The organism is Methylobacterium sp. P5_C11 (assembly GCF_054049775.1).
Map to the genome: position 1 here is coordinate 1 of NZ_JBFULS010000043.1, position 48,221 is coordinate 48,221.

At 70.9% G+C, this 48,221-nt stretch carries 49 protein-coding genes, 1 tRNA gene and 1 pseudogene; 20 read left to right on the top strand and 31 right to left on the bottom strand.

What is annotated here, in order from left to right; genetic code table 11:
• Positions 1–801: GNAT family N-acetyltransferase (locus ACXJKQ_RS19820; RefSeq protein WP_457107436.1), on the top strand; the 801-nt coding region annotated here is incomplete at its 5' end.
• On the opposite strand, the gene ACXJKQ_RS19825 is transcribed toward ACXJKQ_RS19820, so the two are convergent.
• From ACXJKQ_RS19825 to ACXJKQ_RS19855, 7 genes and pseudogenes are all read right to left on the bottom strand, one after another.
• Positions 737–1,093, bottom strand: coding sequence for a hypothetical protein (locus ACXJKQ_RS19825; protein ID WP_457107437.1), 357 nt, complete (start codon positions 1,091–1,093; stop codon positions 737–739). The genes ACXJKQ_RS19820 and ACXJKQ_RS19825 overlap by 65 nt on opposite strands.
• Positions 1,094–1,111: 18 nt before the next feature.
• Positions 1,112–1,339, bottom strand: a complete 228-nt coding sequence (locus ACXJKQ_RS19830; protein ID WP_020091174.1) for a hypothetical protein — start codon at positions 1,337–1,339, stop codon at positions 1,112–1,114.
• A gap of 166 nt (positions 1,340–1,505) precedes the next feature.
• Positions 1,506–1,721: a helix-turn-helix domain-containing protein gene (locus ACXJKQ_RS19835; RefSeq protein ID WP_457107438.1), complete on the bottom strand. Its 216-nt coding sequence runs from the start codon at positions 1,719–1,721 to the stop codon at positions 1,506–1,508.
• Between the two features lie 12 nt (positions 1,722–1,733).
• Entirely contained in the window at positions 1,734–2,507 is a 774-nt protein-coding gene (locus ACXJKQ_RS19840; RefSeq protein ID WP_457107439.1) for an AraC-like ligand-binding domain-containing protein, read from the bottom strand.
• A gap of 650 nt (positions 2,508–3,157) precedes the next feature.
• Positions 3,158–4,149 (bottom strand): annotated as a pseudogene (locus tag ACXJKQ_RS19845) (protein adenylyltransferase SelO family protein).
• 315 nt (positions 4,150–4,464) lie between these two features.
• Complete coding sequence (locus tag ACXJKQ_RS19850) at positions 4,465–4,845, bottom strand: nuclear transport factor 2 family protein (RefSeq protein ID WP_457107440.1); 381 nt, start codon at positions 4,843–4,845, stop codon at positions 4,465–4,467.
• 188 nt (positions 4,846–5,033) lie between these two features.
• Positions 5,034–5,504, bottom strand: coding sequence for a tRNA (cytidine(34)-2'-O)-methyltransferase (locus tag ACXJKQ_RS19855; RefSeq protein ID WP_457107441.1), 471 nt, complete (start codon positions 5,502–5,504; stop codon positions 5,034–5,036).
• Between the two features lie 176 nt (positions 5,505–5,680).
• Here ACXJKQ_RS19855 and ACXJKQ_RS19860 point away from each other — a divergent pair, with 176 nt between their 5' ends.
• Both ACXJKQ_RS19860 and ACXJKQ_RS19865 read left to right on the top strand, forming a co-directional pair.
• Positions 5,681–6,184, top strand: coding sequence for a PRC-barrel domain-containing protein (locus ACXJKQ_RS19860; RefSeq protein ID WP_457107442.1), 504 nt, complete (start codon positions 5,681–5,683; stop codon positions 6,182–6,184).
• Between the two features lie 105 nt (positions 6,185–6,289).
• Complete coding sequence (locus tag ACXJKQ_RS19865; RefSeq protein WP_457107443.1) at positions 6,290–6,871, top strand: SCO family protein; 582 nt, start codon at positions 6,290–6,292, stop codon at positions 6,869–6,871.
• 27 nt (positions 6,872–6,898) lie between these two features.
• Here ACXJKQ_RS19865 and ACXJKQ_RS19870 read toward each other — a convergent pair whose 3' ends face one another.
• Together ACXJKQ_RS19870 and ACXJKQ_RS19875 are read right to left on the bottom strand one after the other, a co-directional pair.
• Positions 6,899–7,537, bottom strand: coding sequence for a PilZ domain-containing protein (locus ACXJKQ_RS19870; RefSeq protein ID WP_457107444.1), 639 nt, complete (start codon positions 7,535–7,537; stop codon positions 6,899–6,901).
• A gap of 219 nt (positions 7,538–7,756) precedes the next feature.
• Positions 7,757–8,356: a PAS domain-containing protein gene (locus tag ACXJKQ_RS19875; protein WP_457107445.1), complete on the bottom strand. Its 600-nt coding sequence runs from the start codon at positions 8,354–8,356 to the stop codon at positions 7,757–7,759.
• Positions 8,357–8,707: 351 nt separating this feature from the next.
• On the opposite strand from ACXJKQ_RS19875, the gene ACXJKQ_RS19880 reads away from it, so the two are divergent.
• Together ACXJKQ_RS19880 and ACXJKQ_RS19885 are read left to right on the top strand one after the other, a co-directional pair.
• Entirely contained in the window at positions 8,708–9,529 is an 822-nt protein-coding gene (locus ACXJKQ_RS19880) for a rhomboid family intramembrane serine protease (protein WP_457107446.1), read from the top strand.
• A 131-nt stretch (positions 9,530–9,660) separates the two neighbouring features.
• On the top strand, positions 9,661–10,092 hold the full coding sequence (locus ACXJKQ_RS19885) for a CBS domain-containing protein (protein ID WP_457107447.1): 432 nt from the start codon (positions 9,661–9,663) through the stop codon (positions 10,090–10,092).
• Between the two features lie 325 nt (positions 10,093–10,417).
• Here ACXJKQ_RS19885 and ACXJKQ_RS19890 read toward each other — a convergent pair whose 3' ends face one another.
• The 4 genes from ACXJKQ_RS19890 to folE form a co-directional block, all read right to left on the bottom strand.
• Positions 10,418–11,989, bottom strand: coding sequence for an alkaline phosphatase D family protein (locus tag ACXJKQ_RS19890; protein ID WP_457107448.1), 1,572 nt, complete (start codon positions 11,987–11,989; stop codon positions 10,418–10,420).
• An 88-nt stretch (positions 11,990–12,077) separates the two neighbouring features.
• Positions 12,078–13,061, bottom strand: a complete 984-nt coding sequence (locus tag ACXJKQ_RS19895) for a patatin-like phospholipase family protein (protein ID WP_457107449.1) — start codon at positions 13,059–13,061, stop codon at positions 12,078–12,080.
• The gene (hisI, locus tag ACXJKQ_RS19900) at positions 13,058–13,480 is read right to left on the bottom strand and encodes a phosphoribosyl-AMP cyclohydrolase (protein WP_457107450.1); all 423 of its coding nucleotides are present in this window, start codon (positions 13,478–13,480) and stop codon (positions 13,058–13,060) included. The genes ACXJKQ_RS19895 and hisI overlap by 4 nt, the downstream gene beginning before the upstream one ends.
• 40 nt (positions 13,481–13,520) lie before the next feature.
• Positions 13,521–14,339 carry a GTP cyclohydrolase I FolE gene (folE, locus tag ACXJKQ_RS19905; protein WP_457107451.1) on the bottom strand — a complete coding sequence of 273 codons (819 nt, stop codon included), beginning with the start codon at positions 14,337–14,339 and terminating at the stop codon, positions 13,521–13,523.
• A 229-nt stretch (positions 14,340–14,568) separates the two neighbouring features.
• On the opposite strand from folE, the gene ACXJKQ_RS19910 reads away from it, so the two are divergent.
• Both ACXJKQ_RS19910 and yidD read left to right on the top strand, forming a co-directional pair.
• Entirely contained in the window at positions 14,569–15,012 is a 444-nt protein-coding gene (locus ACXJKQ_RS19910) for an iron-sulfur cluster assembly scaffold protein (RefSeq protein WP_457107452.1), read from the top strand.
• A 4-nt stretch (positions 15,013–15,016) separates the two neighbouring features.
• Positions 15,017–15,358, top strand: coding sequence for a membrane protein insertion efficiency factor YidD (gene yidD / locus ACXJKQ_RS19915; RefSeq protein ID WP_457107453.1), 342 nt, complete (start codon positions 15,017–15,019; stop codon positions 15,356–15,358).
• A gap of 198 nt (positions 15,359–15,556) precedes the next feature.
• Here yidD and ACXJKQ_RS19920 read toward each other — a convergent pair whose 3' ends face one another.
• Positions 15,557–15,862: a DUF2934 domain-containing protein gene (locus tag ACXJKQ_RS19920; RefSeq protein WP_457107454.1), complete on the bottom strand. Its 306-nt coding sequence runs from the start codon at positions 15,860–15,862 to the stop codon at positions 15,557–15,559.
• A 10-nt stretch (positions 15,863–15,872) separates the two neighbouring features.
• Positions 15,873–16,043 (bottom strand): DUF3606 domain-containing protein, encoded by a 171-nt coding sequence (locus ACXJKQ_RS19925; RefSeq protein WP_457107455.1) that lies wholly within the window; start codon positions 16,041–16,043, stop codon positions 15,873–15,875.
• Between the two features lie 402 nt (positions 16,044–16,445).
• Between ACXJKQ_RS19925 and uraD the strand changes: the two genes are divergently transcribed.
• Positions 16,446–16,955 carry a 2-oxo-4-hydroxy-4-carboxy-5-ureidoimidazoline decarboxylase gene (gene uraD / locus ACXJKQ_RS19930; protein ID WP_457107456.1) on the top strand — a complete coding sequence of 170 codons (510 nt, stop codon included), beginning with the start codon at positions 16,446–16,448 and terminating at the stop codon, positions 16,953–16,955.
• Between the two features lie 25 nt (positions 16,956–16,980).
• Here the strand turns inward: uraD and ACXJKQ_RS19935 are convergent, their stop codons facing one another.
• From ACXJKQ_RS19935 to ACXJKQ_RS19965, 7 genes are all read right to left on the bottom strand, one after another.
• Positions 16,981–18,174 (bottom strand): methyl-accepting chemotaxis protein, encoded by a 1,194-nt coding sequence (locus tag ACXJKQ_RS19935; RefSeq protein ID WP_457107457.1) that lies wholly within the window; start codon positions 18,172–18,174, stop codon positions 16,981–16,983.
• A 221-nt stretch (positions 18,175–18,395) separates the two neighbouring features.
• A complete protein-coding gene (locus ACXJKQ_RS19940; RefSeq protein WP_457107458.1) occupies positions 18,396–21,413 on the bottom strand; it encodes an Rne/Rng family ribonuclease in 3,018 nt (1,005 codons plus the stop codon).
• A gap of 696 nt (positions 21,414–22,109) precedes the next feature.
• Entirely contained in the window at positions 22,110–23,438 is a 1,329-nt protein-coding gene (gene glcF / locus ACXJKQ_RS19945; protein WP_457107459.1) for a glycolate oxidase subunit GlcF, read from the bottom strand.
• A 146-nt stretch (positions 23,439–23,584) separates the two neighbouring features.
• Complete coding sequence (locus ACXJKQ_RS19950) at positions 23,585–24,772, bottom strand: FAD-binding protein (RefSeq protein ID WP_457107460.1); 1,188 nt, start codon at positions 24,770–24,772, stop codon at positions 23,585–23,587.
• A 131-nt stretch (positions 24,773–24,903) separates the two neighbouring features.
• Complete coding sequence (locus ACXJKQ_RS19955; RefSeq protein WP_457107461.1) at positions 24,904–26,346, bottom strand: lipopolysaccharide biosynthesis protein; 1,443 nt, start codon at positions 26,344–26,346, stop codon at positions 24,904–24,906.
• 125 nt (positions 26,347–26,471) lie between these two features.
• Positions 26,472–28,571: a methyl-accepting chemotaxis protein gene (locus ACXJKQ_RS19960; RefSeq protein WP_457107462.1), complete on the bottom strand. Its 2,100-nt coding sequence runs from the start codon at positions 28,569–28,571 to the stop codon at positions 26,472–26,474.
• A gap of 430 nt (positions 28,572–29,001) precedes the next feature.
• The gene (locus tag ACXJKQ_RS19965; protein ID WP_457107463.1) at positions 29,002–29,508 is read right to left on the bottom strand and encodes a GNAT family N-acetyltransferase; all 507 of its coding nucleotides are present in this window, start codon (positions 29,506–29,508) and stop codon (positions 29,002–29,004) included.
• A gap of 717 nt (positions 29,509–30,225) precedes the next feature.
• Here ACXJKQ_RS19965 and ACXJKQ_RS19970 point away from each other — a divergent pair.
• From ACXJKQ_RS19970 to ACXJKQ_RS19990, 5 genes are all read left to right on the top strand, one after another.
• Positions 30,226–31,392, top strand: a complete 1,167-nt coding sequence (locus tag ACXJKQ_RS19970) for a type III PLP-dependent enzyme (protein ID WP_457107464.1) — start codon at positions 30,226–30,228, stop codon at positions 31,390–31,392.
• 131 nt (positions 31,393–31,523) lie between these two features.
• Positions 31,524–32,075 carry a GNAT family N-acetyltransferase gene (locus tag ACXJKQ_RS19975; protein WP_457107465.1) on the top strand — a complete coding sequence of 184 codons (552 nt, stop codon included), beginning with the start codon at positions 31,524–31,526 and terminating at the stop codon, positions 32,073–32,075.
• Positions 32,076–32,354: 279 nt separating this feature from the next.
• Positions 32,355–33,368, top strand: coding sequence for an N-acetyltransferase DgcN (gene dgcN / locus ACXJKQ_RS19980; RefSeq protein ID WP_457107466.1), 1,014 nt, complete (start codon positions 32,355–32,357; stop codon positions 33,366–33,368).
• Between the two features lies 1 nt (position 33,369).
• On the top strand, positions 33,370–34,353 hold the full coding sequence (gene dgcA, locus ACXJKQ_RS19985) for an N-acetyl-D-Glu racemase DgcA (RefSeq protein ID WP_457107467.1): 984 nt from the start codon (positions 33,370–33,372) through the stop codon (positions 34,351–34,353).
• Between the two features lie 183 nt (positions 34,354–34,536).
• Complete coding sequence (locus ACXJKQ_RS19990; protein ID WP_457107468.1) at positions 34,537–35,586, top strand: ketopantoate reductase family protein; 1,050 nt, start codon at positions 34,537–34,539, stop codon at positions 35,584–35,586.
• A 163-nt stretch (positions 35,587–35,749) separates the two neighbouring features.
• Here the strand turns inward: ACXJKQ_RS19990 and ACXJKQ_RS19995 are convergent, their stop codons facing one another.
• Positions 35,750–36,088, bottom strand: coding sequence for a DUF1491 family protein (locus ACXJKQ_RS19995; RefSeq protein WP_457107482.1), 339 nt, complete (start codon positions 36,086–36,088; stop codon positions 35,750–35,752).
• Positions 36,089–36,403: 315 nt separating this feature from the next.
• Between ACXJKQ_RS19995 and ACXJKQ_RS20000 the strand changes: the two genes are divergently transcribed.
• Positions 36,404–36,694: a hypothetical protein gene (locus ACXJKQ_RS20000; protein ID WP_457107469.1), complete on the top strand. Its 291-nt coding sequence runs from the start codon at positions 36,404–36,406 to the stop codon at positions 36,692–36,694.
• 99 nt (positions 36,695–36,793) lie between these two features.
• Here ACXJKQ_RS20000 and ACXJKQ_RS20005 read toward each other — a convergent pair whose 3' ends face one another.
• Entirely contained in the window at positions 36,794–37,501 is a 708-nt protein-coding gene (locus tag ACXJKQ_RS20005; protein WP_457107483.1) for a peptidoglycan-binding domain-containing protein, read from the bottom strand.
• Positions 37,502–37,528: 27 nt separating this feature from the next.
• Positions 37,529–39,418 carry a sensor histidine kinase gene (locus ACXJKQ_RS20010; protein WP_457107470.1) on the bottom strand — a complete coding sequence of 630 codons (1,890 nt, stop codon included), beginning with the start codon at positions 39,416–39,418 and terminating at the stop codon, positions 37,529–37,531.
• A 253-nt stretch (positions 39,419–39,671) separates the two neighbouring features.
• Between ACXJKQ_RS20010 and ACXJKQ_RS20015 the strand changes: the two genes are divergently transcribed.
• A complete protein-coding gene (locus tag ACXJKQ_RS20015; RefSeq protein WP_457107471.1) occupies positions 39,672–39,989 on the top strand; it encodes a hypothetical protein in 318 nt (105 codons plus the stop codon).
• Between the two features lie 11 nt (positions 39,990–40,000).
• Here ACXJKQ_RS20015 and ACXJKQ_RS20020 read toward each other — a convergent pair whose 3' ends face one another.
• The 3 genes from ACXJKQ_RS20020 to ACXJKQ_RS20030 all read right to left on the bottom strand — a co-directional run bounded on the left by ACXJKQ_RS20020 (position 40,001) and on the right by ACXJKQ_RS20030 (position 42,150).
• Entirely contained in the window at positions 40,001–41,131 is a 1,131-nt protein-coding gene (locus tag ACXJKQ_RS20020; protein WP_457107472.1) for a DUF2336 domain-containing protein, read from the bottom strand.
• A 130-nt stretch (positions 41,132–41,261) separates the two neighbouring features.
• The gene (locus ACXJKQ_RS20025) at positions 41,262–41,618 is read right to left on the bottom strand and encodes a hypothetical protein (protein ID WP_457107473.1); all 357 of its coding nucleotides are present in this window, start codon (positions 41,616–41,618) and stop codon (positions 41,262–41,264) included.
• A 70-nt stretch (positions 41,619–41,688) separates the two neighbouring features.
• Positions 41,689–42,150 carry an N-acetyltransferase family protein gene (locus tag ACXJKQ_RS20030; RefSeq protein ID WP_457107474.1) on the bottom strand — a complete coding sequence of 154 codons (462 nt, stop codon included), beginning with the start codon at positions 42,148–42,150 and terminating at the stop codon, positions 41,689–41,691.
• Positions 42,151–42,305: 155 nt separating this feature from the next.
• Here ACXJKQ_RS20030 and ACXJKQ_RS20035 point away from each other — a divergent pair, with 155 nt between their 5' ends.
• The gene (locus ACXJKQ_RS20035; RefSeq protein WP_457107475.1) at positions 42,306–42,485 is read left to right on the top strand and encodes a hypothetical protein; all 180 of its coding nucleotides are present in this window, start codon (positions 42,306–42,308) and stop codon (positions 42,483–42,485) included.
• 72 nt (positions 42,486–42,557) lie between these two features.
• Here ACXJKQ_RS20035 and ACXJKQ_RS20040 read toward each other — a convergent pair whose 3' ends face one another.
• Positions 42,558–43,067, bottom strand: coding sequence for a MucR family transcriptional regulator (locus ACXJKQ_RS20040; RefSeq protein WP_457107476.1), 510 nt, complete (start codon positions 43,065–43,067; stop codon positions 42,558–42,560).
• A 440-nt stretch (positions 43,068–43,507) separates the two neighbouring features.
• On the opposite strand from ACXJKQ_RS20040, the gene ACXJKQ_RS20045 reads away from it, so the two are divergent.
• From ACXJKQ_RS20045 to ACXJKQ_RS20060, 4 genes are all read left to right on the top strand, one after another.
• Positions 43,508–43,921, top strand: a complete 414-nt coding sequence (locus ACXJKQ_RS20045; protein ID WP_457107477.1) for a PaaI family thioesterase — start codon at positions 43,508–43,510, stop codon at positions 43,919–43,921.
• Between the two features lie 172 nt (positions 43,922–44,093).
• Positions 44,094–45,026, top strand: coding sequence for an oxygen-dependent coproporphyrinogen oxidase (gene hemF, locus ACXJKQ_RS20050; RefSeq protein ID WP_457107478.1), 933 nt, complete (start codon positions 44,094–44,096; stop codon positions 45,024–45,026).
• Positions 45,023–46,141, top strand: coding sequence for an ATP-dependent DNA helicase (locus ACXJKQ_RS20055; protein ID WP_457107479.1), 1,119 nt, complete (start codon positions 45,023–45,025; stop codon positions 46,139–46,141). Before hemF ends, ACXJKQ_RS20055 begins: the two co-directional genes overlap by 4 nt.
• 81 nt (positions 46,142–46,222) lie before the next feature.
• A tRNA-Ser gene (locus ACXJKQ_RS20060) sits at positions 46,223–46,312 on the top strand.
• 226 nt (positions 46,313–46,538) lie between these two features.
• Here ACXJKQ_RS20060 and ACXJKQ_RS20065 read toward each other — a convergent pair.
• A complete protein-coding gene (locus ACXJKQ_RS20065) occupies positions 46,539–47,810 on the bottom strand; it encodes an IS256 family transposase (protein WP_457107480.1) in 1,272 nt (423 codons plus the stop codon).
• A gap of 125 nt (positions 47,811–47,935) precedes the next feature.
• The coding region (locus ACXJKQ_RS20070; RefSeq protein ID WP_457107481.1) for an integrase core domain-containing protein at positions 47,936–48,221 on the bottom strand (286 nt) is incomplete at its 5' end.

Here is a 48,221-nt window from a genome sequence, read left to right on the forward strand (position 1 = left end):
CCGCCGCGCCTCCTCCTGCCGAACGCTCCGACCGGCGGTGCCCTGGCGGAGCGCCTCGCGGCGCATGGCGGGCGCCGCGCCGCCTACTGGCCGCACGACCGCGGCCTGCTCGACCTGACCGGGCTCGGGCCGGAGGCGCGGGCCTCCTATCTCGGGCACCTCTCCGGTCAGCGCCGCCGCAAGCTGCGCCGCGCCCGCGCGCGCCTCGAGGCGGCGGGGCCCGTGACCTTCGAGATCCTCGCCGCGCCCGAATCCCTCGGCCCGGCCCTCGACGCCCACGTCGACCTGGAGGCCGCCGGCTGGAAGGGTCAGGCCGGCACGAGCCTGGCGCAGCGGCCGGCGGAGATCGCCTTCCTGCGCGCCGCCCTGGCCGATCTCGGCGCCGCGGACGGCGTGCGCATCGCCCGCCTGTGCCGCGGGGAGCGTCTCCTGGCCTCCCTGGTCCTGCCGGTGACCGGCCGGGAGGCCTGGGTCCTGAAGATCGCCAACGACGAGACCCGGCCCGAGACCGCGCCGGGCATCCAGCTCGTCCACCGGCTGACCGAGGCGGTGGCCGCAGGCGACTGGCCGGTCGACCGGATCGATTCCTGCGCGCCGCCGGATTTCGCCCTCGGGACCACCTTCTGGACGGAGCGCCGGCCGATCGCCCATCTCCTGGTCGAGGCGGGGCGCGATCCCCTGTTCCCGGTCGCCCGGATCCTGGAGCGGGCCCGGGAGCGCGTCGCCCGGGCGCGCCTCACCATCCGAAGCGGGCGATCTGCTCCAGCCGCCCCCGCGTCGCCGCCGCGTCGCGGCCCATGACGGCGATCCGCCCGGACAGGGCGTAGCAGGTCGCGCAGAACGGCAGCTGCAGCAGCGTGTACCCGTCGTCGCGGGCCCGGGCGACGGAGGCGATCAGGCAGGGCAGGACCGGCCCGTCCGGCGGCCCGTCGAGGCAGTCGGCCCGGGGGCTGCCGAAGGCCGGCCGGTTCGGCCAGGTCAGCAACAGCGTGGTGCCACCCCGGCGGTCGGGGGCCGGCGGCAGCGTGTAGCTGCGCAGGAACAGCGCACAGGCCGCGAGCAGCAGGACCGGCAGGATCAGGGCAGTGCGCATCGGCGGTGTCCGCGTGCCTCAATCCCCCGCGTCGAAGCGCGTGCGATAGAACACCTCGCGGCCGGCACCGTCGATCACCCGGACGGCCTCGGCCGGCTCGCCCGAGCGTTGCGGCACCCGCGCGCGGGCGAACAGGCGCAGAGCCCGCTCCTGCGCACTCTCCAGGCTGCCGACCCGCACGGAGATCCGCGTCTGGATCTCGTCCGGCTCCGGTCCAAGGACTTCGATGTGGAAGGTCTCGCGCAAGGGCATCCGCCTGATCGAGGGGCATCCGGGCGCCGGACCGCGTGGTCCGGCCGCGGGCGCCATAGCACGATCCGACTTCCGGCGCCGCGGTCGCCGGCCGCCCTCGATCAACACGGTCTGCAGACGTTTCGGAAGGCGACCCAGGGACGCGCCGACGCCCTTGCGGTCAACCCAGCCCCTGAATCGGCGCCGGTCGCCCCCGGGGCCGCGCATCGGGCGCGTTCTGCCGGGACGCCAGCCGGAACTCCGTTGGCGTCAGGCCGTGGCGCTCCTTGAAGCGGCGGGCGAAGTGGGCCTGGCTGGCGAAGCCRGTTCCGTAGGCCAGCATGCCGATCGACAGGTGGGCGCAAGCGGGATCGGTCAGGCGCTTGGCCGCGACCACCAGGCGGCGCTCTCAGATGTAGTCGGAGATGTGCCGGCCGTGCTCGTGGAACAGTTCCTGAAGGCGGCGCAGCGACACGCCGACTGCGGCGGCGAGCCGTGGCGGGTCGAGGGTCTGATCATTCAGGTTTGCCTCGATATAAGCTTTGGCGCGTTGAACCGTGACGGCACCGTGGGTGGAGCGCGGCACCTCCTGCGCGAGCCGCTCCGCAAGGCTCGCCACGATCAGGTCGATCCCGATCGACGCCATGCGCGCGGCTGCCTCGGGGGTGAGCTGGTCACCCACCCGGACAAGCTCTCGGAAATAGGTACTTGTCAGCTTCGTGGAGGCGAGATCCGCGCTAATTGTGAGAGCGCTGAACAGCCTGGACGGACCCAGAACGTTTTCCAGGCGCTCACGCGGCAGATCCAGCAACAGCGAACTGTTCTTGTCCATCATGCAGACGGTCGGACGCGCATTGAGGACGACGAGATCACCGGGCCGGGTCTTCGCCTCCTGGTCGCACTGCTGATAGGTAGCGTTCCCGGAAAGCCTCAGGATGGCATAGACTTTATTGTCCCGACGGCTCCGCCGGACCATGTCGGCTGTCGCTTCCGTCCGCAGGTCTGTGTAGGCGAGGTGCGAGATCGGTACGGCGCCGATACTGGTGACCTCAAGCTTGCCCCGGAAGTGGCCGGCGTCATCGATCTGCAACGCGGCGGGTGCCAAGCGTTCGCAGACCATTTCCCCCCAACGTCGGAACGCAATCTTGGAATGGACTTCATCGGTCGAGAAAAACGGTTTCATTCGTGTTTCAGAGCGGGAGCCGAAGAGATAATACGTTTCTATAGGTTGATTGTCCATAAGATTTAATTTTCGTGCGGTCGATGATCGCAAAATAATTTATATAAAGATCATATTGAGGGGATATAAAATTTGATTTTGGCAAAAGATTCAGCGCAGCTATATTATTTTGTATTTATCAGTATTAATTGTGGCTCGAGTCATTCTGGCCCGTATCTCAGATCGCCTCTCGCGTTAAACACGAGAAAGTGATCTTGTCCCAGTCTGAACGTACCCTGCGGGTCGGCCCGAGAGGTTGTGAAGGGGTACACGGTCCAGATCCGCGACACTCGCCGAACGGAACTCCGCGCTGGCGAACTTCCAATCCTGGGGCGGAATGATCCCGGCACGCCGGTCGGCCTCCGGGACGGTGCGGATTCGGAGAGAGCCGGTCATCCCCGGGCTTCGAGGAAGGACCGGACGTCTGTCTTGGAACCGAGTCCGATTGCCTCGCAACCGCCCGCGGCCCTATGTGGCCTCACGCATCAGGAGACACCAACGGAGAATCCCGTGGACCCGCTCAAGGCCGCCGCCGCGACGCTTCTCTGCCTCGCCCTGTTCTGGCTGGCCTTCCGGCTGACCCGGCGCCTGGTCGACCTCGCCATCGCGGGGGGCTATGCCGAGGAGCGTCGGCGGCTCGCCGAGGAAGAGGCCGCTCTGGCCGAGGCGGGCGACATCCCGCAGGCCTCGGCCATCCGGGCGACCCCTGCGAGCTTGGTCTCGAACAGGGATCCGTCATCCGCCGCGGCGATCGGCGCCCACAACGCCTCCACCTCGTCGATCAGGAGCATGCAGGGCGCCTCCGCGAAGTAAGGATGGTCGAGCCGCGCGCCCGGGGGAGGCGCGAGGGGCTCCAGCGCGGCCCGAACCGGCGCGAAGACCTCGGACCTGTACGGCGCGGCGGCCGGTCCCGCCTCCGCCCGCCTGGCGCTGGCGAGGCCCCCGTACCAGTCGAGGGAGAACCGCTCGAAGGGTGCCCGCGTCTCGGCGAAGAACCGCCGAGATTAGCCGCTCGGTCTCCGGCTGCGGCGCCGCGGCGAGGCCCAGCCGGCGGAACAGGGCCTCGGCGAACGCCGCCTGCAGGGCCGGGCCGAAGCCCGAGAGGGCGGATCCGAGGCGCGAGCGCCAGCGTCAGCAGGCAGTCGGCGAGCCGGGCGAGGTCCCAGGACAGGGCCTCCGGCTGGCGGCCGAAGCTGTAGAGCCCGGTCTCGTCGAAATAGGCCGCCGTGAAGTCCGGGTCGATATGCTCCAGGAAGCGTCAAGGGCCGTAATCGAAGCTCTCGCCGGTGACATTGATGTTGTCGCTGTGGAGCAGGCCGTGGACGAAGACGGCCGCCGCACATTGCGCGCCCATCGGGGCGATCCGGGCGACCACGTCCTCCAGGTGTGCCGAGGTCGAGGAGGCGCCCGTCCATGCGGTCATGCAGCTGCGCGAACAGGAAGCCGCGGCCGCCGCCGAAAGGCCGCCGAGGCCGCCCCGCCCCGCCCAGGCCTGATTGCGGTAGCGCAGGATCGTCTGCGGGAAGCGGGCCGGGGTGACCGGATCGAAGAAGGCAGGCCCGAGATCCGCGTGGCGCCGGGAGGGCTTGAAGGCGGTGTCGTCCATGCGGCGCGTCTCTCGGGTCTGATCGGGTGTGATCCCTCTCTGACCAAACCCTCGAGACGGGATCCATTGCCGCGGTCCGGCTCGCGCGCGGAAGGCGGCGGTGCGGCCTCCGGCGTGGCGCCACGGGCGCATGAGGCTGCGCGCGCAGGTGCGCTCGGCGACAGGGCTGTCAGCGTCCGAGCGTGTGCACCCGCTCAGCTTGGCCGTGCGAAGGTTGGGACAGGGTGGATATCTGCTCGTCTGCTGTCGCCCGCCGGATCCGGAAAGCGGACCTTCGCTTCTCGGCGGTTCCCGCTGCCCGCCCGAGGCTCGAAGTCAGACCATTCGCTCAACCCACTGCGAACGTGACTCTCCCGGGGCGAATGGATCGCCGAAATATTGCGTTTCCCGAACGACTTTCCCGTCACGAAACTCCATGATGCTCACCGTGTAGGACGGCTTGCCGTCATACATGAGCACGTACTCCGTCACCCACAGATCTCCAGAGCCGACGATCCGTCGCACGGCAAAACGTTTCTTGTTGGGTTGCGCCGTACGAGACGCCTGGATGTTACGGCGCCCACTGATGCGCTCGCCGGATTGAGGATATTCAAGCACGGCGTCGTCGCGATAGATCCGGTGCTCTTCCTCGAAATCATCAGCGTCAGAGGCGGCCCAATGCCGGTCGAGAGCGTGTTTGATCTCCTGATCGTTCATGGAGGACCTCCCTCGTCTTTTTTAGCTTTACGCGCGCTTCGAGCGGCCTGCTATGGAAGCACGCGCAGTCAGCCGCAGAGACCGCAGCGCGACGCACGCCTGCTTTGGAGCCTCGGGCAAGCCACGGCCAACGTCGTTTCTGAGTCGAAACCCGTCGGTCGAGCGGCCAAGCTGGCCGCGTTCGGAATCTAAATCCCCGGCCGCGACGGCCCGCCTACCTGCCGCAGGGCCTCGCCGACGATCATCGCGGCCGCCACCGCGACGTTGAGGGAGCGCAGGCCCGGACGGATCGGCACCACGATCCGGGCGTCCGCCGCCGCATGCACCGCCTCCGGCACGCCGGCGGATTCGCGCCCGACCATCAGGCAATCGCCCGGGCGGAAGGCGAAGTCCGTGTAGGGCAGGGCGCCGGCCGTCGTGGCGAGGACGAGCCGGATCCCGGCCTCCGCCCGCCACCCCTCGAAGGCCGCGAAGGCGCGGTGCCGGGTAATCGCCACGTGGTCGAGATAGTCGAGGCCGGAGCGGCGCAGGTGCCGGTCCGAGACATCGAAGCCCGCCGGCTCCACGATCTCCACCGCCAGACCCAGGCAGGCCGCCATGCGCAGCATCGTGCCGGTGTTCTGGGGGATGTCGGGCTGGTAGAGGGCGAGATGCAGCATGGCCCGGGCCTTGTGGGGGCCGGGCGCCGCGCCGTCAAAGGCCTCGGGGCCGACGCTCAGCCCGCAAACCGCCGCGCCGCCGCGTCGCCCGGTGAGACGGCACGGAACTTAAGCCCCGCCGGAACCTTGAGGCGGCGCCACCCTCGTTCGCGGCCCCGTCCGAAAGACCTGCTCCGATGCGCCTCCCGCTCCTCGCCTCGGCCCTCCTGCTGGCCGGCCTCGCCACCGCCTCGGCGCAGACGGACGGCACCAAGCCGGACGGCGGCGGCGCAGCGACCCCGGTCCCCGCCGCGCCCGCCACCATGGCCGACAGCCTGCGGCCGACCTTCGTGGCCCAGGCCCCCGACGACATGGTGGCCAGCAAGCTGATCGGCTCGAGCGTCGTCAACGGCGCCAACGAGACGATCGGGCAGATCGCCGACTTCGTCCTCGACCAGAAGGGTGCCGTGAAGGCCTGGATCATCGGGGTCGGCGGGTTCCTGGGGATCGGCTCGAAATACGTCGCGGTCGATCCGTCCGTTCTCAAGCTCGACCGCACCGACGACAAGACCCTTCAGGCGCGCATCGACACGACCAAGGACCAGCTCCGCGCCGCGCCGGAATACGTCTATCTCGGCAAGGAGCCGCCCAAGGGCGCCGCTCCGGCCAGCCCCGCCGGGGAGCCGGCGCAGAAGCCGTAGCGGCCCGCGCCGGCGCGACCCCGGTTTGCCGGCGGCACCACGCCGGCTTGCCTCCGCGCGTCGTTGTGTGCTGTGCCGGCCCCTCCGGAGGTCGGAAACCCGTCCATGCGCCGCGCCCTGATCCCGCTCCTCGCCTTCTGCCTCGGTCTCCTCGGCCTCACCGGGGCGGCGGTGTTCGCGTTCCTGCCCGAGAAGGCGCCGGTCGGCGTGCCCGGAGTCGGCGGCCCGTTCACCCTGGTGGATCAGGACGGGCGCACCGTCACCGAGCGGGACTTCGCCGGCGCGACGCACCTTGTGTTCTTCGGCTTCACCCACTGCCCGGACGTGTGCCCGACCACCCTGCAGCAGATCTCGGACGTGCTGGTCGCCCTCGGACCGAAGGGCAAGGCGCTGCGGGTCGCATTCATCACCGTCGATCCCGAGCGCGACGATCCGGCGAGCCTGAAGACCTATCTGTCGAGCTTCGACCCGCGCATCACCGGCCTCACCGGCAGCCCCGATCAGGTCACCGCGGCCGAGAAGGCGTACCGCGCCTTCGCCCGCAAGGTTCCCGGCAAGGACGGCGACTATACGATGGAGCACACCGCGCTGGTCTACATCATGGACGCCCAGAACCGCTTTCTCGGCGCCCTCGACCTGAACCGGCCGGCGCAGGACGTCGCCGCACAGCTCGCCAGGAAGGTCTGATCGACCAAGGGCCGCATGCACGATGCCCTACAGCGTCATCCCGGCATGGAAGCGGTCGGGGGAGAGCGGCAGCAGGAACTGCACGCCGAAGCCGCCCTCGAAGTAGCGAACCAGCCGCCCCGGCGTGCTGCCCACCGTGACGGCGGCACCGAGCGGCACCGGCACAAGGCAGGAGATCGCGACGCCCGACATCGAGATGTCGATGAGGCGCGCCTTGATCTCGCGGCCGCTCTCGAGGCGCAAGGTCACCGCCGTATTGGTCGGCACGAGGCGCTCGTGCGAGCGGCCCTCCGGCAGGCCCAGCATCTCGCGGTTGGCGAGCCAGGTGAGCTGGGAAGAGAGTTTGTCGCGCTTGCGCGGCGTGGCGTTGAGCTGGACCGCGAAACCGTCCGCGCAGGTACGGGCGATCACGCCCTCGATCCGGCCGATATGCTCGAGGTAGAGCACCACGCGCTCGCCGATCTCGCCCTGCACCGCGCAGGTCAGCCGCACGCCGCCCGGCGACATGTCCACCGTCTGACAGGGAAATTCCCGCCGGTCGGCCAGCATGAATCGGCCGAGCACGGCGACCCGCACGCGCTGGTGGCGCCGCTGGTCGGCCGCACCGCGTGCCGGCTCGAGCGCCCCATGTCGATCCATTCCGGCGGCTGCCTCGACCGCGATCATTCCGAGATTAGTCCTACGCCAGGATGAGGGCCGGTGCAGACTAGCCTGGGACTGTTACGAAACCCTTTTTTCCTGCTTCAGCCTGTATCGACCCTGTAGAAGCATTCACTATCGGGTTCAGCTGCGCCGGGCGTGATTGACTTGCGCACCGAAGACTTTTTCGGGCGCCGGCGGCCCTTCGATCGGCAGGACCGTCATGATCCCGTACGAATACAGTGTTCAAACGCGACCGCCGGCGTGGACCAGGAGGTGGCCGTGGCGCACCGGCCCGGGATAGCCGGCGCTCGTGCGCACGGCGGCGCGGGCGGGCGGCATCGCCTCTGGCCGGCGGCTGGGGAGGATCCGCAGGGAGGCGGTCTCGGCCTGCACGAGGGGGCGCAGGCCGAGCCAGTGCGGCGCGCCGTCGAGGCTCAGGGTCCCGAGGGCGCGGACCTGCGTTCGGCCGCGATGGCGCAGGGGCAGGAGCAGGAGTTCGAGGTCCGCCGCCTCGCCGGCGGCGTTGAGGCCCCGCAGGCCTGCCACGACCCCCAGGGTGTCGCTGGCGACGATCTCCACGATCCGCCAGGGGTCCGGCGCCTGCGAGCCCCACAGTCGGGCGAAGGGCTCGCCCTTCAGTTCCCGGCCGTACAGGGCGCAGACCCGCGTACCCGCGAGCCGGATGGTCGCGGAGCGCGCGGGCATGTCGAGTTCCAGGATCAGACTGTCGGCGAGAAGGTGCCGGATTTCCCCCGGCTCGATCTCGGCGCGCTCCGGCGCGGCCCGTTCTCCGCGCAGGCGCTCCCAGTAGGCATGGAGCATGCGGCTGGTGGGATGCTTCATCGGTGTCCCGATTCTCAACGCCTGTGGTTCATCCCCGGATCATTCCGGCACATCCACACGGGTGTGGCCGGCCGATCCGGGCGCTCACCGCGTCTGAGCGCACGGGCCGTGCCGGCCGTGAGCGCCCCGCCCATCGCCGCTCCGGGAGGCGATTCGCCGCCGGGGCGTACCGCGTCGCTGCCGGCGAGACAATCGCCGGGCCGCCCGCAGCAGGCCGACGGTCGTCGCGAATGAGCGGTCACGGCGGTGTATTCAGGCCTTCGGAAGACCGGCGACACCGTCGGATCTTCGCGAGCTTCAATACGTCGCCGGGGCTTGCCCCGCCGCCCCGCGCCCCGACATGGTGGCGCGATGGATGCCTCCCCCGAATTCCCGCGGCAGAGCCGCGTGCCCGTCTTCAACATGCCGGGTGTTGTCACCCTCGTGATCGGGTTGCTGCTGGCGATCCAGGCGGTCCGCGAGTTCCTGCTGCCGGACACCTGGGACATCCGCCTCGTCCTCGATCTCGCCCTGGTCCCGGCACGCTGGACCGTCTGGTTCGATCCCGGCCGGGCCTCCGAGGTGATCCGCGCGGCTGCCGACACGGGCGATCCGAGCCTGGAGGCGGCCCGCGAGGCTTTCGCCCGCTACATCGTCGGCGAGCACGCGCTCCAGCCCTGGACACTCGTCACCTACGCGCTGCTGCACGGCTCGTGGATGCACGTGATCTTCAACAGCGTCTGGCTCGCGGCCTTCGGGGCGCCGGTGGCGCGCCGTTGCGGCGCCCTGCGCTGGACCGTGCTCGCCCTGGCCGGCACGGCGGCCGGCGGCCTGCTCCACATCCTGATCGATCCCCTGAGCGCGGGGCCGCTGGTCGGCGCCTCCGCGGGGATCTCGGCCCTGATGGCGGCGGCCGCCCGCTTCGTGTTTCAGCCGCCGGTCTCCGGTTACGGCGTTCCGGCCTGGCAGGTGCCGCCGCACCGACCCGCCGAGACGATCCCCGAATTGCTGCGCAACCGGACGGCGGTCTCGTTCCTGGTGATCTGGCTCCTGACCAACCTGCTCTTCGGCCTCGTCAGCATGCCGCTGGTTGGCGAGAACGCCGCGATCGCCTGGGACGCGCATCTGGGCGGCTTCATTGCGGGATTCCTGCTGTTTCCCCTCGTCGATCCGCGGGAGCCGCGCCGGCACTGAGCACCTTGCCAATCGGACGGATCGGTCACACACTCGCCACAATGTGAAGGAGCCGGGGCCTACCCGGACGGCAGCGCAGCACGGGCGCCGCGGGCTGGCGGCGCATCGGACGCGTCACAAGGGAGAGAGCCATGAACGTCGCACGCATCCTCGCCGAGAAGGGCAGCTCCGTCGTCACCGTGAGCCCCCAGAAGACCCTCGAGGAGGTGATCCAGATCCTCGCCGACAAGCGGATCGGCGCCCTGGTGGTGGCCCATGACGACGGGTCGGTGGCCGGCATCATCTCCGAGCGGGACATCATGCGGGCGCTGGCCGGCCATGGGGGCTCGGCCTTCGACGCGCCGGTCTCCGCCCACATGACCGGGAACGTCACCACCTGCGGGCGGAGCACGACGATCGAGGAGGTCATGACGCTGATGACCGAGGGCCGCTTCCGCCACGTGCCGGTCTGCGAGGACGGACGGCTGATCGGTCTCGTCTCCATCGGCGACGTGGTGGCGCGCAAGATCGCCACCGTCGAGGCCGAGCACCAGGCCCTGCGCGACTACATCACGATGGCGTAGCGGCGGGCTGCGGCTCTCCCTCCCCACGAGGGCTACGAGCTGGGCTATGCAGGTCTGAGGTCTCAGCAGGCCCATCCGCCAGCCTGAAGTGGCGCGGGTCCCCTCTCCCGTGCGGGAGCGGGACAGGGTGAGGGACGAGAACTTTCAGAACGAGGCGCGCCTTGTCGGCGCATCAGCACCGTGCTCCATCTGGAGACTTCTCCTCCCTCACCCCAACCCTCTCCCGCTCGGGAGAGGGGGCCTGTTGCGCCCCTACATCAACGGTGCGCCCCAAACCTGCATCGCCCGCAGCCACCAGGGGGAGAGGAGGGAGGTTTGTCCGCCCTCAGGCCTTCACGGGATCGAGCGTGACGTGCCAGAGGTCGGCGTCGGCCGCGTCCTTGAGGGTCACGGTCATCTGCTCGGTGGCGCCGTCCACCGCCACGTGCCCGAAGAACTGGTAGCCCGCCGCYGGCGACAGGTTCACCTGCCCCTTGTCGGGCGCCTTCACGAAGCGCAACTGCGGCCCGAACGTGTTGTCGAGGGCGTTCGGCCCGAACGTGCCCGCGTGCAGCGGACCAGAGACGAACTCCCAGAACGGGTCGAAATCCTGGAACTGCGCCTTGTCGGGGTCGTAGTAATGGGCGGCCGTGTAGTGCACGTCGGCCGTCAGCCAGACCGTGTTGCGGACCCCCGCGCTCTTGATGAAGCGCAGCAGGTCGGCGATCTCCAGTTCGCGCCCGAGGGGCGGCCCGTCGCCCTGCGCCACCGCCTCCGAGCCGAAGTTGCGGTCGACGTCGTAGGTCACCACGAGGCCGAGGGGCATGTCGGCGGCGATCACCTTCCAGGTGGCGCGGGATTCGAGCAGCGCCCGCTTCAGCCACGCGATCTGCTGCGGCCCGAGGAAGTAGGCGTCCGGCCCGTAGGCCGCCTGCCGGTTCTCGCCGTTCGGCCCCCGGTAGGAGCGCATGTCGAGCATGAACACGTCGACCAGCGGGCCGTAGCCGATCTTGCGGTAGACCCGGCCGGGCTCGGCCGGCTCGAAGCGCATCGGCATGTATTCGTGGAACGCCTTCGCCGCCCGCAGCTGCAGGGCCAGGACGTTCGGGTCCGTGTACTTCTTCTTGAGGTGCTCGGCTCGGGTGAGGGGCTCGCCCGGCCACCAGTTGTTGGTGACCTCGTGGTCGTCCCACTGCGCGAGGATCGGCACGGCGGCGTTCATCGCCAGCACGTTCCGGTCGGTGAGATTGTATTTGTGGCGGCCCCGGAACTCCGCGAGCGTCTCGGCGGGCTTGGCCACCTCCTCGGTGACCCGGTTGCGCCATAGGCTGCCGTCGGGGAGCGTCACCTCGGACTGGATCGGCCCGTCGGCGTAGATCGTGTCGCCGGAATGGATGAAGAAGTCCGGCCGGTTCTTCAGGATGGCGGAATAGATCGTCATGCCGCCGCGGGCCTCATCGATGCCCCAGCCCTGGCCCGCCGTGTCGCCCGACCAGCAGAATGACACCGAGCGCCGGTCCGCCGGCGCGGTGCGGAACCGCCCGACCTGAGCCGGCCCGACGATCGTCGGCGCGGCGACGTCCGCGAGGCGGACACGGTAGAACACGTCCTGCCCGGCCGGAAGCCCGGTCAGCGCCACCTTCACGGTGCCGTCGGTCTCCGGCAGGGCATGGGCGAAGACGCCGCCGCGGATGTCGGAAAAGCTCTCGGTGGTCGCCCACTCGATGATCGCCCGGGCGGGCCGGTCGGAGCGTGCCCAGACCACCGCCGAGTCGGTGCCGACATCGCCCGACTGGAGGCCGTGGGTCAGGATCGGCCGGTCGGCGGCACGGCTCAGGCCGGGCCGTCCGAGGCCGGAGGCGAGACCGACGAGGCCCGCGCCTCCGGACAGAAGGATCTGACGGCGACTCGTAGACATTGGAAGCCCTCCAGCGTGCCGGGGGCCATGGCAGGTGGGCGCGACAGCCGGATGACGGGCGGGGCCGCCGGATCCCGTCCCGGCAACCTCATGCCCGCGCCGCGGCCCCTTCCAGCACGGCGTGGATCCGGGGCAGGGCGGCCCGGGCGGCCCGGTGCCCGAGGGCGATGCCCTCCGCGGCGCGGTGGAAATCGAACAGCCCGAAGGCGCCGAGATCCGGGCCGATGGCCACGTCCGGCGGGTCGCGCTCCAGCCGCGCCCGCGAGATCCGGTCCTGGGTGGTGTTGAAGGCGTCGAGCACCACCCGGGCGATGCCCGGCACGGCGATCTCAGGCTCCGCGCGCTCGAAGCCAGGCAGGCGCCCGCGGACCAGCTGCAGGAAGCCCCGGCGCGGGGCCGGATGCGGCGCCTCGCGCACGACCGGGCCGCCGGTGTCGCCGTTGAGGTTCACGCAGATGACCAGGTCGGCGCCGAGCGACCGGGCGAGCGCCACCGGCACCGGGTTGACCAGGGTCCCGTCCATCAGCACGCGGCCCGCGTGGGCGACGGGCGGGAACAGGCCGGGGATCGCGTAGGAGGCGCGCACCGCGTCCACCGCCGGCCCCTCGGTGAGGCTGACCTCGTCGCCCGTGCCGTACTCGGTGGCGACGCAGCCGAAGCGGATCGGCAGGGTCTCGATGCGGCGCGCACCGAGATCCGCGGCGAGCCGCTGGCGCAGGCGGTTGCCGGCGATCAGGCCGGAGCCTGGCAGCCGCGGGTCGATGAGCCCGACCACCCGGCGCCGGGTCAGCGCCCGGGCGAAGGCTTCGAGCCGGTCGAGGCGCCCCGCCGCGTAGCAGGCGCCGACCACCGCGCCGATGGAGCAGCCCGCCACCACGGTGGGATGGATGCCGCCTTCCTCCAAGGCACGGATGACCCCGATATGCGCCCAGCCCCGGGCCGAGCCGCCGCCAAGCGCGAGGCCGACCCGCGGGCCGGCGCTGGGCGGCGGCCGGACCGGCTCCACGGTGCCGGGCAGGAAATGGGAGACGGCGGGACACTCTTGCCAGCGCGTGGCAAGGGTCGGGCTCATGTCCCGGCGGCCTTCAGGGCGACCTGGCCGTCCGCCTCCCGGACGACGCTGCGATAGAAGCAGTCCCGGCGGCCGGTGTGGCAGCAGCCGCCATCGCCGCCGACATCGACGCGGATCAGCAGCGCGTCCTGGTCGCAATCGACCCGCATCTCGACGATGCGCTGGATCTGGCCGCTGGTCGCGCCCTTGTGCCAGAGTTCCTGGCGCGAGCGCGACCAGTACCAGGCCTCGCCGGTCTCGAGGGTGCGCGCCAGCGACTCGGCGTTCATGTGGGCGAGCATCAGGACCTGCCCGTCCCGCGCGTCCACGGCGATGCAGGCGACGAGCCCGTCGCGGTCGAAGCGGGGCGTGAAGGCCGCGCCCTCCTCGACCTCGGCGCGGGGGCCGGGGGGATCGAAAGCGATGTCGCGCGCGGTCATGGCGTGGCGGACGGGTCCCCGACTCTGGGCGTGCAGTAGACTACTTGGCGCCGCCGCGCGCCAGGGTCAGGAAGCGGACCTGCTCGTTGGCATTGTCCTTGAAGACGCCGCGGAACTGGCTGGTGATGGTGGAGACGCCGGCCTTCTGGACGCCGCGCATCGCCATGCAGAGATGCTCGGCCTCCACCATCACGGCGACGCCGCGGGGCTTGAGGATGCTCTCGATCACGTCGGCGATCTGGGCGGTCATCGTCTCCTGCGTCTGCAGGCGGCGGGCGAAGGTGTCGACCACGCGGGCGAGCTTCGACAGGCCGACCACGCCCTGGGTCGGGTAATAGGCGATGTGGGCGAGGCCCATGAACGGCACCATGTGGTGCTCGCAATGCGAGTGGAACGGGATGTCGCGCACCAGCACGATGTCCGAGTAGCCCTCGACCTCCTCGAAGACGCGCTCCAACAGCTTCTCAGCATCGATCCCGTAGCCGCCGAACAGCTGCTCGTAGGCCTTGGTGACCCGGGCCGGGGTGTCGAGCAGGCCCTCGCGGGTCGGATCGTCGCCGGCCCAGCGCAGGAGCGTGCGCACGGCGGCCTCGGCCTCCGCGCGGCTCGGGCGGCCGGTCTCGATCCCGTCCGGGACGCGGGTGGCGGAGGACGGCTCCGGTGCGATCTCCACGGGACGGCCGTCATCCACGGGCCGGATGTCACTGCGCATGCCGTTCAGCCCTTGCCCGTCGATCGCCTTCCGGTCGAAACCCTGGCCGTCGCTCTGATAGGACAGGGATTTGAGCGCGGCATCCATGGCATCTCCGGCCCGCGCGATGCGGGACTTCATCGGGGTGCTGTCGGGCTTGGCATACATCGTCGGATCGCGTCGGGCGTTCGAGGGAAGATCCCGAGCTCGAAAGGGATTCAAGCCGGCGCCCCGGGATGGCTGCAGCCGTGGGAACCACCGTGGCCGTGGGCGCGACCCTGGTCGACGGCCCGCCTCCTCGCGAAGTGGCCGCAGGGGGCCTATATCATCGTTCGCGGGGCAACGCGCAATGCGCGATGCGTCCCGATGGGATTTGTGCCTCCGAGCCGAGGACCCGATGCTCGACGACATCTACAACCGCCGTATCCTGGAACTCGCCGCCGACATCCCCCGGCTCGGCCGGCTGGAGAACGCGGATGCGAGCGCCACCGCCCATTCCCGCCTGTGCGGCTCCACCGTGACGGTCGACCTCGTGCTGGGCGATGACGGCCGGGTCGCCGATTTCGCACACGAGGTCCGGGCCTGCGCCCTCGGTCAGGCCTCGTCGTCCCTGATGGGCCGGCACGTCGTCGGTGCCAGCGCGGAGGAGCTGCGCGGCGTCCGCGAGACCATGCGGGCCATGCTCAAGGAGAACGGCCCGGCGCCCGACGGGACCTGGGCGGACCTCGCGGTGCTGGAACCGGTGCGGGACTTCAAGGCGCGCCACGCCTCGACACTCCTGACCTTCGACGCGGTGGTGGACGCCCTCGACCAGATCGCCGCCAAGCGGCAGGCCGCCTAAGGGCATGGTCCGGCGTGCCGCCCATGGGGCGATCCGCCTCTACCAGCTGACCCTGTCGGGCCTGATCGGCCGTCAGTGCCGCCACTGGCCGAGCTGCTCCGAATACACCGACACGGCCATCGCCCGGCACGGGCTCTGGCCGGGCGGCTGGATGGGACTGGCCCGGATCTGCCGCTGTGGACCCCTCGGCACCCACGGCATCGACCTTGTCCCGGAGTGTATTCCCGCGGGAGCGGCGTGGTACCGGCCCTGGGCTTACGCGCGCTGGCGCGGCGTCGAGGCGCCACCTTCCCCGTTCGCCTGCGAGGCGACGGGGGAGGAATCGCGGACCGATGCACGCGGATGACCCGGTGGTCCTGATCGGCTTCCTGTGAAACCGGCGCGCTCCGAGATCGGAGCGAAGCGCTCGGCCTGCTTTCGAAGTCGCCGTTCGCCGCACCGTCTCCGACCCGCATCCTCGGTTGAGGACGTGGGTCGGAGGGGGCTCTGCCCCTCTGTCGGGCCTTTACGTGGGAGGTCCGGGGGCACCGCTGCGGATGCTGCCTTACGACACCCGCGTCCCGCCGTTCGGCAGCGTCGGTGCCGCGACCGCCTTCCGGCGATCCCGTTCCTTGCGCAATTCCCGCTCGGCTAGAAGCCAGAACTCGATCTCGAATCCCTCTGGTCGGTGGTTGCGTTCCCACAGCTCGTAGGCGCGTTCCCGGATCTCCTCGAACGTGATGGCATCCGCCGATCGGGCGGGAGGCCGGGGGACGGTATCGTTCGACCCGCAGGCGGGCTCGGAGGCGTGCGACTGTGGCGCCGTCGCCGGAGGTTCAGGGGACGGTCGGAAATCGGGGGGGACGTCCACGACGACGCCCTCAGGAGGCCGGCTTGTCGAGATAGGCGGCCACGCTGGTGATCCGGCTCCCCACCATGGTCACCGCCTTGCGAAGCCGCGCCTCGCTGACGCCGAAGCGCTGCGCCCACTCCTCGCGGATGGCGCGATCGTAGATATCGATATGCGTCTTGCCTCTGGCCTCGGTGGACATGCTGCGCCCGCTCCAGTTCGCTGTGAGCCTCGGCCGTGCCGGGCTGTCTGCGAAGACAACCGGGGTCGACGCCTTCGGTTGCCGCCGGTCGCGCGCCGGGATGCGGGCCGCTCGAGGGGAGGGCGAGGCGCGGCGGGACCTGCATGAGGCAGGCTCCGATCGCCGTCACGAGTACCGGTCCGATCCCCGGCCCGGCCTTGCGCCGCCGCGCGTCGTGGGGGACCTTCGGGCGGAGAGATCGCGCCTGCCGCGCGCGGCGCGCCACACCCTGCGACAGGAGCCAGCCTTTGAAGCCCTCTGACCCCACGCCCCGCGCCCCGTCGGCCGCGTTGACCCGGCGCCCGCCGTCGGCGGCCTTCCGCCGGTCCTGGGGCCGCGCATGCCGTCGGATCGGCTGAGTCCGTGACCGATCTCGCCGCTCTCAATCGCTTGGAGGCGCCGGCCTTCGAGGCGCTCCTCGGATCCGTCTTCGAGCACGCGCCCTGGGTGGCGCGGGCCGCCTGGCCCCGGCGGCCCTTCGCCGGGATCGCGGACCTGCACGCGGCGATGATGGCGGCCCTGCGCGCCGCCCCCGTCGAGACTCGCCATGCGTTCCTCAACGGCCATCCGGATCTCGCCGGGCCGGAAGCACGCGCCCGCAGCCTCACGGCGGATTCGGCGAGCGAGCAGGGGAGCGCCGGCCTCGACCGCATGACCGCGGACGATGCGGAGGCCTTCGATCGCCTGAACGCCGCCTATCGGGCGCGCTTCGGCTTCCCCTTCATCATCGCGGTGCGCGGCCGGGGGCGGGCCGAGATCCTATCGATCTTCGAGACCCGGCTCGGCCGGGATCCGGCGGTCGAGGAGGCGGCCGCGCTGGACGAGGTTGCCCGGATCACCCGCATGCGCCTGGACCGCCTCGTCACGCCTTGAGGCGGCCCGGCGAGGCGGCGGATCCTCAGGCTTCGATCGCCGCCCGGGCTTCCTTGACGGCCGCCTCGAACGCGACGAACGCCGTGGTGGCCTGGTCCCAGGCTTGGCTGCGCACGTGGCGGACCAGGGCGGCGCCCTGCTCACGGGCCTGGGCCAGTGGCACCTCGATGGCGGCCGGTCGTGTCGCGTCGGCGGGGACCCCCTCGGGCGGCGTGTCGGTCGAGCGCATGCCGACCAGGGTCGCCGCGATGGCGCGGCGCCACGCGGCGCAGTCGGCCGAGAGACGGATCACGCGCTGTTCCGCCGTGGCGGCGGTCTGACGGTCGAGTAGGGTCCGCCCGAGATCCTCGATGCGTCCAAGCTGCGCCAGGGCGTCACCGATTTCCCGGCGCGCCTTGTCGGTCCCTTCCGCGATGCGGCCGACATTCTGGGCGATGTCGCCAGTGGCCTGCATCTGCTGACCGAGGATCTCGGAGGCCTCGCGCATCTGCGCGGCGACATTCGCCACGGCACCGCTCTCCGCCTCGACGCGGGCATTGGCCCGCACCATCGCGGCGGCGCCGGCCTCGACGGCGGCGCGGCTGCGCGTCACCGCGGCCTGCATCGCCGCCATCTCCTCGCGAAGGCCGCTGACCCGCGCCCGGATCTCATCGGTCGCCTTCGCGGTCTGCGCCGACAGGGTCTTCACCTCGGCGGCGACCACCGCGAAGCCGCGGCCGGCCTCTCCGGCCCGGGCCGCCTCGATGGTGGCATTGAGCGCCAGCAGGTTGGTCTGTGCCGAGATCGCCGCGATGGTGCCGGCCATCTCCTCGATCCGCAGGGCTGCGGTCGAGAAGCTGTCGAGCCGGCTGCCGATCTCCTCCGTGCCTTCCTCGATCCCGCGCATGCCGTCGGTGGCCCGATGCAGGTCACCGACGCAGGTCACGATGCCCGACCGGGCCGTCTCGGCGGTCTCGGCCGCCGAGGAGGAACGGGCGGCGATCTCGCCCGTCGTCGCGGCCAGTTCCTCGCTGGCGGCCGCAATCAGGCGGGCCTGCTCGGCGGTTCCGGAGGCGTCGTGGGTCATCCAGCCGATCGAGGTGCCGGCATCGGAGGCAGAGGCGGACAGGCGCGCCAGAAGGGACAGCCACTCGCGGTCGAAGACCGCCTCAGGCGCGGAATGCCCGGCCGTATCGGCCGGCGCGACCGCTGACGCTTCGACCGGAGCCGTCGTCGTCACGGGGGTTGCTGGCGCGACAGGAATCTGACGCTGCCGGCGCAAACTGAACATGCGGGCCTCTCCGACATTCTAATCGGAATGCATGGTCACACATAATCTTCAACCAATGGTGAAGGATACTGAAGTCTCTTCGCAAGCGTTGCAGCGCATCGCCGCTGCGCAGGGCGCCTTCGGTGGGAAGTTGCGCCCCCTGATAGAGTTCTATCAGGGGGCGCAATGCTTCATTCGCCGGTGAGAGCCGCCTTGGTGCGGGACCACCAGCCGGCGCGCTTGGGCCGATCCGGATCGGCAGGCGGCGTGAGCACGACCGCCACGGGCTCGGGTTTCGGCTCTGCGGGGGCGGGCGCCTCCTCCGGCGATGCGGTCCAATCCGGCGCGGCTGCGCGCTCCTCGACCGGCGCGGCAGTCTCCGCCGGGGCCACCGGCAGGTCCACCGCCGTCTCGGCGCTGCCTGTTGCCGGGGCCGCCTCCACCGCCTCGGCGACCGCCTGCGCGCTTACCGGCTCCTCGGCCGACAGCGCGACCACGTCGCCCACCGCTTCCGGGGCATCGTCCCTGTCGGCGGAGTCGCGGGTGCGGCCTTCGCTGCGCCCGCGCCCGCCACGTCGTCCGCGGCGACGGCGGCGTCCGCCCTCGTCGTCCGCCCGGGACGCCTCGTCGGAGCCCGCCACGGTCTCGTCGGCCTCGTTGGCCTCCGCCGCGACGATCTCTACCGGGGCGGCCTCGGCCCCGGCCGGCTCCTCGCCGTCCCACGCCTCGTCCTGGGCATCCTCCTCCGAGCGTGCGCCGTCCTGGGGCTCGTCCTCGCCGCGCTCCTCGTCGGTACGGCCCTCCTGGCGACCCCCGCGCCGGCGGCGGCGCCGGCGGCGGCGGCGGCCATCGCCCTCGTCGCGCGATCCGTCCTCGCGGGTCTCGGCGCGGCCCTCCTCGGGCTCACCCTCGGCATCCGCCTCGGCCTCGGCCTCGGCCTCGTCGGCTTCCTCGTCCTCGTCCTCGAACTCCGTGGTCGGCGAGATCGCCTGGGCGCGCACGCCCGTCACCGGTCCCTCGGCCCGCTGTGCCGGCTCGCCGCGGTCCAGCTGGAACGCCGCCGTTGCGGCCAGTCGCTCGTCGGCCGCGATCGTGATGGTCACCCCGAAGCGCACCTCCAGCTCTCGCAGGTGCCCGCGCTTCTGGTTGAGGATGTAGAGGGCGACCTCGGTGCGGGTGCGCAGGACGAGGTTGTGGGAGGCCGACTTCAGCAGCGCCTCCTCGATGGAGCGCAGGATGTGCAGGGCCACCGAGGCGGTGGCGCGCACGAAGCCCGAGCCGCCGCAATGGGCACAGGGGATCGAGGAGGATTCAAGGACGCCGGTGCGGATGCGCTGACGGCTCATCTCCATCAGGCCGAAGGGCGAGATCCGGCCCACCTGGATGCGGGCGCGGTCGTTCTTCAGGCACTCGTTGAGCTTCTTCTCGACGGCGCGGTTGTTGCGCTTCTCCTCCATGTCGATGAAGTCGATGACGATCAGGCCCGCGAGGTCGCGCAGGCGCAGCTGGCGGGCGACCTCCTCGGCCGCCTCCAGGTTCGTCTTGAGGGCGGTGTCCTCGATGTCGTGCTCGCGGGTGGCGCGGCCCGAGTTCACGTCGATCGAGACCAGGGCCTCGGTCGGGTTGATCACGAGGTAGCCGCCGGACTTCAGGGAGACGTGGCTGGAGAACATCGCGTCGAGCTGCTGCTCGACCCCGAAGCGGGCGAAGATCGGCGTCGGGTCGCGGTAGGGCTTCACGACCTTGGACTGGCCGGGCATCAGCATCCGCATGAAGTCCTTGGCCTCGCGGTAGGCGTCATCGCCGGCGACCAGAACCTCGTCCAGATCCTTGTTGTAGAGGTCGCGGATCGCCCGCTTGATCAGCGAGCCTTCCTCGTAGACCAGCGCGGGCGCCATCGAGGTCAGGGTCAGCTCGCGGACCGACTCCCAGAGGCGCATCAGGTATTCGAAGTCGCGGGCGATCTCCGGCTTGGAACGCGACGCGCCGGCGGTGCGCAGGATCACGCCCATCCCCTCGGGCACCTCCAGGTCCTGCACGACCTCCTTGAGGCGCTTGCGATCGGCCGCCGAGGTGATCTTCCGCGAGATGCCGCCGCCGCGGCCGGTGTTGGGCATCAGCACCGAGTAGCGGCCGGCGAGCGACAGGTAGGTGGTCAGCGCCGCACCCTTCGTGCCGCGCTCCTCCTTGACCACCTGCACCAGGATGATCTGGCGGCGCTTGATCACCTCCTGGATCTTGTACTGGCGGCGGTAGTGGCGAGGGCGCTCCGGGATCTCGGCAAGCGCGTCGCCGTTGCCGCCGACCTGGGCGATCCGGGGCTCGGCGTCGGGATCGTCGGAATCCTCGTCGGAATCCTCATCCTCGTCGGACTCGTCCTCGTCGTCCTCCGACTCGTCCTCATCCTCGTCGTCGTCGGACTCCTCGTCCGCCTCGTCTTCCGCATCCTCGTCGGGGTCGTCGTCGTTGACGACGGCCGGCGCGGACTCATCCTCGGTGTCGGCTACGCTCTCCGCCGGCGCTTCGGCGACGGTCAGAGCCTCCGCCACGGCGATCCGGACCTCGGGCTCGGCGGCAGCCTCGGACTGCGCCTCGGCCGAAGGAAGGCTGCCGGCCTCGTCGTCGGCGTCGGCGGCCGGCAGCGGCTCGTTCTGCGCCGCGGCGATGTCACCGGCCTCAATCTCGGAGGCGAGAGCCTCCTGCACGGCCTCGGGGTTGTCGGCCAGGGCGTCGGGCATGCCGGCGGGGGCGATCCCGGCCTCGGCGGGGATCTCGGACTGATCGCCCGCCAGGGCGGCCTCGTGCGCGTCCTCGACGCTCACCGTCTCGTCGGTGTCACGGGCGCGGGCCTCGGCCCGGCGGCCGCGGGAGCGGCGGGGCGAGCGGCGACGGCGCTCTTCGCGCTCGCGGTGCTCCTCCGCGTCGCGGGCCTCCTCCTCGAGGAGCGCCTGCCGGTCGGCCAGGGGGATCTGGTAGTAGTCGGGGTGGATCTCGTTGAAGGCCAGGAAGCCGTGGCGGTTGCCGCCATACTCGACGAAGGCCGCCTGGAGCGACGGCTCCACCCGGGTGACCTTGGCGAGATAGATATTGCCGCGCAGCTGGCGCCGGTTGGCGGCCTCGAAGTCGAACTCCTCGACCCTAGACCCCTGGACCGTGACGACCCGGGTCTCCTCCGGGTGCATCGCGTCGATCAGCATTTTGTTGGCCATGTCGGACTCTCGGCATGGCGGCCGACGTCGTTCTCCGTGCCCGTGGTCCCGGCGGCGCCTCGCCCGACGTCAAACCTGTCGGGCGGGGAGCCGGCCTCGTCGCCGAGGCGGATGGGTTCGAGGGGAAATTGCCGTCAACCGCCGTTCGGCGCCAGGGGCGCCTGGGGTTGAATATGGCCGGGAGGAGGGACGGACCGGCGTGACGCACCTCTTGCGCCTCCGGGGCACGCGCAGCGCTCTGCTGGGCCGTGCGTCCGTCCATCGTGGTCCCGACCTCGCGAAACAATCTCGACCGGCGGGGGACCGGCCGTGAATTCTGGGGTGCGGCGGAGAAGCTCCGCCGCGTCGTGCGACACCTGCCCGATCACGGGCGACACCCGTCACCGCCAGGCGGACCGAAACGGCCCGCCGCGACACCGCGACCGTTTTCGCGAGGAATTCGGCCACGTCCGCGGGCCGTTGCGGCGACCGGCGGGACCGGAGAGGGGTCCACATCATTACAGACCGCCGCGCGGATTTGGCAAGGGTCAAGCGTGAAGAGATGTCACGGGGTTGTCACGGGGTGCGATGGTGGAACCGCCATTCCTCGGCGCAGCGCGAAGCCCTTCCGTGTGGCGTGCGAACCCGGGCCGTCGGGCGTCCCTGGGTCGCTCGCGGCGCGCGCGATGACGGGTCCGCGGCCCGGTCGAGAGGACCCTATTCCGCCGCTTCGAGCCGCGGACCCACGCCGTCGAGCGCCGCCGGCTTCGGGCCGCCGGTCGCCCAGTCGAGCAGCTCGACCGTATGGACGATCGGGATGCCGGTTCCTTTCCCGATCTGCGTGGCGCAGCCGATGTTGCCCGTGGCGATGACGTCGGGCCGCACGCGCTCGATGTTGGCGACCTTGCGGGCGCGCAGCTTCAGGGCCAGCTCCGGCTGAAGGATGTTGTAGGTCCCCGCCGAGCCGCAGCAGATGTGGCCCTCGGGCACGTCCTTGACGGTGAAGCCGGCGCGCTTGAGCAGGGTCTTGGGCTCCAGGCGGATGCCCTGGCCGTGCTGCATCGAGCAGGCCGAGTGATAGGCCACCACGAGGTCGTTCTCGGCGACCGGCGCGAGGTCCAGCAGGGCCACGTATTCGGTGATGTCCTTGGCCAGGCTCGAGACCCGCTGGGCCTTCTCGGCATAGGCGGGGTCGTCGCGGAACATGAAGCCGTAATCCTTGATGGTCGTGCCGCAGCCCGACGCCGTCACCAGGATTGCATCGAGGCCCTTGGCGATCTCGGTGTCCCAGGCGTCGATCGTCTGCTTGGCAAGGGCGTGGGCCGAATGCTCCTTGCCCATGTGGTGGGTCAGCGCCCCGCAGCAGCCCTCGTTGGCATGGACCACCTCGATGCCGTGCCGGTTGAGCAGCCGGATCGCCGCAGCGTTGAAGTCTGGCCTCAGGACGCTCTGGGCGCAGCCGCGCAGCAGGGCGACGCGCCGGGCGGCCTGCATCGCCCGCGGCGGGAACCGGCCGGGCCGGTTGGTCGGCTCCCGGGGCGGCATGCCGGCCGGGGCGAGGTCGAGCATCGCGGCGAGGCGGTTGCCGATCCGCGGCAGCCGGGCCACCAGGCTCCGGAACGGGGCGCCGAGCTTCGCCGCCGCCAGGGCGAGGCGGAAGCGGTTCGGGTAGGGCAGGACCTGGGCGAGCACCGCGCGCAGGAACCGGTCTCCGGCCGGCCGCGCGTAGGTTTTCTCGATATGCGCCCGGGCGTGGTCGACGAGGTGCATGTAGTGCACCCCGGACGGGCAGGTGGTCATGCAAGACAGGCAGGAGAGGCAGCGGTCGACGTGCTTGACCACCTCCTGCGAGGCCGGCTTGCCGCCCTCCAGCATGTCCTTGATGAGGTAGATCCGGCCGCGAGGGGAATCGAGTTCGTCGCCGAGCAGCAGGTAGGTCGGGCAGGTCGCCGTGCAGAAGCCGCAATGCACGCAGGTCCGCAGGATTTTTTCCGAGGCCGCCATGGCGGGATCGGCGAGCTGGGCGGGGGCGAAGTTGGTCTGCACGGTCTCTTCCTGCCTGCTCTCCTCGCCCCTCGCGGGGAGACGTTCGAGGATCCGGGATCCCCGGCGGGGGCGGCGCAGGAGGCACCGCGGCGCGCGGTCCTGAACCACCTCCACCCCTGACCCCGCCCCGCGAGGGGGCGGGAAATTCAAAGCCCCGCGTACATCCGGCCCGGGTTCAGCAGCCCGGCGGGGTCGTGCGCCGCCTTGATGCCTGCGGTGAGCCGCATCAGCGGCTCGGCCAGCGGCTGGAACACCGGCACGGCGGCGCGCACGGCGTCGGGGGCGCGCACCAGCGTGGCGTGGCCGCCCTGGGCCTGCACGGCCCGGCGCACCGTCCCGGCCCCGGCATCGCCCTCCGAGCCGGTGGCGAGCCAGATCAGGCCGCCCCCCCAGTCGAAGAACCAGCGCGCGTCACGCTCGGCCGCGATGGCCGCGGCCAGGGCCGGCCCGTGGGTCGGAGCGGTGGAGATCCGCCAGAGGGCGGCCTCCCGGGGCTCGGCCAGGGGGGCAGCATCGCGCACGGACCGCCAGAGGGCGGTACCGGCCTCGCCGTCCACGATCGCGGGCTGGCCGTAGCGCTTCAGCAGGCGGCGCAGCTCACCGGTGCGGTAGTCGATGGAATCCGAAAAGCCTTCGAGGCGCATCAGGGTCCGCGCCTCCGGGGCGCCGATCCCCGCCGGCAGATACGCCGCCCCGGTGAGTTCGAAGGGCGAGCCCAGAGCCTCCGACAGGGCCGTCACCGCCCGAGCATCGTCCAGCCCGGAGAAGACCAGGGTGGCGACGCGCTCGCAGGCGGGCAGAACCTTGAAGGTGACCTCCGTGAGCAGGCCCAGCGTGCCGTGGGCGCCGGCCATCAGCTTCACGAGATCGAGCCCGGTGACGTTCTTCATCACCCGGCCGCCCGACTTGATCGCCTCGCCCCGCCCATTGACGAAGCGGACGCCGATCAGGCTGTCCCGGGCCGCCCCGGCATTGATCCGCCGGGGCCCGGCATTGTTGATCGCCGCCACGGCCCCGAGGGTCGGTTCGCCTGTGCTGCCATAGAGGCCGCGCAGATCCATCGGCTCGAAGGGCAGCATCTGGCCCCGGGTCGCGAGGAGCGCCTCGACCTCGGCGAGCGGGGTGCCGGCCCGGGCCGCCACTACCATCTCGGCGGGCTCATAGAGCGTCACGCCGGTCAGCGCCCGCGCGGAGAGCGTCGCGCTGTCCTGCGCGGGCCGGCCGAGGCCTGCGGCGGTGCCGCCGCCGGAAAGCCGCAGCCGCTCGCCGCGTCCGGCGGCGGCCCGCACGATCTCCCCGGCCTCCGCCTCGGTGGCGGGCTCGTAGGCGCCCATCGTTTCCGTCCCGGTTCTTTGGACCTGTTCCAGGGCCGGTTTCGCCGGAACCGCCGACGGATTCAAGCGGAGGTGGCGTCGCGGGGTTTCAGTGGCCGGGTTTCGCCGGGAAAGCGGCCCTGCCGTGAGCCCTATTCCGCCGCGGCCGTCCGGGCCGGACGCAGGCGGGCCAGGATCTCACGACGCAGGCCGGCGATGTCGAAGATCCAGACGAGCGCTCCGTAGAGCGCCATCCCGGCCGGAACCAGGATCGCCAGCGCGGCGGCGGGCGGCAGGTGCCGGAACGGCGCGAGGGCCAGACCCATCGCCGCGCAGGCGAGGGCCGCGACGCCGATCTCACCCCAGGGCAGCGCGATGCGCTCCGGGCCGATGAGGGCGCGCCAGCCGAGCCACGATCCGGCGGCGGCAAGACCCGCACTCTGCGCCAGCGCGACGCCGAGCCCGCCCATCCGATCCGGCAGGACCAGCAGGCCGGCGCCGTTGACCGCGAGGCCCACCAGGGCGGCGGCGACCACCGGCAGGGTCCGGCGGCGGATCTGGAAGACCGGATTGAGGGCGTAGAACATCATGGACAGGCAGAACAGGCCCGGCATCAGCACGGTGCTGTAGGTCTCGAACGGCCCGCGATAGGCGTCCGGCACCACCAGCCCCTGGAGCGCCGGCAGCACCGCCCAGAAGCCGACCGCGCAGGGCGCCAGCAGCGCGAACACGGTGCCGGCATTGGCGGCGACCTGCGCCTCGGCGGCGGCGCGGCCGCTCTGCTCCTCGGCCTGCACGGCGAGCTGGAACAGCAGCAGGTCCAGGGCGGTGCCCAGCGTCATCAGCGCACGCGACGTGACGTCGGCGGCCAGGGCGAAGTAGCCGGCCTCGGCAAAGCCGGCATGGCCCGCGATGGCGCCCCGATTGACGAAGGCGAGGCACTGATAGGCCGTGTTGGCGGCGATCAGCGGCAGGCCGTAGCGCGCGAAGACCCGCCAGGTCGCCGAAAGGCGCGGCCGCTCGAAGGGCGTGCGCGGGTCGCGCAGGGGGTGGCGCAGCAGCACCACCGCAAGGAGCTGGCTGATCCCGGCCGCCGCCAGCACCCAGGCCGGCTGGGGCAGCCACCAAGCCGCCGCCGCCATCATGGCGAAGGACAGGACGTTCTTCACCGCCACGAGGCCGAGATAGAGCCTGCCGTCGAACCGCGCCCGGGCGAGGGCCGCGTGGTAGTCGAACACGCCGATGCCCAGGGCCGCGAGACCGGTTCCGCACAGCACCGCCTCACGCCCGTCCGCCCCGCCGGCGAAGCCGAAGGCGCCGCACAGGGCGGCGGCGGCCAAGAGCAGCAGGCCGGAACGCAGATAGGCCCGGTCGAGTCCGTGGCGGATCCACGGCTCGTCGACGCGCACGCGGCCCGAGTAGAACCGCGTCGCCGACAGGCGCAGCCACTCGAACAGCACCGTGTTGAGGACGATCGCCCCCGTGGTCGCCAGGGCGAACCGGCCGAAATCGGCGGGTCCCAGGAGCTTCGCGATCAGCAGCCCGAGGGCGAAGTTGAGCCCCGCATTGATGACGAAGGCGGCGATCACGGCCATGGACGGCGTCTCATGAGCGGCGGAAACGGCCCGCCCGTTCCACGCGCTGTAGCGTAGGAGCCGTAAGACTCCCCTAACCGGGCAAGATCGGGGCGGGGACGCCCCGGAGGCCCCAAGCCCTCCGGTCAGGCGGCGCGGACGGTGTCGAGGAAGCGCGTGACTTCTGCCGTGAGATGCTCGGACTGGCGCGACAGCGCGGACGCCGCCGCGAGCACCGCGTCGGCCGCCCGGCCGGTCTCCCCGGCGGCCCCGGCGACCCCGAGAATGGTGCTGGTCACCGCGCCGGTGCCGACGGCCGCCTGCCCGATGTTGCGGACGATTTCCCGGGTGGCCGATCCCTGCTCCTCGACCGCCGCGGCGATCGAGGTCGCCACCCCGCTGATCTCCCGGATCCGCTCCGTGATCGTGCCGATCGCCGAAACGGCCTCGCCGGTCACCCCCTGGATGCCGGCGATCTGGCCGGCGATCTCCTCGGTGGCCTTCGCGGTCTGCGCGGCCAGGTCCTTCACCTCGGTGGCGACGACCGCGAAGCCCCGGCCCGCCTCGCCGGCGCGGGCCGCCTCGATCGTGGCGTTGAGCGCCAGCAGGTTGGTCTGGCCGGCGATCGCGGTGATCAGCCCGACCACGTCGCCGATCCGCGCCACCGCGCCGCTCAGCTCCCGGACCAGGGCGCCCGTCTGTCCCGCCTCCGAGACCGCCCCCTGGGCGAGCTTGGTCGATCCCTCGACCTGCCTGCCGATCTCCTCCACGGACGTGCCGAGTTCCTCGGCCGCGGCCGCGACGGTGTTGACGTTGGCGGCGGCCTGCTCGGCGGCGGCCGCCACCGCGCTGGACTGGCTCGCCGTCTGTGTCGCGGTCGCCGTCATGGTCTGGGCCGTGCCCTGCAGGACGGTTGCCGAGTCGGAGACCTGACCGATGAAGCCGCCGACCGTGCGCTCGAACCGCTCGGCCATCTCCCGCAGGCCGGTCCTGCGCCGCTCCTCGGCCGCCCTCCGGCCCTCGGCGGCTTCGGCTTCGATCCGGCGGCTGCGGATGAGGTTGTCCTTGAATACCTGGACGGCTCGCGCCATCGCGCCGATCTCGTTGCGGTAGGTGCGCGCGGGAACCGTGACGGAGGCCTCCCCCTCCGCCAGCGCCTGCATCGCCGCCGTCAGCGCCCGGAGCGGGTGCAGCACGCCGCCGAACAGGGTCCACAGGCCGAGCGACACCAGCAGGATCACCGCCAGCAACGCCGCGACGCTGCGTTCGACGTCGCTCCGCGCCGCGTCGGCGAGGGTCTCGGCGCGCGCCACCATCGCGTCGAGGGCCGCATCGCTCAGGGCGACGAGGAAGCGCTGGTTCTCGGTGTTGCGCTGCCGCAGCTCGTCGAACGTGTGGTTCGGGGCCGTATGCGTGCTGAGCGCGTCGAAGACCGCCTGCGCGATGGCCTTCGAGTCGCCCTCGAAATTGCTGGCCTTCGCCCTCTCGAACGCGGCCCGCACCGTCTCCGAGACGTCGATCGCGGCCTCGGTCGTGCGCCGCCACGCGGTCATCAGCTCGGCCCGCTCTTCCGCCGCGGCGACCGTCTCGGGCAGGGACCACGATGTCCCGGCAACCAGGGACGCCTGCACCCGCACCGCGACGTTGCCGCTGGCGACGCGCGTCTCCCAGGCCGCCTGCTTGAGGGCGAGATAGCGCTGCAGGACGGGATCGGACCGGGGAATGGCCGCGTCGACCGTCTTCAGCGTGGCCGTCAGCGCATCCACCAGACCCTGGAAGGCGGACATCGCGGCGGGCAGAAGCGCCGGGTCACGCCGGGCCTTCGGCTGCCTGAGGGCCTCGTCGACGCGGGGGCGGAGGGCCGCCATCGCGTCCTGGGCTTCCCTGAGGCGGCCGAGCGTCGCGCCCACCGCCGGCTCGGCCAGAGCGTTCAGGCTGCCCTGCGCGCGCCGGTAACTCTCGATCGTCGCCTCCCGGCTCGCCGCGATGGTCGTGAGGGATTTGGCATCCGCGGGCGCCGCTCCCCCGAGGGCGAGCGTCGATCCGCGCTCGATCCGCAGCGGCAGGATCGCCCTGAGGAGACCCTGGCTCGCCTGTGCCAATGTTACGGCCCTGCTCGCAGCCGTCGCCTGCACCCGCGCGTCGAGGCAGGTCGCGACCGCGTTGCCCAGCGCCATGCAGGCCATGACGACGATCACCAGGCACAGCAACGTCCTGATCGAGAAGCGTCCCAGCCAGCGAATCATGGAATGGAAGTCCAGGGTTTCGATATTTTCTTTTAAGACATAAGTTTTTTCCGGGCAATGAATGGCAATTGTTCAAGTTAATAGTCGGGTAAAAATTTATGCATCTGTAAAACTGCGAAATAATATTCTACACTTGTCAAAAAAGGAATTATAGACTGAGTAATAGAGCGACGAATTCAACGCAGTTTCGCACGCGGCGGCGTGGTGCATCCAGTTCGCTAACGCTGAACGGTGCAATGCGGGCTGGCCCGAGCCTGGATCCGGTCGTCCGGTCGGCAACCCCGTCTCTGCGAGCGGAGCGAAGCGATGACGGAGGGGGCGGCGACGCCGGACGCGTTCGGCAGGACCCCGGCTGGCGCGATGGGGCCTCACCCCAGGACTGCCCGCAGAGCCCACGCGCGACGTCCGACGCGGCGCGCGCCTGCGCGCCCTACAGCCTTCGCTCGTAGCGCCACGCCTCCATCCCGTCCTCGTAATAATCGGCCCGCACCGCGAAGCGGCTGTAGCCCCGGCGCTGATAGAGGCGGATGCCGGCGCCGTTGTCGGCCCGCACCTCCAGCCGAAGCCGGTCGCAGCCGTGGGTGCGGGCCTGCGCCTCGGCGCCGTCGAGAAGCTTGCCGCCGAGCCCGAGGCCACCGCGATTCGGCGCCACCGCGATCGAGGCGAGCCGGGCGATCCGGCTGCCGCGCCGCCGCTCCAGCACCGCCGCGCCGACGAGCAGCGGACTCGGCTCGTCGTCGAGCGCCTCGATCAGCGCGGCCAACACGTCCATGGTGGGCGACAGAATCGCGTGGCGGATCGCCCGGCGCTCGGCCCGGTCCGTGGCGAAGGCGGCGTGCTCCAGGGCGACCAGGGCGTCGAGATCGGCGAGCGTGGCGGTGCGGATCGTCGGCTCGGGGAGCCCATCGCCGACCGGGTTGCGCAGGGGGGCGCTCACGCCCGCGCCGTCGCGGTGGATCTGGTCGGCCCGGCCATCGTTCGCTCGCCTGAGTGCGTCGCCCACCGGTCAGATGCCTGCTTCCGCAACGCTTGGGAAGCCCGCAGGACACCGCTGGCTTGGCCGGAATGCGTCGTTTTTGCAACGGCGGCCGCGCGGTGTGGAAGGCGGGGGAAAAAGGGGGCGTTCCGAAGGCAATTCCCCTTGTCGCGCCGGCTCCGTATCCGTATATCGCCCCTGCCCAATTTCGCACGTGCCTGTGGCCGCGTGTCGGTTGGTGGGCATCCGGTCAACTGCCGGACAGCCGCCAGGGGTCTTAAAGGATCGATGGTCGCAAGGGTGGATCCCTACGGCCGGCATCCAGGTGGCAACACCGGACCCCGACAACAACCGGCAGCCGGAGGCGAAACCGGCGAACCCCGCTCTCCACGGGGGACGCAGCTTAAAGCAACGACGAACGGGCTTTTTTGGTCTCGTCGGCCCTCCACAGGCCGGCACCGAAGAGGCTTGTTTCTCTTTGCCCGGCGTGCGGTGGGGGTCATCCCTTCCAATCCACGGCAGCTTCCGGGTGCTCTGCGCCCGCATGGATGCACGCGTCTCCAAAGCGCGTGAGCCCACGCGACGCATCGCCCCCTGACGCCGGCGGCCAGTCCTGGCCGTCACCTTCGACAGCGCGCCCCGCGCAGGGCGCTCGCGAACCCGTGCCGGGAGACGATAATGACCGACCGCATCCGTGACTACCTGCGCGTCCGCCGCGACCTCGGCCAGGACGAGGGCCCCGTGATGGTCCTCGACCTCGACGTCGTGCGCGACAACTACACCGCCTTCGCGCGCGCCCTGCCGGACACCCGGGTGTTCTACGCCGTGAAGGCGAACCCGGCCCCCGAGGTGCTGCGCCTGCTCGCCGAGATGGGCTCCTGCTTCGACACCGCCTCGGTCGCCGAGATGGAGATGGTGCTGGCCGCCGGCGCCACCGCCGACCGGATCTCCTTCGGCAACACCATCAAGAAGGAGCGCTGCATCGGCCGCGCGCTGAAGCTCGGCATCCGCCTGTTCGCGGTGGACTGTCAGGCCGAGGTCGAGAAGATCGCCCGGGCCGCCGACGCGACGGGCGTGCCGGCCGGCGAGGTGCGGGTGTTCTGCCGCATCCTGTGCGACGGCGCGGGCGCCGACTGGCCGCTGTCCCGCAAGTTCGGCTGCGTGCCCGAGATGGCCGCGGACGTGCTGGAGCACGCCCATCGCCAGGGGCTCGAGGCCTACGGCATCTCGTTCCACGTCGGCTCGCAGCAGGGCAACACCGAGGCCTGGGACGGGGCGCTGGGCTCCGCGGCGGCGATCTTCCGCGAGTGCGCGGAGCGCGGCATCGGCCTGTCGATGGTCAATCTCGGCGGCGGCTTCCCGACCCAGTACCTCAAGGCGGTGCCGGGCGTGGAGAGCTACGGCGAGGCGATCTTCCGGGGCCTGACCAAGCATTTCGGCAACCAGATCCCCGAGACGATCATCGAGCCGGGCCGCGGCATGGTCGGCAATGCCGGCCTGATCGAGGCCGAGGTGGTGCTGGTGTCGAAGAAGTCCGCCGCGGCCGACGAGGTCCGCTGGGTCTATCTCGACATCGGCAAGTTCGGCGGCCTGGCCGAGACCATGGACGAGGCGATCCGCTACCCGATCCGCACCGCGCGGGACGGGGAGGCGACCGAGCCCTGCGTCATCGCCGGCCCGACCTGCGACTCGGTGGACGTGCTCTACGAGCGGCAGCTCTACCCGCTGCCGGTCTCGCTCTCGATCGGCGACAAGGTGCTGATCGAGGGCGCGGGCGCCTACACCACCACCTACGCGGCGGTGGCCTTCAACGGCTTCCCGCCCCTTCAGCAGATCGTCATCTGATTCTTCTCAGGACTTCCCGGCAGCCCTCGGCTGCCGGGAGCCATCTTCCGCTGCCGCATCGACGGATCGCGTTCTGCCGTCCGTCGGAAAAAACCGCTTCTCCCGCTTGTCGGCCCGGGGAGGGCACAGCCATGATCGAGATCCGCGCGGAGTGTGGCCACGACGTCCCGGCGCGCGAACGCCTGCTCGACGCGTGCTTTCCCGGCAACCGACGCGCCAAGACCTCGGAGCGCCTGCGCGAGGGCCGGCTGCCGGCCCGCGGCCTCGCCTTCGCGGCGACCCGGGCGGGGCGCCTCGTCGGCACCCTGCGGCTGTGGCACGTCGAGGCCGGTCTCGCTCGCCCGGCGCTGCTGCTCGGCCCGCTCGCCGTCGACCCGGCGATCCAGGGCCAGGGGCTCGGCTCGGTGATGATGCAGGCGGCCCTCGGCCGGGCGGAATCCCTCGGCCACGGCGCCGTGCTGCTGGTCGGCGACGCGCCCTACTACGCCCGCTTCGGCTTCGAGCGCGCGCTCGCGGAGGGCCTGACCCTGCCGGGGCCGTTCGAGCGCGACCGCTTCCTCGGGCTGGAGCTGCGCCCGGGCGCGCTTGCGGGCGCCGAGGGCATGGTCCGGGCGACCGGCGTGCTGTCGCCGGTGGACGCGGTGGCCAACGAGGCCGGGGTTGCGCGACGACACGCCGCCTGAGTGGGGACATCACGCGCAGCCGGGGTTAGATCGGCTCTCCCAAACGCGACCTCATCCTGAGCTACCCGCGTGAGCGGGCTTCGAAGGAGGCCTCCGCTGCGCTCCGACACCTCAGGATGAGGGAGAGGGTTGGACGGGCGCCCGTCTCGGATGGCGCAGGCCCGGCCTGCGCCCGTTGATGGGTGCGTGCGCGACCCTGGCCGGTCTCGTGCATTGCGCCGGGCGCCCGCGATCCCGCATAGACGATCCGCCGGCCTCCCGGAGAAGGTTGCTCGACCGATGCAGATCGCCACGCCTTACCTGATGTTCCTGGGCGACGTGCCCGACACGCTGGCGGCCAAGACCGCCTACGGGATCAAGGACTGGCGCCCCGAATGGTGCGTCGGCCAGATGCGCCTGCCCGGCTGCGCCGCCGATCTCGGCATCCCCGACATGACCCTGCCCGAGGCCCTGGCGAAGGGCTGCCGGACCCTGGTGATCGGCGTCGTCAATGCCGGCGGCGTTCTGCCGGACCACTGGGTGAAGGAGATCGTCGCGGCGATCGAGGCCGGGCTCGACGTCGCGAGCGGCCTGCACGTCAAGCTCGGTGCGGTCCCGGCCATCGCGGAGGCCGCCGCGCGGCGCAACCGCCAGCTCCACGACGTGCGCCACACCGACGAGCGCTTCCCCACCGGCAAGGGCACCAAGCGGTCGGGCCGGCGGCTGCTGACCGTGGGCACAGACTGCTCCGTCGGCAAGAAGTACACCGTGCTGGCCCTGGAGCGCGGCATGCGCGAGCGCGGCCTCGACGCGGATTTCTGCGCCACCGGCCAGACCGGCGTGTTCATCTCCGGCCGAGGCGTCGCGATCGACGCCGTGGTGGCCGACTTCATCTCCGGCGCCGTCGAGACGATCTCGCCGGACGCCGCCTCCAACCACTGGGATCTGATCGAGGGCCAGGGCTCGCTCTACCACCCGTCCTTCGCGGGGGTGAGCCTCGGCCTGCTGCACGGTGCCCAGGCCGACGCCTTCGTGGTCTGCCACGAGCCGACCCGCACCACGATGCGCGGCGTGAAGCATCCGCTGCCGACGATCCGGCAGGTCATCGACCTCACCGTGCAGCTCGGCAGCCTGACCAATCCGGGGATCAAGCCGGTGGGCATCGCGGTCAACACCCAGGCCCTCGCCGAGGGCGAGGCCCGGGCGCTGCTCGAGACCCTGGCGGCCGAGCACGACCTGCCCGCCACCGACCCGGTGCGCTTCGGCGTCGACGGGCTGGTCGACCGGATCGTCGCCGACTTCCCGGAGATCTGACATGGCGCGCCGCCTGACCCTTGCCGTCGAGCGCTTCCCCATCGCCGGCGCCTTCACGATCTCCCGCGGCAGCCGCACCGAAATCGCCGTCGTGGTGGCGACCATCACCGACGAGAACGGCGTCGGGCGGGGCGAGTGCGTGCCCTATCCGCGCTACGGCGAGAGCGTCGAGAGCGTCAGCGCCCTGATCGCGGAGCAGGCGGAGGCGATCGCCGCCGGAATCGGCCGCGCGGATCTGATGGAGCGCATGAAGGCGGGCGCGGCGCGCAACGCCCTCGACTGCGCGCTGTTCGACCTCGAGGCGAAGCTCCAGGGCCGCCCCGCCTGGGCCATCGCCGGGCTGCCGGCGCCGCGACCGGTCATCACCGCCTACACGCTGAGCCTCGGCACCCGCGAAAGCATGGGTGAGGCCGCCCGAAAGGCGGCCCATCGGCCACTGCTCAAGGTCAAGCTCGGCGGGGACGGAGATCCGGAGCGCATCGCCGCCGTCCGGGCCGCCGCGCCGGAATCCCGGCTGATCGTCGATGCCAACGAGGCGTGGCGGCCGGCAAATGTGGAGGCCAACCTCGCGGCCTGCCTGACGGCCGGCGTCGCGCTGATCGAGCAGCCGCTGCCGGCCGACGCCGATGCCCTGCTCGCCGAAATCGCGCATCCGGTGCCGGTTTGCGCCGACGAGAGCCTGCACGACCGCGCCGGCCTCGACGCGCTCGCCGGGCGCTACGACGCGATCAACATCAAGCTCGACAAGACCGGCGGCCTGACCGAGGCGACGCTCCTCGCCCGCGAGGCGAAGGCGCGGGGGTTGTCGATCATGGTCGGCTGCATGCTCGGCACCTCGCTCGGCATGGCGCCGGCGGCGCTCCTCGCCGAGGGAGCCGATTTCGTCGATCTCGACGGGCCGCTGCTGCTGGCTCGCGACCGCGAGCAACCCCTCCGCTACGAGGGCAGCCTGATGCACCCGCCCACGCCGGAGCTGTGGGGATAGGATTCGCCCCGCCTGTCACCGGCGGGGCGTCACAAGCGGTTTGGGATTAGGTATACCAGAAGGCTTGCGTTCCTCCCGCCCGGCTGCCATCCATCGGCGGTGCGATGGGGGCTGTGGCGTGCACGCGCCGTTCCCACCAGCCAGACAACACAACAGCAGTCTTCAATGCTGGGGAGGAACGACGTGGCCAGAAACATCCTGATCCTGGGGGCCTCCTACGGCTCGCTCCTGGGGACCAAGCTCCTGATGGCCGGTCACAACGTGACCCTGGTCTGCCGCAGGAAGACTGCCGACCTGATCAACCGCGAGGGGACCGAGGTCCGCATCAAGCTCCGCGACGAGAAGGAGCACCGCGCGATCCACTCGCGCGACCTGCCCGGCAAGGTCGACGCCATGCCGCCGGAAGACGTCGACGTGTCGCGCTATGACCTTGTCGGCCTCGCCATGCAGGAGCCGCAGTACAACAACCACACGATCCGCGTCCTCATGATCAAGATCGCGGCGGCCAGGCTGCCGTGCCTGTCGATCATGAACATGCCGCCGCTCCCCTACCTCAAGCGGATCCCGGCGCTCGCCGCCATGGACCTCGAGGACGCCTACACCAATGCCGGCGTCTGGGACCGGTTCGAGCCGGGGCTGGTGTCGCTCTGCTCCCCCGATCCGCAGGCCTTCCGGCCGCCGGAGGAGGAGGCGAACGTCCTCCATGTCGGCCTGCCGACCAACTTCAAGGCCGCGACCTTCGCGGACGAGGCGCACAACCGGCTGCTCCGGGAGCTGGAGGCCGACATCGACGCCGTGCGCCTCGACGGGCACGACGTGCCGGTGAAGCTCAAGGTGTTCGACTCGCTGTTCGTGCCGCTGGCCAAGTGGTCGATGCTGCTGACCGGCAATTACCGCTGCATCACGCCCGGCCAGCCGCAATCGATCCACGACGCCGTCCACGGCGACCTGGCCCGCTCGCGGGCGATCTACGATCACGTCGACGGGATCGCCCGGAAGCTCGGCGCCGACCCGGCCGATCAAGTGCCGTTCGAGAAATACGCCAAGGCCGCCGAGAGCCTTCTGAAGCCGTCCTCGGCGGCGCGCGCGGTGGCGAACGGCGCGCCCTACATCGAGCGCGTCGACCTGCTGGTGAAGCTGATCTCGCATCAGCTCGGCGATCCGAACGCCGAGATCGACCGCACCGTCGAGACCGTCGACCGCAAGCTCGACGAGCGCATCATCGAGGGCTGACGGCACCTCGCCGTCGCTCGGGCGCGACGCCGCGCGGCGTCGCGCCGCCCACTCTGTCGTCACGCGCGCAGCCGAGTGATCCCGGCTCGCGCGACGGCACCCGTCGCGGCGGCGCCCCGCTTTGCTGCGCGGCGCGCGCAGGGACGGTCGGCAGGTCTTCAGATCACTCGGCCAAGTCGAGGAAGTGCCGCCCCTGGCGGTCGTCGATCTCGATGATCCAGAGATCGGAATCGAACCGGATCTCCTTGGTCAGCCGCTCCTCGACGTCGAGGGGGCTCCCGCCGGTGACGATGGCGGTGAAGCGGCGGTCGCCGCTCTCCTCGGCCTCGAACAGGGCCTGCGGCGCCGGCCCGTAGAGGTCGGCTCTGCCGTCAAGGCGATCGACCTTCACGAAGATTGCGCCCGCCTCCGCGGACCCGCGCCGGCGCAGGACGGCCGGGACGCCCTCGACATCCAGCCGCCGCAGATGGGCCGAGACCCAGAAATCGGAGCGCAGGCGCATGCGTCTGTGGCCCTCGGCTCGCGGCAGCATGGGCAGTCCGACGCGGCGGTCGGACCGTGAACCCCGCGGGTTCGGAGCGGCGCGGCCTCCGCCATGCGCGAAAGCGCCCGCGCGAGCAACCTCGGGCGCGCGACATCGCCCCGTTCTGAAGCAACGGTTCAGTACGCGAAATATTCCACTGGAAAATCCAGTATTTTTTGGGATTAAAAAATAGTTTATCGATGTGTTGTGTCGCACATCTATAGTATTGTTTGCTGATTAACTGAGCAAAGGGCGCCCGAATTCGCATGTCACGATGATTTAAGGAGCACTCCGATGTGGAGAATGACCTCGCTTGCGACGTTGATCGTCGCCGGCCTGTGCGGTGTTGCGCCCTCGGCCCACGCCCGTTCGGAGACGCTCATGGATTGGCTGGGCAACCGCGACTCCGCGCCCTGCCCGCGCTACCAGCGGACGCCCAGCGATCGCTGCAACATCGTCGTGCATCGGCCCGGCGGTAATCCCACGCAGGACATGACCGGATCGATCGGCCACGCGAAGTCCTGGCAGGGCAATGGCGGTCCGCGCTGCAAGACGATCTGCCGGTTCACCGGCACGCAATACTGAGGGCTGCGCCGCCGAGCGCCCCCGATGAGCCGCACCCGCGCCACGCCGGCGCGGGTGTCGCGCCGGACGCGGAAAGCGCGTGCCATCCGCCCGAGCGCGCTAGCCGTGGCCCGCCCGGGCGATCAGCGCGCGCAGGGTCCGGCCCGTCGCCTCGCCGGTGACCGGCAGCTTGGCGCTGCGCTCGAACTTCTCGATCGCCGCGCGGGTGCCCGGACCCATCGCGCCGTCGGGCTTCACCGCGTAGCCGAGCTTCGACAGCGCCTTCTGCACCTGCAGCACCGGATCGCCGTCGGTTTCGGGCTTGGCCGCCTTCGCGGGCTCCTTCGGAGCTGGCTTGGCAGCCGCGCGGGCGGGGGACGCCTTCGGGGTGACCGAGGCGGTGGTCTCCTCGGACCGGATCAGCTCGCCGATCGCATCCCGGGCCGCCGGCTTGGCGGGCGTCGGCGCGGCGGCGCGGTCGGCCTCGATGACGCGAACAGGATCCCGGGCTGCCTCTTTCACGGGCTCCTTAGCGGGCGCCGCCGCCGCGCGGGGGGCGGGGGCCTTCTGGGCGAGCTTGGGCAGGATCGGCGCCGGGTGGCGCCCGGCCTGATAGCTGAGGGCGTTGACGCAGACGAAGCCCGCGGCGCCCAGGGCGACGAGGCTGCCCAGGACGGTGCCCGGGCTGGTCCGGCAGGTGGCGCCCGACGCCTTCAGCGCACCGACGAGGACGCCGCGCCAGTCGCCCGGGGCGGCGGCGCGACGCGGCGCGGGTCGGCGCGCTCGGCCGACTTCGCCCGGTACGGTGATCTCGCGGTAGCCTGACATCATGTCTCCTTCCGGGGGATCTGGGGCTCAGCCGGTGCGGCGCAGGACCCGGTCGGCCGGGGTCGCGGCACTCGGCTCAGCGTCGAACAGGCCGAGCGGCAGGCGCACTACCCGGCGGGGCACCGGGGCGCCCCGCACGGCCGTGCGGATCGGGGCGGGGCCTTGGGCCGCCGCCGGGATCCGCCCAGCGACGGGCAGGGTCACGGTCACGACGGTCCCGGCCTGCGGCGCGCTCTCGATCAGCAGGGCGCCGCCGTGCAGGCCGACCAAGCCCTGAACCACCGAGAGCCCGAGGCCGGTCCCCTCGTGGGGGCGCTTGTAGCCGCCGCCGCCGGCCTGGAAGAACGGCGTGCCAAGCTTGGGCAGATCCTCCGCGCCGATGCCGACGCCGGTATCGGCGACGACGATGTCCAGGCTGTCCGCGCCGCGGCGCAGGGAGAGGTCGACCCGTCCCCCCCGCGGGGTGAACTTCACGGCATTCGAGATGAGGTTGATCAGCACCTGCCGGCAGGCGGCGGGATCGGCGGTCAGCTCGACCGGCCCCGACGGGGCGGCGGTGAGGACGATGCCGGCCTCCTCGGCCTTCAGGTGCATCAGGTCGCAGCAGGCCTGAAGCAGGCCGGCGATGTCGAAGGTTTCGGGGGCGCAGTCGAAGTTGCCGCTCTGGATCCGGCTCATGTCGAGCAGCGTGTTGACGACACCGAGCAGGTGATGGCCGGAGGCGCCGATGATGCCGGCATATTCCCGCGCCTGGTCCCGGCCGAGGCTGGCCACACCTTCACCCGCCAGGACCTCCGAGAACCCGATGATCGCGTTGAGCGGCGTGCGCAGCTCGTGGGTGACGTTGGCCAGGAACCGGCCCTTGATCGCGTCGGCCCGCTCGGCCTCGGCGCGGGCGCGCTCCAGCTCCTCGGCATGCCGGTGATGCTCGGTCATGTCGCGGGTGACCGCCACCACCGCCATGGCGGCCTCGTGCGGCCCATGCTCGATCCGGTGGGCGCGCATCTCGGCATGGATCAGGCTCGCCCCGTCGGCCCGGCCGGCCTCGTGCTCGACATGCAGACGAAGCGGCAGGGTCGCAGGCCGCCCGGTCTCAGCGACGTCGCTCACGGCCTTGAGGAAGGCCGGCCGGTCGGCCACGTGGACGCGCTCCAGGAGGCCGTGGCCGCGCAGCCGCGTCGGCTCGCTGCCGAGCAGCCGCACCGCGGAGACGGAGGCCTCCAGCACGCGGCCGTTGCGGTCGTGCCAGGTGACGAGGTCGTCGATCGCCGAGAGCAGCAGCCGGTCGCGGGCTTCGTTGTCGCGCAGCCGTTCCCGCCAGATGCCCTCGTTGCGCATGTGTTCCAGTGCCTGGGCTGCGACATGGCCGATCGCCGTGATCGCGAAGGCCGGAAGGGCGAGCCCTGCCGAGATGTCCATGACCGGCAGGGCGCCGGCCCAGGCGCCGAGGGCGACCACGGCCAGCACGCCCAGGACCGCCATGACGGAGGCCGCGATGGTCGCCCGGAGCGATCCGGAGACCAGCGCCTCGAGGGGAATCGCCACCAGCCAGACGGCGGCGGGCGAGGTGGCGCCGCCGGTGACGCTCGCCAGGGCGATGACGAGGCCGGTGAGGCCCGCCGACGAAACCGCATGGGCGACCCAGAGGGAGCCGGTGCGGGCCAGAAGCACCGCGGCGAGGACCGGCAGCAGCAGGCTGGCGATCGCCAGGACCTCGAAGCCCGACGGGACCCCGCGCCAGAGCAGGTAGGGCGGGAGCCCGACCATCATCACGGCGCCGGTCGCCAGCCGCGACACCAGGAAACGCTGGTGGCGCGACCGGGCGGCGGCATTGTCGGCCACGGATTCGTGGACGAGACCCGCAAGCCGATCGTCGATCAGGGACGTCAGGACATTCTTGATGGGCAAGGCTGGCACACGCCGCGACGGATGCGTTCCCGCATCGATCGCGCCTCCGGTTCGACTTCGAACGACTTCCGGACGGTCGCAGAGCCGGCTTAAACGAGTGTTGCGTGACTTCTTCGAATGATCGAGATGCTTTCCGCGAGGTAACCAGCCGATTGCGAACAAGTTTCATTCACCATCGTGCGGGAAAGCCCGGGCCGGTTGAGGCCCGGTTCACCAAATCGGTCGAATGCTTTTGCTCGACATCGAGCGGAGGAACCGTCTGATGACCGTCCTGCTGCGCGCCGCGCTGGTGATCGGCGTGCTCTCCTACTTCGCGTTGATCCGTACCGGTGCGGATCCCGCCGCCGAGGCCCGCAGGCTCGCGGGCGCGGTGCCGAGCCCCCAGGCAGCCCTCGACGCGGTTCCGGCCGAGACCCGCGAGCGGGCCGTGCGCGCCGTCCTGGCCCGCGGCCTGATGGCGGAACTCAGTCGCCGCGCCGCGGAGGGGCCGGCCTCGAACGATACCCTGCAGGAGACCGATCGGCAGCCCGCCTGGCGGGGCGCCGATCCGCAGTTCGAACCGCGCATCGATCCCCGCTGACCGCCGGCGGGTCAGCCCGGCTCCCCGCCGCCCGCCGCGCGGGCTCGCACCGGTTGTGGCGCCCGCTGTCCGGCGACGCGCTCGGCGCCCTGGCGCAGCTTCGCCTCCGGACCGTGCAGCGGCTGGTGGCCGTCGCTGCGCCCGCGCTCGGCGAGCGGCCGGTCGAGGATCGCGGCGATCAGATCCCGAGAGGCCGGCCGGCTCACGGTGCGGAACAGCCGCACGAGGTCGGCCACGCGTTCGGCCGAGCGCGCCACGCCCTGGTTGAGGGTCAGAAAGATGTAGACCGCCTCCTCCTCGTGCAGGCCGGCGGCCCGCAGCCCGAGGGTCAACAGGTCGTAGCGGGCGCTCGGGTCGGCGACCACGGTGAGGAAGTCCCGGGGCAGGCCGAGGCCGTCGGCCAGCGTTGCCATGAAGGCCGGCACGTCGCGGGCGGCGGACAGGCCGGTCAGGGTCTCGCCGAGACCGCGGGGCGCCGGCGGGCAGGGGCGCAGGGCGGCGGTCGCCTCCACGGTCCGGCCGATCACGGTCCGGCGCATCGGGTCGGCGTGCAGGTAGAGCGGCACGAGGTCGGCGGCCGACACATCGGGCCTGACCAGGAGGAGCCGGGCGAGATCGGGGGCACGGCGGCCCCGGTCGACGAGCCGGGCCAGCGCCGAACCCCGCAGGGTGTGGCCGAGATTGGCGGCGAGGGCGCGGTCGATCTCGGGGCGGCCCTCGCGGGACAGTTCGTCCACAGCCTCGCGGCTCAGCCCGGCGCGGGCGGCGATGCGGGCGGCGATATCGGACCCTTCGGCGAGGGCCGCCTCAATCAGGCGGTGGTTCAGGGTCGGGGCGAGTTCCACCACCGCGTCGCGGGCGCCGCCGCCGCGCAGGGCGAGCGCCTCCAGCACCGCCGACGGCGTCTCGGGGCAGGGGGCCAGCTTGCAGGCGACCACCCGGGCCGTCTCCTCATCCACCGTGGGGATCAAGCCGCAGGCGAGCGATTCGAAGATCTCGATCTCGGTCCGGTCGCGGGCCGCCGCTCGGACGAACAGGTCCGTTTGCACCCGGAGGATCACCGGCTTGAGATCGAGATTCTCGATGCGTGACAGTTCGAGGAGCCCGGACAGGTCCGGCGGAGCATCGACGGATGGGGGCATGGGGGATCGGTTACGCAGGACTGCAGTAAGGCCACGCTAACCGCATCGACGTGAATCGACCTTTAAACCGCCTCCGCGGGCACCGTGCCGTCCTGCATCATGAGGCGCTGCACCCGCCTCCGATCCGGCTTCAGCGCGTCAGCCATAGCACAAGGCCGAGGCCCACCGCGGCCGCGACGATGATGCCGACATAGAGCGGCAGGACCCAAGGCTGCCGTTGATGGACGTAGCCTTTCGCCGCCCGCTCTGAGGGTGCCCGCTCGTTCTGCCGGGCAAGCCTGACCTCCTGCGGTGTCGGCGGCGTTCCCCCGGCCTCCTCGCAGGTCCCGAGGGGAGCCGCCCCGACATCCATGTGCGGGGCCTTGTCGGCGGTGCGGCCGCTGTCAATGTCGGCCTTGAGCTGCGCGGCGGTGGGCGAATCGGAATCCGGCGGCGGATCGCAGGGCAGGCTCGCGGGCGGCGGCGTGGTTTCGGATCGCAACGTCATCGACAGGGCTCCAGAATCCCGGATCAACGCCCGATGCGCGCTGTCGGCTGCAGCCAGGATGTCGCGGGGCTCAACCCTCCGCCGCGCCCCGCTTCAGCAGGGGCCGCGCCAGCATCTCTCCATCCGCGGTGAAGCCGGCTGCCGTACAGAACGCGCGCAGCGCCGCTTGGTCCGGCGCTGCGGCCAGGATCAACCGGTCGCAGTCCGCCTGCCGCGCCGCCCGGCCGGCCGCCTTCAGCAGCACCCGGCCGATGCCCCGGCGGCGGGATTCGGCGGCGACCACGAGGGTCGTGATCAGGCCGAACGGCCGCGGCGCGTCGAGGGTCAGGACGGGGGATACGGTGATGAGGCCGCTCGGCGGTCCCCATTCCACGGCGACGAGGGCGATCCCGCCGTCGCGTTGCAGGGCGTCGAGCCGGGCCGCGAGGTCCGCAGGGCCGACCGCGATCGCCGCCTCGCCGAGCAGGGTCGCAAGACCCGCGGCGTCGGGACCCGCGGCGGCGCGGATCTCCAGCCCGTAACGATTGCCCAAATCCCGCTCCCGATCGGTGTCACCGGGCGTTCAACGCGGGTCGCCGCGATCGGTCGCCCGCCGGACTCGCACAGCGTCCCCGCCGCGCTGCGGGGCGGAACGCGCGCGGGACTCGCGGCTTTGCTTCCCCATCGAGCGATCGGGGAGGGCGCAGCATGCCGGACGGGATGACGGATCGATCCCCGGACCCGGAGGCCGGGACGGCCTCCCCGGAGGCGCAGCGGCCGGGCCTGCGGCCCGAGGCCAAGAACGAGGCCGATCAGGCCGAGCGGGAGAAGACGGAGACCGAGATCGCAGCGGGCGACGTGGCCGACGACCTCGCCGATTTCGCCTGATCCAGCCGGCACGCTCTCTGCGCGCCGGCCGGGATCCGTGAGTCGCGGCCGGAGGCCGGGCTCAGGCCGGTGTCAGGCCGTTTCCTTGGCCTTGCGGGGGCGGCTCGCGCGCTTCGGCTTCTCGGCCACCTCTTCGACGGGCTCGGGCGCCGGGGCCGGGGCGGCGGACTTGCGGCGCTGCTGGCCGAGGCCGAGGCTCCGGGCAAGTTCAGAGCGCTGGGCGGAGTAGCTCGCCGCCGTCGACGGATAGTCGCGCGGGAGCCCGAAGCGCTCGCGATACTGCTCGATCGTCAGCCCGTTGCGCGAAAGATGGCGCTTCAGCGTCTTGTACGGCTTGCCGTCGATGAACGAGATCAGCGCATCCGGGGTCACCGACTTGCGGATCTGGGCCGGCGTCGGCTTGTCGGCCGTCTCGGTAACAGTTGCCGCAGGCGCGGAGAGCTTCGTCAGCGCGGCGTGAACGCCGGCGAGCAGACCTGGCAATTCGCTGATGGGCACGGAGTTGTTCGAGACATACGCCGAGACGATGTCCGAGGCCTGCTCGATAAAGGTCTGCTGCTGCTCAGTGGCGTTGTCGTCCATCGATGATTCCCTCTATCCGACGGTGGTGAGACGGTTCTAACGTCTGTGCAGCAAAATCAAGTCGTCGTCGAGCATTTCCCTACACAATGCGCCGGTCATGAACACGCATATTATTCAAGCCGTCGGTCGAGCTGAAATCGTCCATCGAGGCAACCGACACGCCGGCGGCGATGTTGGATGAGACCGCGGCGTCCGGGGCCGCGCCGGTTATGCCTTCGATCGCGATCTAGCCCTCGGCTTCCTCTGAGAAGATCCGTCTCCGGTCTGATGACTGGCCCAAAACTTCAGGCTGCGGCACGCCGTGAAGTCCCGCCAGCCCATCGGGGCAGGACGAACGTTTCGGCCCGACTGTCGCTTGGTCTGCCGCGGTCGGGTCGTGGGCTTGGACGTGCGCCTGGGCCATAAGGATCCGGACGGGGCGCAATCCGGGAACGATCGACGTGGACCAGCAATCGGAACCGGGCACTGTCTTCGGCGCCCACATCCCGTTCGTGGATCATTGTGGGATCGAGGCGCTCGACGTACGCGCCGGTCGGACGCGTCTGCGCCTCGCCCTTCGGCCGGAGCACGCCAACAACCTCGGCATCGCGCATGGCGGTGCGCTGTGCACGCTGCTCGACGTCGCCCTCGGGACGGCGGCCCGTCTGCGGGCGGGTCGCCCGGTGGTGACCCTCGACATGCAGACCCGGTTCCTCGCCCCCGGCCGCGGAATCCTGATCGCGGAAGGGTGCGTCACCCGGGCCGGGCGCTCGGTGATCTTTTGCGAGGCCGAGATCCGCGACGTCGCCGGAGAACTCGTGGCGACCGCAACGGGCCTGCTCAAGCCCGTCGGGGAGCGCCCGGCGGCGGCCTGACGCGATCTGGCGACACGGGCCAGCGGTTCGGCGACGCAAGCCTGCGCTCGAGGGCGAGAGCCGGCGCATGACGCGCCGGCTTGCCGATGCAGGTCAGCTCGGACCGCGGCACGGTCACGCCGAGGCTCAGACCGAATTGACGTCTGCCCGGCGGGGTGGGAAAGCCACTGTCATGACGATGCCGGACGACGCGCGCGCAGCCCTGGCTGCGCCTCCCTCAGAGGCCGACGTGACGGCCATGAAGTCCGAGGCCGCGGCGTGGTTCGAGACGCTGCGCGATCGCATCCTGGCGGCCTTCGAGGCCCTCGAGGCGGAGGCTGCGGCTCCCTTTCATCCCGACGCACCCGAGGGACCCGGACGCTTCGAGAAGACTCCGTGGACCCGGACCGACCACACCGGCCGGCCCGGCGGCGGTGGCGTCATGGCGATGCTGAAGGGCCGGGTCTTTGAGAAGGCCGGGGTCCACATCTCGACGGTGCACGGCGAGTTCGCGCCGGAATTCCGCGCGCAGATGCCCGGGGCGGCCGAGGACCCACGCTTCTTCGCCACCGGAATCTCGCTGATCGCCCATCCGTGGAACCCGCACGTGCCCACGGTCCATATGAACACCCGGTTCGTCGCGACGACGCGGGCGTGGTTCGGGGGCGGCGCCGACCTGACCCCGGTCCTGGAGCGGCGCCGCAACCAGGAGGATCCCGACAGCCGGCATTTCCACGCCTGTCTGGAGCGGGCCTGCTCGGCGCACGGCATCGACCACGCCCGCTACAAGGCGTGGTGCGACGAGTATTTCCACCTCAAGCACCGGAACGAGCCGCGCGGGATCGGCGGGATCTTCTACGACTATCTGTGGAGCGGTGATCCGCAGGCCGACCTCGCCTATACCCGCGATGTCGGGCAGGCCTTCCTGGAGGCCTATCCGAAGATCGTGCGCGACAATGTCGCCACGCCCTGGACAGAGGCGGACCGCCACGAGCAGCAGGTGCGGCGCGGGCGCTACGTCGAGTTCAACCTGCTCTATGACCGGGGCACGATCTTCGGCCTGAAGACCGGTGGCAACGTCGCCTCGATCCTGTCCTCTCTGCCGCCGACCGTGCGCTGGCCGTGAGCGGTGGGCTGCCGGCCGCCTACGCGCCGCAGCAGGACGCGGCGCTGAAGGCGATCGCCGCGTGGCGGCGCGACGGCGGATCGCAGGTGTTCCGGCTTTTTGGCTATGCCGGCACCGGCAAGACCACCCTCGCCCGGCGTATCGCCGAGGACGTCGACGGCACGGTGGTGTACGGGGCCTTCACCGGCAAGGCGGCCTCGGTGATGCGTCAGAAGGGCTGCTACGACGCCGCCACGATCCATTCGCTGATCTACCGCACCAAGGAGGCGGAGGAGGGGGGGCCGACCTTCACGCTGAACCGGTCGGGACCGGCCGCCAAGGCGGACCTGATCATCATCGACGAGTGCTCGATGGTGGATTCCGACCTCGGCAACGATCTCCTGTCCTTCGAGCGGCCGGTCCTCGTCCTGGGCGATCCGGCGCAACTGCCGCCGGTGCGCGGCGGCGGCTTCTTCACCGAGGCCGAGCCCGATGTGATGCTCACCGAGGTGCATCGGCAGGCCAAGGACGACCCGATCGTCCGCATGGCGATGACCATCCGGGAGGGCGGCCGGCTGGAACAGGGGATCTACGGGCAGAGCCGGGTGGTGTCGCGCCGCGCCCTGGACCCTGCCGAGGTGCTCGAATGCGATCAGGTTCTGGTCGGCCTCAACAAGACGCGCCGCCTCTACAACGCGCGTCTGCGCGAACTGGCCGGCCATACGGACCCGATGCCCGCGATCGGCGAGAAGCTCGTCTGCCTGCGCAACGACCGGGTGAAGGGGCTGCTCAACGGCTCGACCTGGACCGTGCAGGCCCTGCGCCCACCGCCGCGGCCGGACCTGGTGCGGCTCGACGTGGTGCCCGAGGACGACCCGGCGCTGCGCCGCCGCCCCACCGACATCAAGGTGCTCCGCGCGATGATCAGCGGGACGGACGAGGAGATTCCGCTGTTCCTGCGCCGCGAGACCGACGAGTTCACCTATGGCTACGCGCTCACGGTGCACAAGGCGCAGGGCTCGCAATGGGATCGGGTGACGCTGTTCGACGAATCCTACGCGTTCCGCGAGCATCGGGCGCGCTGGCTCTACACCGGCCTGACCCGGGCCGCGCAGGCGATCACCGTGGTGGTCTGATCTGCGGCTGCGCGCTTCGCAACCGCTTGTGAAGCCGGATCGTGCGTGCTAGGCACCCCCCGTCTCAGCGAGGCACCTTGCGGAGAGGTGGCAGAGCGGTTGAATGCACCGCACTCGAAATGCGGCATGCCTGCAAGGGCATCGGGGGTTCGAATCCCCCCCTCTCCGCCAGTTCACTGTGCTTAGTCATTGCAAAGTTTCATATTTTTTGGTTCGGCCTGCGGGTCTAACCCACTTTGCGCCCCACATTTTCAAACGGCTTCTAACGGTTGTCCTCGGACTACGATGGGCATTGGGGCCTCGCGCGCGCGGGCCGAGCAGGTTGGGGCCGGTCGTGTTTGCGGGCATGGTGTAGCTCGCTAAGAGCCACGACGATTACCGGCTTGGGCCGGGAGGATCAGGCTGCCAGGGTTGGCAGGCTGACGAGGGGATCATCGCTGATGGGGGCGATGCTTTCCAGTGTGATGTAGCGCGAGCGCTGGATGGCCCATTCGTCGTTCTGTTCCAGCAGGATCGCGCCCACAAGGCGGGTGATGGCCGCCTCGTTGGGGAAGATGCCGACCACCTCGGTTCGGCGTTTGATCTCACCGTTCAGGCGTTCCAGCGGGTTCGTGGAGTGCAGCTTGACCCGCTGCTGGACGGGGAAGCCCATGTAGGCCAGCACGTCCGACTCGGCCGTGTCCATCAGCGCGGCGAGCTTGGGGACCTTCGGCCGGAGTTGATCGGTCACGCGCCGCCACGGGAGCCGGGCCGCCTCGGCGTCGTCCTGGGCAAATGCCGTGGCGATGAAGGCCGAGACGACACGCCGCCCGCTGCGTCCGGCATTGGCGAGCACGTTGCGCATGAAGTGGACGCGGCAACGCTGCCAGGTCGCGTTCATCACCTTGACCACCGACGCCTTGATGCCCTGGTGCGCGTCCGAGATGACCAGCTTCACGCCGCGCAGCCCCCGGCGGGCGAGCTTGCGGAGAAAGTCCGTCCAGAACGTCTCGGCCTCAGACGGGCCGACCTCCATGCCGAGCCCCTCGCGACGGCCGTCACCGTTGACGCCCACCGCCACGATTACGGCGACAGAGACCGGGCTCCCATCGCACGCGTGCGATGGGGACCCTGGATGCGGCCGTCCTGACGCACCTTCACGTAGGTCGCGTCGATCCAGAGCGGGCTCCCATCGCAGCCTGCTGCGATGGGGTTCCCGGTAGGGCCACTCGCCCTCGATGGGCCGGTCGAGGAACGCGCCCACGCGCTCGTCGATCTCTTGGCAGAGCCGGCTGACCTGGCTCTTCGACACGCCCGTGCCGCCCATAGCCTGGACGAGATCATCGACCGAACGGGTCGAGATGCCCTGGATGTAGTCCTCCTGGATCACGGCGCTGAGCGCCTTCTCGGCCATTCGGCGCGGCTCCAAGAAGGCCGGGAAGTACGACCCCTTGCGCAGCTTCGGGATGCGCAGCTCGACCGTGCCGGCCCGCGTCTGCCAATCCCGGTCGCGATAGCCGTTGCGCTGGACCAGCCGCTCGGCGCTCTTCTCACCGTGGGCGGCGCCGGTCAGGCCACCCATATCCAACTCCATCAGCCGCTCGGCCGCAAAGCCGATCATCTCTCGCAGCAGATCGGCGTCGGCGCTCTTCTCCATCAGCCCGCGCAAGGCCATCATCTCGTCGGTCATCGGGGGTCTCTCGGGTTCGAGGTCGGTGCTCGCAACCCGACCCTACCCGGCAACCGCCGATGACCACCCCACGCGAGAGCCCGCCTGCTACAGCGCTGTGAACGGCGCGCAGGCGGGCTCTCCCGCTACCAGCGAGCTACACCACAACCCGGGACACGACCCGTGTTCAGTCCCGAGGTGAGATGGGTTGGGTCGTATCTGAACCGGCCTGGGTCGTCTGCCCAGGCTCGGCAGGTCGCTTCGTATGGCGTGAGGCCGCGTAGGGTCTTGAGCCGCCGGRCGAAGTTGTAGGCATCCAGGAAAGCGGCGAGGTGTTCCCGCAGTTGGTCGTGGCTGTCGTAGTGGTAGCGCTTGACGGTCGCGTCCTTGAGGGTCCGGTTCATGCGCTCGACCTGGCCATTGGTCCACGGG

What these genes read in the sequence shown, in the direction of transcription:
- ACXJKQ_RS19825 (WP_457107437.1), bottom strand. Translation starts at nt 1,093, where the DNA reads ATGCGCACTGCCCTGATCCTGCCGGTCCTGCTGCTCGCGGCCTGTGCG.
- ACXJKQ_RS19840 (WP_457107439.1), bottom strand. Translation starts at nt 2,507, where the DNA reads ATGAAACCGTTTTTCTCGACCGATGAAGTCCATTCCAAGATTGCGTTC.
- ACXJKQ_RS19850 (WP_457107440.1), bottom strand. Translation starts at nt 4,845, where the DNA reads ATGAACGATCAGGAGATCAAACACGCTCTCGACCGGCATTGGGCCGCC.
- ACXJKQ_RS19855 (WP_457107441.1), bottom strand. Translation starts at nt 5,504, where the DNA reads ATGCTGCATCTCGCCCTCTACCAGCCCGACATCCCCCAGAACACCGGC.
- ACXJKQ_RS19860 (WP_457107442.1), top strand. Translation starts at nt 5,681, where the DNA reads ATGCGCCTCCCGCTCCTCGCCTCGGCCCTCCTGCTGGCCGGCCTCGCC.
- ACXJKQ_RS19865 (WP_457107443.1), top strand. Translation starts at nt 6,290, where the DNA reads ATGCGCCGCGCCCTGATCCCGCTCCTCGCCTTCTGCCTCGGTCTCCTC.
- ACXJKQ_RS19870 (WP_457107444.1), bottom strand. Translation starts at nt 7,537, where the DNA reads ATGATCGCGGTCGAGGCAGCCGCCGGAATGGATCGACATGGGGCGCTC.
- ACXJKQ_RS19875 (WP_457107445.1), bottom strand. Translation starts at nt 8,356, where the DNA reads ATGAAGCATCCCACCAGCCGCATGCTCCATGCCTACTGGGAGCGCCTG.
- ACXJKQ_RS19880 (WP_457107446.1), top strand. Translation starts at nt 8,708, where the DNA reads ATGGATGCCTCCCCCGAATTCCCGCGGCAGAGCCGCGTGCCCGTCTTC.
- ACXJKQ_RS19885 (WP_457107447.1), top strand. Translation starts at nt 9,661, where the DNA reads ATGAACGTCGCACGCATCCTCGCCGAGAAGGGCAGCTCCGTCGTCACC.
- ACXJKQ_RS19895 (WP_457107449.1), bottom strand. Translation starts at nt 13,061, where the DNA reads ATGAGCCCGACCCTTGCCACGCGCTGGCAAGAGTGTCCCGCCGTCTCC.
- hisI (WP_457107450.1), bottom strand. Translation starts at nt 13,480, where the DNA reads ATGACCGCGCGCGACATCGCTTTCGATCCCCCCGGCCCCCGCGCCGAG.
- folE (WP_457107451.1), bottom strand. Translation starts at nt 14,339, where the DNA reads ATGTATGCCAAGCCCGACAGCACCCCGATGAAGTCCCGCATCGCGCGG.
- ACXJKQ_RS19910 (WP_457107452.1), top strand. Translation starts at nt 14,569, where the DNA reads ATGCTCGACGACATCTACAACCGCCGTATCCTGGAACTCGCCGCCGAC.
- yidD (WP_457107453.1), top strand. Translation starts at nt 15,017, where the DNA reads ATGGTCCGGCGTGCCGCCCATGGGGCGATCCGCCTCTACCAGCTGACC.
- ACXJKQ_RS19925 (WP_457107455.1), bottom strand. Translation starts at nt 16,043, where the DNA reads ATGTCCACCGAGGCCAGAGGCAAGACGCATATCGATATCTACGATCGC.
- ACXJKQ_RS19940 (WP_457107458.1), bottom strand. Translation starts at nt 21,413, where the DNA reads ATGGCCAACAAAATGCTGATCGACGCGATGCACCCGGAGGAGACCCGG.
- ACXJKQ_RS19950 (WP_457107460.1), bottom strand. Translation starts at nt 24,772, where the DNA reads ATGGGCGCCTACGAGCCCGCCACCGAGGCGGAGGCCGGGGAGATCGTG.
- ACXJKQ_RS19955 (WP_457107461.1), bottom strand. Translation starts at nt 26,346, where the DNA reads ATGGCCGTGATCGCCGCCTTCGTCATCAATGCGGGGCTCAACTTCGCC.
- ACXJKQ_RS19960 (WP_457107462.1), bottom strand. Translation starts at nt 28,571, where the DNA reads ATGATTCGCTGGCTGGGACGCTTCTCGATCAGGACGTTGCTGTGCCTG.
- ACXJKQ_RS19970 (WP_457107464.1), top strand. Translation starts at nt 30,226, where the DNA reads ATGACCGACCGCATCCGTGACTACCTGCGCGTCCGCCGCGACCTCGGC.
- ACXJKQ_RS19975 (WP_457107465.1), top strand. Translation starts at nt 31,524, where the DNA reads ATGATCGAGATCCGCGCGGAGTGTGGCCACGACGTCCCGGCGCGCGAA.
- dgcN (WP_457107466.1), top strand. Translation starts at nt 32,355, where the DNA reads ATGCAGATCGCCACGCCTTACCTGATGTTCCTGGGCGACGTGCCCGAC.
- dgcA (WP_457107467.1), top strand. Translation starts at nt 33,370, where the DNA reads ATGGCGCGCCGCCTGACCCTTGCCGTCGAGCGCTTCCCCATCGCCGGC.
- ACXJKQ_RS19995 (WP_457107482.1), bottom strand. Translation starts at nt 36,088, where the DNA reads ATGCGCCTGCGCTCCGATTTCTGGGTCTCGGCCCATCTGCGGCGGCTG.
- ACXJKQ_RS20000 (WP_457107469.1), top strand. Translation starts at nt 36,404, where the DNA reads ATGTGGAGAATGACCTCGCTTGCGACGTTGATCGTCGCCGGCCTGTGC.
- ACXJKQ_RS20005 (WP_457107483.1), bottom strand. Translation starts at nt 37,501, where the DNA reads ATGTCAGGCTACCGCGAGATCACCGTACCGGGCGAAGTCGGCCGAGCG.
- ACXJKQ_RS20015 (WP_457107471.1), top strand. Translation starts at nt 39,672, where the DNA reads ATGACCGTCCTGCTGCGCGCCGCGCTGGTGATCGGCGTGCTCTCCTAC.
- ACXJKQ_RS20020 (WP_457107472.1), bottom strand. Translation starts at nt 41,131, where the DNA reads ATGCCCCCATCCGTCGATGCTCCGCCGGACCTGTCCGGGCTCCTCGAA.
- ACXJKQ_RS20025 (WP_457107473.1), bottom strand. Translation starts at nt 41,618, where the DNA reads ATGACGTTGCGATCCGAAACCACGCCGCCGCCCGCGAGCCTGCCCTGC.
- ACXJKQ_RS20035 (WP_457107475.1), top strand. Translation starts at nt 42,306, where the DNA reads ATGCCGGACGGGATGACGGATCGATCCCCGGACCCGGAGGCCGGGACG.
- ACXJKQ_RS20040 (WP_457107476.1), bottom strand. Translation starts at nt 43,067, where the DNA reads ATGGACGACAACGCCACTGAGCAGCAGCAGACCTTTATCGAGCAGGCC.
- hemF (WP_457107478.1), top strand. Translation starts at nt 44,094, where the DNA reads ATGACGATGCCGGACGACGCGCGCGCAGCCCTGGCTGCGCCTCCCTCA.
- ACXJKQ_RS20065 (WP_457107480.1), bottom strand. Translation starts at nt 47,810, where the DNA reads ATGACCGACGAGATGATGGCCTTGCGCGGGCTGATGGAGAAGAGCGCC.